46 protein-coding genes (2 of these 46 only partly in view) are annotated in these 57,671 nt (G+C 57.0%); 32 read left to right on the top strand and 14 right to left on the bottom strand.

Annotated features, from left to right (window positions below):
* The 13 genes from JTA15_RS11810 to JTA15_RS11750 all read left to right on the top strand — a co-directional run.
* Positions 1-4,230: the 3' portion of an alpha-2-macroglobulin gene (locus JTA15_RS11810; protein WP_219372327.1), read on the top strand. The gene continues 723 nt to the left of window position 1, outside the view; only the last 4,230 of its 4,953 coding nucleotides appear in the window; the start codon falls outside the window, past its left edge; its stop codon occupies positions 4,228-4,230.
* Position 4,231: 1 nt separating this feature from the next.
* Positions 4,232-6,556: a peptidoglycan glycosyltransferase PbpC gene (pbpC, locus tag JTA15_RS11805; protein ID WP_219372326.1), complete on the top strand. Its 2,325-nt coding sequence runs from the start codon at positions 4,232-4,234 to the stop codon at positions 6,554-6,556.
* 156 nt (positions 6,557-6,712) lie between these two features.
* Positions 6,713-7,144, top strand: a complete 432-nt coding sequence (gene ndk / locus JTA15_RS11800; RefSeq protein ID WP_003860625.1) for a nucleoside-diphosphate kinase — start codon at positions 6,713-6,715, stop codon at positions 7,142-7,144.
* Between the two features lie 169 nt (positions 7,145-7,313).
* Positions 7,314-8,480: a bifunctional tRNA (adenosine(37)-C2)-methyltransferase TrmG/ribosomal RNA large subunit methyltransferase RlmN gene (locus tag JTA15_RS11795; RefSeq protein ID WP_014171168.1), complete on the top strand. Its 1,167-nt coding sequence runs from the start codon at positions 7,314-7,316 to the stop codon at positions 8,478-8,480.
* A 293-nt stretch (positions 8,481-8,773) separates the two neighbouring features.
* The gene (rodZ, locus tag JTA15_RS11790) at positions 8,774-9,790 is read left to right on the top strand and encodes a cytoskeleton protein RodZ (protein ID WP_014171167.1); all 1,017 of its coding nucleotides are present in this window, start codon (positions 8,774-8,776) and stop codon (positions 9,788-9,790) included.
* 26 nt (positions 9,791-9,816) lie between these two features.
* Complete coding sequence (gene ispG, locus JTA15_RS11785; protein ID WP_003860619.1) at positions 9,817-10,935, top strand: flavodoxin-dependent (E)-4-hydroxy-3-methylbut-2-enyl-diphosphate synthase; 1,119 nt, start codon at positions 9,817-9,819, stop codon at positions 10,933-10,935.
* 81 nt (positions 10,936-11,016) lie between these two features.
* Complete coding sequence (gene hisS, locus JTA15_RS11780) at positions 11,017-12,291, top strand: histidine--tRNA ligase (protein WP_020883031.1); 1,275 nt, start codon at positions 11,017-11,019, stop codon at positions 12,289-12,291.
* A 13-nt stretch (positions 12,292-12,304) separates the two neighbouring features.
* Positions 12,305-12,925 (top strand): YfgM family protein, encoded by a 621-nt coding sequence (locus JTA15_RS11775; RefSeq protein WP_020883032.1) that lies wholly within the window; start codon positions 12,305-12,307, stop codon positions 12,923-12,925.
* Positions 12,926-12,935: 10 nt separating this feature from the next.
* Positions 12,936-14,114, top strand: coding sequence for an outer membrane protein assembly factor BamB (gene bamB / locus JTA15_RS11770; protein WP_014171163.1), 1,179 nt, complete (start codon positions 12,936-12,938; stop codon positions 14,112-14,114).
* A gap of 112 nt (positions 14,115-14,226) precedes the next feature.
* Entirely contained in the window at positions 14,227-15,699 is a 1,473-nt protein-coding gene (gene der, locus JTA15_RS11765; RefSeq protein ID WP_020883033.1) for a ribosome biogenesis GTPase Der, read from the top strand.
* Positions 15,700-15,999: 300 nt separating this feature from the next.
* Positions 16,000-17,541: a peptide MFS transporter gene (locus tag JTA15_RS11760; RefSeq protein ID WP_025203468.1), complete on the top strand. Its 1,542-nt coding sequence runs from the start codon at positions 16,000-16,002 to the stop codon at positions 17,539-17,541.
* 65 nt (positions 17,542-17,606) lie between these two features.
* The gene (locus JTA15_RS11755; RefSeq protein WP_219372325.1) at positions 17,607-18,641 is read left to right on the top strand and encodes a Gfo/Idh/MocA family oxidoreductase; all 1,035 of its coding nucleotides are present in this window, start codon (positions 17,607-17,609) and stop codon (positions 18,639-18,641) included.
* A 52-nt stretch (positions 18,642-18,693) separates the two neighbouring features.
* Positions 18,694-18,915, top strand: coding sequence for a zinc ribbon domain-containing protein (locus JTA15_RS11750; RefSeq protein ID WP_032678684.1), 222 nt, complete (start codon positions 18,694-18,696; stop codon positions 18,913-18,915).
* Here JTA15_RS11750 and JTA15_RS11745 read toward each other — a convergent pair.
* The 3 genes from JTA15_RS11745 to xseA form a co-directional block, all read right to left on the bottom strand.
* On the bottom strand, positions 18,912-19,262 hold the full coding sequence (locus JTA15_RS11745; RefSeq protein WP_020883037.1) for a protealysin inhibitor emfourin: 351 nt from the start codon (positions 19,260-19,262) through the stop codon (positions 18,912-18,914). The genes JTA15_RS11750 and JTA15_RS11745 overlap by 4 nt on opposite strands.
* On the bottom strand, positions 19,263-20,282 hold the full coding sequence (locus JTA15_RS11740; protein ID WP_014171157.1) for a M4 family metallopeptidase: 1,020 nt from the start codon (positions 20,280-20,282) through the stop codon (positions 19,263-19,265).
* A gap of 72 nt (positions 20,283-20,354) precedes the next feature.
* A complete protein-coding gene (xseA, locus tag JTA15_RS11735; RefSeq protein ID WP_047743070.1) occupies positions 20,355-21,728 on the bottom strand; it encodes an exodeoxyribonuclease VII large subunit in 1,374 nt (457 codons plus the stop codon).
* A gap of 162 nt (positions 21,729-21,890) precedes the next feature.
* Between xseA and guaB the strand changes: the two genes are divergently transcribed.
* Entirely contained in the window at positions 21,891-23,357 is a 1,467-nt protein-coding gene (guaB, locus tag JTA15_RS11730; RefSeq protein ID WP_020883040.1) for an IMP dehydrogenase, read from the top strand.
* Positions 23,358-23,424: 67 nt separating this feature from the next.
* A complete protein-coding gene (guaA, locus tag JTA15_RS11725; RefSeq protein WP_014171154.1) occupies positions 23,425-25,002 on the top strand; it encodes a glutamine-hydrolyzing GMP synthase in 1,578 nt (525 codons plus the stop codon).
* A 57-nt stretch (positions 25,003-25,059) separates the two neighbouring features.
* On the opposite strand, the gene JTA15_RS11720 is transcribed toward guaA, so the two are convergent.
* Positions 25,060-25,890: a MurR/RpiR family transcriptional regulator gene (locus JTA15_RS11720; RefSeq protein WP_020883041.1), complete on the bottom strand. Its 831-nt coding sequence runs from the start codon at positions 25,888-25,890 to the stop codon at positions 25,060-25,062.
* Positions 25,891-26,168: 278 nt separating this feature from the next.
* On the opposite strand from JTA15_RS11720, the gene JTA15_RS11715 reads away from it, so the two are divergent.
* The 10 genes from JTA15_RS11715 (at position 26,169) to iolB (ending at position 39,276) form a co-directional block, all read left to right on the top strand.
* A complete protein-coding gene (locus JTA15_RS11715) occupies positions 26,169-27,674 on the top strand; it encodes a CoA-acylating methylmalonate-semialdehyde dehydrogenase (protein WP_219372324.1) in 1,506 nt (501 codons plus the stop codon).
* An 11-nt stretch (positions 27,675-27,685) separates the two neighbouring features.
* Complete coding sequence (gene iolD, locus JTA15_RS11710; RefSeq protein ID WP_219372323.1) at positions 27,686-29,611, top strand: 3D-(3,5/4)-trihydroxycyclohexane-1,2-dione acylhydrolase (decyclizing); 1,926 nt, start codon at positions 27,686-27,688, stop codon at positions 29,609-29,611.
* 289 nt (positions 29,612-29,900) lie between these two features.
* A complete protein-coding gene (gene iolG, locus JTA15_RS11705; RefSeq protein WP_025203474.1) occupies positions 29,901-30,887 on the top strand; it encodes an inositol 2-dehydrogenase in 987 nt (328 codons plus the stop codon).
* A gap of 31 nt (positions 30,888-30,918) precedes the next feature.
* Positions 30,919-31,848 (top strand): sugar ABC transporter substrate-binding protein, encoded by a 930-nt coding sequence (locus tag JTA15_RS11700; protein ID WP_020883045.1) that lies wholly within the window; start codon positions 30,919-30,921, stop codon positions 31,846-31,848.
* A 54-nt stretch (positions 31,849-31,902) separates the two neighbouring features.
* Entirely contained in the window at positions 31,903-33,450 is a 1,548-nt protein-coding gene (locus JTA15_RS11695; protein ID WP_014171148.1) for a sugar ABC transporter ATP-binding protein, read from the top strand.
* A gap of 11 nt (positions 33,451-33,461) precedes the next feature.
* Positions 33,462-34,490: an ABC transporter permease gene (locus JTA15_RS11690; RefSeq protein WP_014171147.1), complete on the top strand. Its 1,029-nt coding sequence runs from the start codon at positions 33,462-33,464 to the stop codon at positions 34,488-34,490.
* Positions 34,491-34,498: 8 nt separating this feature from the next.
* Positions 34,499-35,632, top strand: coding sequence for a Gfo/Idh/MocA family protein (locus JTA15_RS11685; protein ID WP_219372322.1), 1,134 nt, complete (start codon positions 34,499-34,501; stop codon positions 35,630-35,632).
* A 12-nt stretch (positions 35,633-35,644) separates the two neighbouring features.
* Entirely contained in the window at positions 35,645-37,549 is a 1,905-nt protein-coding gene (gene iolC / locus JTA15_RS11680) for a 5-dehydro-2-deoxygluconokinase (RefSeq protein WP_063156697.1), read from the top strand.
* Positions 37,550-37,563: 14 nt separating this feature from the next.
* Entirely contained in the window at positions 37,564-38,454 is an 891-nt protein-coding gene (gene iolE / locus JTA15_RS11675) for a myo-inosose-2 dehydratase (RefSeq protein WP_219372321.1), read from the top strand.
* Between the two features lie 9 nt (positions 38,455-38,463).
* Positions 38,464-39,276, top strand: coding sequence for a 5-deoxy-glucuronate isomerase (gene iolB, locus JTA15_RS11670; RefSeq protein WP_160890412.1), 813 nt, complete (start codon positions 38,464-38,466; stop codon positions 39,274-39,276).
* Between the two features lie 41 nt (positions 39,277-39,317).
* Here the strand turns inward: iolB and JTA15_RS11665 are convergent, their stop codons facing one another.
* Positions 39,318-40,535: an MFS transporter gene (locus JTA15_RS11665; RefSeq protein WP_052445454.1), complete on the bottom strand. Its 1,218-nt coding sequence runs from the start codon at positions 40,533-40,535 to the stop codon at positions 39,318-39,320.
* 113 nt (positions 40,536-40,648) lie between these two features.
* On the opposite strand from JTA15_RS11665, the gene JTA15_RS11660 reads away from it, so the two are divergent.
* Positions 40,649-41,095 (top strand): helix-turn-helix domain-containing protein, encoded by a 447-nt coding sequence (locus JTA15_RS11660; RefSeq protein WP_047743060.1) that lies wholly within the window; start codon positions 40,649-40,651, stop codon positions 41,093-41,095.
* Positions 41,096-41,140: 45 nt separating this feature from the next.
* On the opposite strand, the gene JTA15_RS11655 is transcribed toward JTA15_RS11660, so the two are convergent.
* From JTA15_RS11655 to JTA15_RS11645, 3 genes are all read right to left on the bottom strand, one after another.
* A complete protein-coding gene (locus JTA15_RS11655) occupies positions 41,141-41,884 on the bottom strand; it encodes an alpha/beta fold hydrolase (protein ID WP_219372320.1) in 744 nt (247 codons plus the stop codon).
* An 11-nt stretch (positions 41,885-41,895) separates the two neighbouring features.
* Positions 41,896-42,363, bottom strand: coding sequence for a DUF6130 family protein (locus JTA15_RS11650; RefSeq protein WP_020883054.1), 468 nt, complete (start codon positions 42,361-42,363; stop codon positions 41,896-41,898).
* Positions 42,364-42,474: 111 nt separating this feature from the next.
* The gene (locus tag JTA15_RS11645) at positions 42,475-43,668 is read right to left on the bottom strand and encodes an MFS transporter (protein ID WP_078774690.1); all 1,194 of its coding nucleotides are present in this window, start codon (positions 43,666-43,668) and stop codon (positions 42,475-42,477) included.
* 97 nt (positions 43,669-43,765) lie between these two features.
* Between JTA15_RS11645 and JTA15_RS11640 the strand changes: the two genes are divergently transcribed.
* Positions 43,766-44,656, top strand: a complete 891-nt coding sequence (locus JTA15_RS11640; RefSeq protein WP_219372319.1) for a LysR family transcriptional regulator — start codon at positions 43,766-43,768, stop codon at positions 44,654-44,656.
* Here the strand turns inward: JTA15_RS11640 and JTA15_RS11635 are convergent.
* Positions 44,653-44,823: a YfgG family protein gene (locus JTA15_RS11635; protein WP_020883056.1), complete on the bottom strand. Its 171-nt coding sequence runs from the start codon at positions 44,821-44,823 to the stop codon at positions 44,653-44,655. The genes JTA15_RS11640 and JTA15_RS11635 overlap by 4 nt on opposite strands.
* 370 nt (positions 44,824-45,193) lie before the next feature.
* On the opposite strand from JTA15_RS11635, the gene JTA15_RS11630 reads away from it, so the two are divergent.
* Complete coding sequence (locus JTA15_RS11630; RefSeq protein WP_219372318.1) at positions 45,194-47,434, top strand: EAL domain-containing protein; 2,241 nt, start codon at positions 45,194-45,196, stop codon at positions 47,432-47,434.
* 4 nt (positions 47,435-47,438) lie between these two features.
* Here JTA15_RS11630 and ppx read toward each other — a convergent pair whose 3' ends face one another.
* From ppx to purM, 4 genes are all read right to left on the bottom strand, one after another.
* The gene (gene ppx, locus JTA15_RS11625) at positions 47,439-48,977 is read right to left on the bottom strand and encodes an exopolyphosphatase (RefSeq protein ID WP_020883058.1); all 1,539 of its coding nucleotides are present in this window, start codon (positions 48,975-48,977) and stop codon (positions 47,439-47,441) included.
* A 3-nt stretch (positions 48,978-48,980) separates the two neighbouring features.
* Positions 48,981-51,041, bottom strand: coding sequence for a polyphosphate kinase 1 (gene ppk1, locus JTA15_RS11620; protein ID WP_014171133.1), 2,061 nt, complete (start codon positions 51,039-51,041; stop codon positions 48,981-48,983).
* A 229-nt stretch (positions 51,042-51,270) separates the two neighbouring features.
* Positions 51,271-51,912 carry a phosphoribosylglycinamide formyltransferase gene (gene purN, locus JTA15_RS11615; protein ID WP_014171132.1) on the bottom strand — a complete coding sequence of 214 codons (642 nt, stop codon included), beginning with the start codon at positions 51,910-51,912 and terminating at the stop codon, positions 51,271-51,273.
* Complete coding sequence (gene purM, locus JTA15_RS11610) at positions 51,909-52,946, bottom strand: phosphoribosylformylglycinamidine cyclo-ligase (protein ID WP_020883059.1); 1,038 nt, start codon at positions 52,944-52,946, stop codon at positions 51,909-51,911. Before purM ends, purN begins: the two co-directional genes overlap by 4 nt.
* 266 nt (positions 52,947-53,212) lie before the next feature.
* Between purM and JTA15_RS11605 the strand changes: the two genes are divergently transcribed.
* The 4 genes from JTA15_RS11605 (at position 53,213) to JTA15_RS11590 (ending at position 57,608) form a co-directional block, all read left to right on the top strand.
* A complete protein-coding gene (locus JTA15_RS11605; protein WP_219372317.1) occupies positions 53,213-54,643 on the top strand; it encodes a 6-phospho-beta-glucosidase in 1,431 nt (476 codons plus the stop codon).
* A gap of 165 nt (positions 54,644-54,808) precedes the next feature.
* Entirely contained in the window at positions 54,809-55,435 is a 627-nt protein-coding gene (upp, locus tag JTA15_RS11600) for a uracil phosphoribosyltransferase (protein WP_020883061.1), read from the top strand.
* Positions 55,436-55,521: 86 nt separating this feature from the next.
* On the top strand, positions 55,522-56,811 hold the full coding sequence (gene uraA / locus JTA15_RS11595) for a uracil permease (protein ID WP_014171128.1): 1,290 nt from the start codon (positions 55,522-55,524) through the stop codon (positions 56,809-56,811).
* 95 nt (positions 56,812-56,906) lie between these two features.
* Positions 56,907-57,608, top strand: a complete 702-nt coding sequence (locus tag JTA15_RS11590) for a DnaA inactivator Hda (protein ID WP_212479862.1) — start codon at positions 56,907-56,909, stop codon at positions 57,606-57,608.
* 56 nt (positions 57,609-57,664) lie between these two features.
* Here JTA15_RS11590 and JTA15_RS11585 read toward each other — a convergent pair whose 3' ends face one another.
* On the bottom strand, positions 57,665-57,671 hold the 3' end of the coding sequence (locus JTA15_RS11585) for a M17 family metallopeptidase (RefSeq protein ID WP_219372316.1). 1,415 nt of this gene lie beyond the right edge of the window; only the last 7 of its 1,422 coding nucleotides appear in the window; its start codon lies off the right edge, out of view — the gene reads right to left on this strand; its stop codon occupies positions 57,665-57,667.

The raw sequence follows: 57,671 nt of genomic DNA, 5'->3' as shown, positions 1-57,671 counted from the left end.
CCGGCACGCAACACCCGTGAAAAACTGCTGTTGCCGCTGCGGGATATTAAGCCGCTCCAGCAGTCAGGCGTGTACATCGCGGTCATGAATCAGGCCGGGCACTATAACTACAGCAATGCCGCGACGCTCTTTACCTTAAGTGATATTGGGTTGTCCGCTCACCGTTATCATAACCGTCTGGATATTTTCACCCAGAGCCTGGAAGATGGCGCGGCGCAATCCGGCGTTACCGTCACCCTGTTGAATGATAAAGGGCAGACGCTTGCCGAAGCGAACAGCGATGCTGACGGCCACGCAAAACTTGAGACTGACAAAGAAGCCGCGCTGATTCTGGCCAGCAAAGACGGACAGACCACGCTGCTTGACCTCAAACTTCCGGCCCTCGATCTGGCGGAGTTTGATATCGCAGGTAGCCCAGGCTACAGCAAGCAATTCTTTATGTTTGGCCCGCGCGATCTCTATCGCCCTGGCGAAACGGTGATCCTCAATGGTTTGCTGCGCGACAGCGACGGTAAACCGCTTCCTGCCCAGCCGGTTAAACTCGACGTACTGCGCCCGGACGGACAGGTGGCGCGCACGGTTGTCGTCCAGCCTGAGAACGGCCTCTATCGCTTCAATTATTCCCTGGACGGCGGGGCGCAGACCGGTATGTGGCATATCCGCGCCAATACCGGCGATAACCAACAGCGCCTGTGGGATTTCCACGTTGAAGATTTTATGCCGGAGCGTATGGCGCTTAATCTGACGGGACAAAAAGCGCCGGTTTCCACCGAGGATAACGTCGACTTTAACATTGCGGGTTATTACCTGTATGGCGCACCTGCCAACGGAAATTCCCTGCAAGGCCAGCTTTTCCTGCGACCGCTGCGCGAAGCCGTCGCTGCACTGCCGGGCTTCCAGTTCGGTGATATCGCCGAAGAGAACCTGAGCCGCAGCCTGGATGAAGTTCAGCTAACCCTTGATGAACAAGGGCGCGGACAGGTCTCGACCGAAAGCCAGTGGAAAGAGGCGCATTCACCGCTGCAGCTGATCCTGCAGGCCAGCCTTCTGGAGTCGGGCGGTCGCCCGGTGACGCGCCGTGCTGAGCAGGCCATCTGGCCGGCGGCCGAGCTGCCGGGTATCCGTCCTCAGTTTGCCAGTAAGGCCGTTTATGACTACCGCACTGACACCACCGTCAACCAGCCGATCGTGGATGAAAACGGCAATGCCAGCTTTGATATCGTCTATGCCGATGCCAGCGGGGCAAAAAAGGCGGTTTCCGGGTTACAGGTTCGCCTGATCCGTGAGCGCCGTGACTACTACTGGAACTGGTCAGAGAGCGATGGCTGGCAGTCACAGTTTGATCAGAAAGACCTGGTGGAGGGCGAGCAGGAGCTGACCCTCAAGGCCGATGAAACCGGTAAAGTGACCTTCCCGGTGGAGTGGGGCTCGTACCGTCTGGAGGTCAAAGCGCCGGACGACATGGTCAGCAGCGTGCGCTTCTGGGCCGGCTACAGCTGGCAGGATAATAGCGACGGCACCGGTGCCGCTCGTCCTGACCGTGTGACCATGAAACTGGACAAGCCTTCCTATCAGCCGGGAGATACCATCCAGCTGCATATCGCTGCTCCGGCGGCGGGTAAAGGCTATGCGATGATCGAGTCCAGCGAAGGGCCGCTGTGGTGGAAAGAGATCGACGTACCGGCCAACGGGCTCGATCTCTCAATCCCGGTGGATAAGGCCTGGAAACGTCACGATCTCTATCTCAGCACGCTGGTGGTACGCCCTGGCGATAAATCCAAATCAGCGACGCCGAAACGTGCCGTCGGGTTACTGCATCTGCCGATGGGCGATGAGAATCGCCGCCTGAATGTCGCGCTGGAAAATCCGCAGAAAATGCGGCCAAACCAGACGCTGTCCGTGAAGGTGAAGGCCAGCGTCAAAGAAGGCGCCGTTCCGCAGAAAGTGAATGTGCTGATCTCGGCAGTGGACAGCGGCGTGTTGAACATCACCGATTACGTTACCCCGGATCCGTGGGAAGCGTTCTTCGGTCAGAAGCGCTACGGCGCGGATATCTACGATATTTACGGTCAGGTCATTGAAGGGCAGGGCCGCATGGCTGCACTGCGCTTTGGTGGTGACGGCGATGAGCTTAAGCGCGGCGGTAAACCACCGGTGAACCACGTGACTATCATTGCCCAGCAGGCGCAGCCGATCGAGCTCGATGCTAACGGTGAAGGGACCGTGACGCTGCCCATTGGAGACTTCAACGGCGAGCTGCGTCTGATGGCGCAGGCCTGGACGGAAGATGATTTCGGCAGCAGCGAAGGTAAAGTGATTGTCGCCGCCCCAATCATTACCGAACTGAACACGCCGCGCTTCCTGGCAAGTGGCGATACCTCACGCCTGACGCTGGATGTGACCAACCTGACGGACCAGCCGCAAACGCTGAACGTTGCCTTTACCGCTACCGGCAAGCTGTCGCTTGAGGGCGCACAGCCGCAGCCCGTGAAGTTACCGCCGGGCGCGCGCAGCACCCTGTTTATCCCGGTACGTGCGCTGGATGGCTACGGTGATGGTGAAGTGACCGCTCAGGTGACCGGCCTGCAGCTGCCGGGCGAGACTTTCGCTGCACAACAGAAGAGCTGGAAAATCGGCGTTCGTCCGGCATTCCCGGCGCAGACCGTTAATACCGGTGCCATGCTGAATCCTGGTGAGTCGTGGAGTGCACCGGCGCAGCATCTTAATGGCTTCTCTCCAGCCACGCTACAGGGACAATTGCTGCTGAGCGGGAAACCGCCTCTGAATCTGGCGCGCTATATTCGTGAGCTGCAGGCATACCCGTATGGCTGTCTGGAGCAAACCACCAGTGGTCTGTTCCCGTCGCTCTACACCAACGCGGCGCAGTTGACCGCGCTTGGCATCAAAGGGGATACGGATGACAAGCGCCGTGCGGCCATTGATATCGGAATCTCCCGTCTGCTGCAGATGCAGCGTGATGACGGAGGTTTCGCGCTTTGGGATAAAAACGGTCCGGAGGAGTACTGGCTCACCGCCTATGTCACTGACTTCCTGGTTCGTGCAGGCGAGCAGGGCTACAGCGTGCCTGCTGAGGCGGTTAACAACGCCAACAGCCGCTTGCTGCGTTACCTGCAGGACCCGGGCATGATGTCCATCCGCTACAGCGATGATACCCAGGCCAGTAAATTTGCGGTGCAGGCCTATGCCGCGCTGGTGCTGGCTCGCCAGCAAAAAGCCCCGCTTGGTGCGTTGCGTGAAATCTGGGAACGTCACGGACAGGCCGCTTCCGGGCTGCCGCTGATGCAGTTGGGGATGGCGCTTAAATTGATGGGTGACGCACCGCGCAGCCAGCAGGCGCTGGGTCTGGCCATCAAAACGCCGCGTAACGACAGCAAGAACTGGATGGCCGATTATGGCAGTGCGCTTCGTGATAATGCGCTGATGCTCTCTCTGCTTGAGGAGTACAAGCTTCTGCCGGATGCGCAAAATACGCTGCTGAACGCCTTGTCGGAACAAGCTTTCAGCCAGCGCTGGCTCTCGACACAGGAGAGTAACGCCCTGTTCCTGGCCGGACGCTCGCTGCAAACTTTGTCCGGCACATGGCAGGCCCAAACGTCTCTGGCGGATAGCGCATCAGGCGGTGATAAAGCACTGGTACAGAACGTGAACGGCGACCAGCTTGGCGCGCTGCAGGTGACCAATACCGGTAGCACACCGCTGTGGGTACGCCTTGATAGCACCGGTTATCCGGCATCTGCACCTCAGCCATCGTCTAACGTGCTGCAGATTGAACGCCATATTCTGGCAACCGACGGCAGTACAAAGTCGCTCACGTCACTGAAGAGCGGCGAGCTGGTGCTGGTATGGCTTGAAGTGAAGGCCAGCCAGAACGTGCCGGATGCGCTGGTTGTCGATCTCCTCCCGGCGGGGCTGGAACTTGAAAACCAGAACCTGGCAAGCAGCAGCGCCAGCCTGCAGGATAGCGGCAGCGAAGTGCAGAACCTGCTCAGTCAGATGCAGCAGGCGGATATTCAGCATATGGAATTCCGCGACGATCGCTTTGTGGCGGCGGTGCCGGTTAACGAAGGGCAGCCGGTCACGCTGGTTTATCTGGCGCGCGCCGTGACGCCAGGAACCTATGAGGTGCCGGTCCCGATGGTGGAGTCCATGTATGTTCCGCAGTGGCGGGCAACAGGTGCGGCCAGTGGCCCGCTGATTGTTGTACCGTAATATGCGGCTTGTACGTCTGATACGCTCTCGCTGGCTGTGGCTGGCGGGAGCGCTTCTCGTTTTATGGGGGCTGATCCTGGTCGCTGATCGCCTGTGGCCGTTGCCTCTGAAAGAGGTCAACCCCGCACGGGTGGTGGTGGACGAAAAAGGCACACCGCTTTGGCGTTTTGCCGACAGCGAAGGGATCTGGCGCTATGCGGTCACTCTCGAAGAGGTTTCTCCCCGCTATCTTGAAGCCTTGATCCAGTATGAAGATCGCTGGTTCTGGGACCATCTAGGCGTGAATCCGTTCTCTGTGCTGCGCGCCGCCTGGCAGGATCTTACCTCCGGGAGGGTTGTCTCAGGCGGTAGCACGCTCACTATGCAGGTGGCGCGCCTGCTGGATCCGCATCCGCGCACTTTTGGTGGCAAAATTCGTCAGCTCTGGCGAGCCATGCAGCTTGAGTGGCACCTCTCTAAGCGCGACATCCTCACGCTTTATCTTAATCGCGCCCCGTTTGGCGGTACGCTGCAGGGGATTGGTGCGGCAAGCTGGACCTATCTCGGCAAACCACCCTCGCAGCTTAGCTATTCCGAAGCGGCGCTGCTCGCCGTATTGCCGCAGGCGCCAAGCCGGTTACGTCCTGACCGCTGGCCGGAACGTGCAGAAGCGGCACGCAACAAAGTGCTCGACCGGATGGTGACGCAGGGCGTCTGGTCGGCAAGCCAGGTTAAGGAGTCCCGTGAAGAAGCGGTATGGCTGGCGCCCCGGCAAATGCCGCAGCTGGCACCGCTCTTTTCGCGCATGATGCTCAGCAAAAGTCGCGATACTAAAATTGTGACTACCCTGGATGCGTCCCTGCAGCGGCAGCTTGAAGAACTGGCGATGAACTGGAAATCTCGTCTGCCGGCTCGCAGTTCGCTGGCAATGATCGTCGTCGATCACACGGATATGAAAGTGCGTGGCTGGGTGGGATCGGTCGACATTAACGATGACACCCGGTTTAGCCATGTGGATATGGTGAATGCGATCCGATCGCCGGGATCGGTGCTCAAGCCCTTTATCTACGGTATGGCGCTGGACGACGGTTTGATCCACCCGGCATCGCTGCTCCAGGATGTTCCAAGAAAAACGGGGGATTATCGCCCGGGTAATTTCGACAGTGGGTTTCATGGGCCGGTGAGTATGAGTGAAGCGCTGGTACGTTCCCTTAATCTGCCCGCCGTGCAGGTGCTCGAGGCATACGGACCAAAACGTTTTGCTGCGATGTTGAGTAATGCAGGTTTGCCGCTGATTTTACCTGCTGGCGCACAGCCGAATTTATCGCTGATCCTGGGCGGGGCAGGGGCGCGGCTGGCCGATATCACCGCGGCCTACAGCGCGTTCGCCCGACACGGTAAAGCGGGCCGGCTGCGATTACAGCCAGGCGATCCCTTGTCAGAGCGGCCGTTGTTATCCCAGGGCTCGGCGTGGATCATTCGCCGTATTCTGGCCAATGAGGCGCAGCCGCTGCCGGACAATGCGCTGCCTCAGGTGGTACCTCTGGCATGGAAAACGGGAACCAGCTATGGCTACCGTGACGCATGGGCGGTAGGGCTGAATGCCCGTTACGTTATTGGGATCTGGACCGGACGACCGGACGGCACGCCTGTGGCGGGTCAGTTTGGGTTTGCGAGCGCGGTACCTCTGCTTAACCAGGTGAATAATGTTCTGCAGTCTGGTTCAACGCTCGATCAGGCGCGTCTGCCACGCGACCCGCGTCCTGACGGTGTGGGACGAGGCGTCATCTGTTGGCCGGGCGGCCAGTCGCTGCCGGAAGGGAGCGAAAATTGCCGTCGTCGCCTGGCGACCTGGCTGCTGGACGGCAGCGAGCCGCCGACATTGCTCTTACCGGAACAGGAAGGTATTCGCGGGATCCGTTTCCCGGTCTGGCTGGATAAAGAGGGCAAACGCGTGGCGGCAGACTGCCCGGATGCGACCGAGAAAGTTCTGGATGTCTGGCCGCTGCCGCTGGAACCCTGGCTGCCTGCAGCCGAGCGGCGCTCAGCACGGATCCCTTCGCCATCGGCTACCTGTCCGCCCTTGTCGCAGGACTCACCTGCACCGCTGATGTTGACTGGCGTGCGTGAAGGCGCGGTTATCAAGCGTCTGCCGGGGGAATCCCGCGTCTCGTTACCGCTACAGGCCACCGGCAATAGCGGTGAACGCTGGTGGTTTTTGAATGGCGAACCGCTGGCGGTGAAGAGCCGGTTTTACACCTTGCAGCTTGATAAATCAGGCGATTATCAGGTGCTGGTGATGGATGAAGCGGGGCAGGTGGCGACGGTGAATTTCACGCTGCAGTAGCGTTAAACGTCTCTTCTGCTGTGAGCTGTTGCTAATCTTCGTCTCATTTTAAAAAAATGTTACCTGAATCCATAGGCAATGGCGCTATTGCTCATTATAATCCGCGCCACACCATACTCAGGTATGAAAAACAACAGAACATTTACAGAGGTTATCATGGCTATTGAACGTACTTTTTCCATCATCAAACCAAACGCGGTGGCAAAAAACGTTATTGGCAGCATCTTTGCTCGCTTTGAATCAGCAGGGTTCAAAATCGTTGGCACCAAAATGCTGCACCTGACCGTTGAGCAGGCTCGCGGTTTCTACGCTGAGCACGAAGGTCGTCCATTCTTCGACGGTCTGGTTGAGTTCATGACTTCTGGCCCGATCGTTGTATCCGTACTGGAAGGCGAAAACGCAGTACAGCGTCACCGTGACCTGCTGGGTGCGACCAACCCGGATAACGCACTGGCTGGTACCCTGCGCGCCGACTATGCAGACAGCTTCACCGAGAACGGCACCCACGGTTCCGATTCTGTTGAATCTGCCGCTCGTGAAATCGCGTTCTTCTTCGCTGAAGGCGAAGTGTGTCCACGTACCCGTTAATTTAACGGTTTCGTTTACACATTATTTTCGTAAATGCCGCGTGCAGACGTGGCATCCCTGCGCCAGACTTTGTACAATGCAACGCCCCGGACGAGCAGACTGCTTTCCGGGGCGTTTCTTTTCAACCCTCCATGGGCCATAACGTGTAACAACGAGGCCGGAAAAAATTATGTCTGAATTAGTGAATACCTCCGAAGTCGCCATTCCTGCGGTTCCAAATAAAAATGGAAAAATTAACCTGCTGGATCTGAACCGTCAGCAGATGCGCGAGTTCTTTAAAGAGATGGGCGAGAAGCCGTTTCGTGCCGATCAGGTCATGAAATGGATGTACCACTATTGCAGCGACAACTTTGATGACATGACTGACATCAACAAAGTGCTGCGCAATAAGCTCAAAGAAGTGGCTGAAATCCGTGCACCAGAAGTGGTGGAGGAGCAGCGCTCTGCCGATGGCACCATCAAGTGGGCGATTGCCGTTGGCGATCAGCGCGTTGAAACCGTCTACATCCCGGAAGAAGACCGCGCCACGCTGTGCGTCTCCTCTCAGGTGGGCTGTGCGCTGGAGTGCAAGTTCTGCTCAACCGCTCAGCAAGGATTCAACCGTAACCTGCGCGTGTCTGAAATTATCGGCCAGGTGTGGCGTGCGGCGAAAATCGTCGGTGCGGCGAAAGTGACCGGGACCCGTCCAATCACCAACGTAGTGATGATGGGCATGGGCGAGCCACTGCTGAACCTGACCAACGTCGTTCCGGCGATGGAAATCATGCTGGATGACTTCGGCTTTGGTCTGTCCAAGCGTCGCGTAACGCTGTCGACGTCAGGCGTAGTGCCTGCACTGGACAAGCTGGGCGACATGATTGACGTTGCGCTGGCGATCTCCCTGCATGCACCGAACGACGAAATCCGTGACGAAATTGTACCCATCAACAAAAAGTACAATATCGAAACTTTCCTCGCCGCCGTGCGTCGCTACCTGGAGAAATCCAACGCGAACCAGGGCCGCGTGACGATCGAGTATGTCATGCTCGATCACGTAAACGACGGTACCGAGCATGCGCATCAGCTGGCTGAACTGCTGAAAGATACGCCGTGCAAAATCAACCTGATTCCATGGAACCCGTTCCCGGGCGCGCCTTATGGCCGTAGCTCGAACAGCCGTATCGACCGTTTCTCCAAGGTGCTGATGGAGTATGGTTTCACCACTATCGTGCGTAAAACCCGTGGTGATGATATCGATGCTGCATGCGGACAGCTGGCAGGTGATGTGATTGACCGTACCAAACGTACCCTGCGTAAACGTATGCAGGGCGAGACGATTGCGGTCAAAGCTGTTTGATTCTTATGCACTCACGGCGCATTATTTGCGCCGTGAAGCATAATCTTACTGAATAATCAGTCAGATTCGTGATGACTGATCAATAATTACGGTGCGTTTCATCCGACTTTCGGGCAGTATGTAACGACGTAACAACAGTTTATCCTGACGGGCAGGGCTGTGCTGTCATCTCCGGGCTGACAGTCTTATACTGTCTGTTCAAGGTTAACTGATCAGAACTTTCGCGGTGCGGGTGGCATTGTGACTTACCGGCACCTGAACCCTTTTTTTTCACGTACCAGTAGTTGTAGCGAATGAATACTGAAGCCACTCACGACCAACATGAAGCACTCTCCACTGGCGTTCGTCTTCGCAACGCCCGTGAACAACTCGGACTCAGCCAGCAAGCCGTTGCAGAACGCTTATGTCTGAAGGTTTCCACGGTTCGCGATATTGAAGAAGATAAGGCTCCGGCCGATCTGGCTTCAACATTTCTGCGTGGTTACATCCGCTCTTATGCAAAACTGGTGCATATCCCTGAAGAAGAATTACTGCCAATGATGGAGAAGCAGGCACCGGTCCGCGCAGCAAAAGTTGCGCCGATGCAGACCTTCTCCCTGGGAAAACGTCGTAAAAAACGTGATGGCTGGCTGATGAGCTTTACCTGGCTGGTGCTGTTTGTGGTGATCGGCCTGACGGGCGCATGGTGGTGGCAAAACCACAAGGCGCAGCAGGAAGAGATCACCACCATGGCCGATCAATCCTCCGCCGAGCTCAATCAGTCCGGCAATGACAACGCTCAGAGCGTGCCGCTAAATACCGAAGGTGCTGCCACCTCCAGCGAGCCGCAGACTGCCGCGACCGATGCGCCTGCAACCGATGCCGGGCAGGCACCCGCCGCAACGGCTAATACCCCTGCGCCTCAGGCTCAGGATCCAAACGCGGTGGTTGCCCCTTCTCAGGCAAACGTGGATACCGCGACCAACGCGCCAGCGGCCACTCAGCCTGCGGACAACGGTGCTGCGTCACTGCCAACCAACCCGGCCGGAACGGCTGCGCCGGCGGCGGACCCAAATGCGCTGGTGATGAACTTCTCTGCTGACTGCTGGCTGGAAGTGACCGATGCAACAGGTAAAAAACTGTTCAGCGGTCTGCAGCGTAAAGATGGCACGTTAAACCTAACCGGCCAGGCACCGTATAAACTTAAAATCGGCGCTCCGGCAGCAGTACAGATCCAGTATCAAGGAAAACCTGTCGACCTGAGCCGCTTTATCAGAACTAACCAGGTTGCGCGTCTTACCGTTAATGCCGAACAATCAGCAGCACAGTAACAGACGGGCAACGCGGGAGATTTTTCATGCATAACCAGGCTCCGATTCAACGTAGAAAATCGAAACGGATTTACGTTGGTAATGTGCCAATCGGCGATGGGGCCCCTATCGCCGTCCAGTCGATGACCAACACGCGCACCACAGACGTGGAAGCGACGGTCAATCAGATCAAAGCGTTAGAACGTGTAGGCGCGGACATTGTTCGCGTCTCCGTGCCGACAATGGATGCCGCAGAGGCGTTCAAATTGATCAAACAGCAGGTCAGCGTTCCGCTGGTTGCTGATATCCACTTCGATTACCGCATTGCGCTGAAAGTTGCTGAATATGGCGTCGACTGCCTGCGTATTAACCCGGGCAACATCGGTAACGAAGAGCGTATCCGCATGGTGGTGGATTGCGCCCGCGATAAAAATATTCCTATCCGTATCGGCGTTAACGCCGGTTCCCTGGAAAAAGATCTGCAGGAAAAATACGGTGAGCCAACGCCGCAGGCGCTGCTTGAATCCGCGATGCGTCACGTTGATCATCTTGATCGTCTGAACTTCGATCAGTTCAAAGTCAGCGTAAAAGCCTCAGATGTGTTCCTGGCAGTAGAGTCTTATCGCCTGCTGGCAAAACAGATCGATCAGCCTTTGCACCTCGGGATTACGGAAGCCGGTGGCCTTCGTAGCGGTTCCGTTAAATCGGCGATCGGCCTGGGGCTGCTGCTCTCGGAAGGGATCGGTGACACCCTGCGCGTTTCGCTGGCGGCCGATCCGGTAGAAGAGATCAAAGTCGGTTTCGATATCCTCAAATCACTGCGTATCCGCGCACGTGGGATCAACTTCATTGCCTGCCCAACCTGTTCACGTCAGGAATTTGACGTGATTGGCACGGTGAATGCGCTTGAGCAACGTCTGGAAGATATCATCACCCCGATGGACGTCTCCATCATCGGGTGCGTGGTGAACGGTCCGGGTGAAGCCCTGGTGTCAACGCTCGGCGTCACCGGCGGTAACAAGAAAAGTGGTCTCTATGAAGATGGCGTGCGTAAAGATCGTCTGGATAATAGTGACATGATCGACCAGCTTGAAGCCCGCATCCGTGCCAAAGCAACAATGATGGATGAAGCGCAGCGCATCAGCGTTCAGCAGGTTGAAAAATAACGTGATGGGAAGCGTGGCGCTTCCCATGTATGATTGAACCCATTCTTTGGGTTCTTTTTTGTATATAGAAAGAGAATAAACGTGGCAAAAAACATTCAAGCCATCCGCGGCATGAACGATTATCTGCCTGGCGAAACCGCCATCTGGCAGCGCATTGAAGGCACACTCAAACAGGTGCTCGGCAGCTACGGTTACAGCGAAATCCGTTTGCCGATTGTAGAGCAGACCCCGTTATTCAAACGCGCGATCGGCGAAGTGACCGACGTGGTTGAAAAAGAGATGTATACCTTTGAGGACCGCAACGGCGACAGCCTGACACTGCGTCCGGAAGGTACGGCGGGCTGCGTACGCGCCGGCATCGAACATGGTCTCCTGTACAATCAGGAGCAGCGCCTGTGGTATATCGGCCCGATGTTCCGCCACGAACGTCCACAGAAAGGTCGTTATCGCCAGTTCAACCAGTTGGGTGTGGAAGTCTTTGGCCTGCAGGGCCCGGACATTGACGCCGAACTGATTATGTTGACTGCCCGCTGGTGGCGTGCGCTCGGCATTGCTGAGCACGTCTCACTGGAACTGAACTCCATCGGTTCTCTGGAAGCACGCGCGAACTACCGTGACGCACTGGTTGCGTTCCTGGAGCAGCACAAAGAGAAGCTGGACGAAGACTGCAAACGTCGTATGTACAGCAACCCACTGCGCGTGCTGGATTCCAAAAACCCTGACGTACAGGCGCTGTTGAACGATGCACCTGCATTGGGCGACTACCTGGACGAAGCGTCACGTGAGCACTTTGCGGGTCTGTGCAAACTGCTGGAAGCCGCGGGCATTGCTTATACCGTGAACCAGCGTCTGGTGCGCGGTCTGGACTACTACAACCGCACCGTGTTCGAGTGGGTGACATCCAGCCTCGGTTCCCAGGGCACCGTGTGTGCCGGCGGTCGTTATGACGGTCTGGTTGAGCAGCTTGGTGGCCGTCCAGCCCCTGGCGTAGGCTTCGCCATGGGTCTTGAGCGACTTGTTTTGCTGGTTCAGGCAGTTAATCCGGAATTTAAAGCAGATTCCGTTGTCGATATATACCTGGTAGCCTCAGGCGCGGAAACGCAGCCTGCGGCAATGCAGCTTGCGGAACGCGTGCGTGATGCACTGCCGGACGTGAAGCTGATGACCAACCATGGCGGCGGCAACTTCAAAAAACAGTTTGCTCGTGCCGATAAATGGGGCGCAAGTATTGCACTGGTGCTGGGCGAGTCCGAAGTGGCTAACGGCGAAGTGGTTGTGAAAGACCTGCGCTCTGGTGAGCAGACAACGGTAACGCAGGACGGCGTTGCGGCGCACTTGCGCACTCTATTGGGCTAAGGAGAAGGACTGCGTGGAAATTTACGAGAACGAACACGATCAGGTCGACGCGATTAAACGCTTCTTTGTCGAAAACGGCAAGGCGCTGGTTGTTGGGGTTATTTTAGGTGTCGGTGCGCTGGTAGGCTGGCGTTACTGGAACAGTCATCAGGCGGACTCCGCGCGTGACGCGTCGCTGTCGTATGAAAATACCGTTAGCGCAATCCGTGCCGATCAGCCGCAAACGCTGACGGCGGCAGAGAAATTTGCCGCTGACAACAAAAACACCTACGGTGCGCTGGCCGCACTGGAAGTGGCGCAGCAGTACGTTGATAAGAACGAACTGGATAAAGCCGCTAGCCTGCTGTCACAAGGGCTAACCGCCGCCAGTGATGAAAATCTGAAAGCGGTGATCAATCTGCGCCTGGCTCGTATTCAGGTTCAGCAGAAAAAAGCTGACGATGCGCTGAAAACGCTCGATACCATCAAAGGCGAAGGTTTTGCTGCCATTGTTGCCGATCTGCGCGGTGAAGCACTGCTGAGCAAAGGTGACAAAGCGGGCGCGCGTAAAGCGTGGCAAGCTGGCGTAGAGAGCAAAGCTTCACCTGCGCTGAGCGAAATGATGCAGATGAAAATAAATAATTTGTCCGTCTGAGAGGGACCCGATGCAATTGCGTAAATTACTTCTGCCAGGACTGCTTTCTGTTACGTTATTGAGTGGCTGTTCACTGTTCAGTGGCGAAGAAGACGTTGTGAAAATGTCCCCACTGCCGACTGTTGAAAACCAGTTTACCCCGTCCACCGCGTGGAGCACCTCCGTGGGCGATGGTATTGGTGATTTTTATTCCAACCTGCACCCGGCTTTTGCCGACAGCGTTATCTATGCGGCTGACCGCAAGGGTACCGTGAAGGCGGTTAACGCCGATGACGGGAAAGAAGTGTGGTCGGTTAACCTGGCGGAAAAAGACGGCTGGTTCTCTCGTAAACCGGCACTGCTTTCTGGCGGTCTGACCGTTGCCGGTGGGCATGTGTACGTGGGTAGCGAAAAAGCCCAGGTCTATGCTCTCAACACCAGCGATGGTTCTGTTGCATGGCAAACCTCCGTGGCCGGTGAGTCTCTGTCTCGTCCGGTCGTGAGCGACGGCATGGTACTGATCCACACCAGCAACGGCCAGCTGCAGGCGCTGAACGAAGCCGATGGTCTGGTGAAATGGACCGTGAACCTGGATATGCCTTCCTTGTCCCTGCGCGGTGAATCTGCGCCGGCTACCGCCTTTGGTGCTGCCATTGTTGGCGGTGACAACGGTCGTGTAAGCGCGGTACTGATGCAGCAAGGCCAGATGATCTGGCAGCAGCGTATTTCTCAGGCGACAGGCTCAACGGAAATCGATCGTCTGAGCGATGTCGACACGACCCCGGTTATCGTTGACGGTGTGGTTTACGCACTGGCCTATAACGGTAACCTGACCGCGCTGGATCTGCGCAGCGGCCAGGTCATGTGGAAACGTGAACTGGGCTCTGTGAATGATTTCGTGGTTGATGGCAACCGTATCTATATGGTTGATCAGAACGACCGTCTGCTGGCGCTCAGCACCGAAGGTGGTGTTACGCTGTGGACGCAAAGCGATCTGCTGCACCGTCTGCTGACCGCACCAGCACTGTATAACGGTAGCCTGGTGGTGGGTGATAGCGAAGGGTATATGCACTGGATTGACCCGGACAACGGTCGTTTTGTTGCTCAGCAAAAAGTCGACAGCTCAGGTTTCCTGACGGAACCGGTTGTGGCTGACGGCAAACTGCTGATTCAGGCAAAAGACGGCACGCTGTACGCGATCACGCGTTAATTACCCAGCGGTTGTAGTATACTAAACGGCTCCTGTTCACTCAGGAGCCGTTTTGACATTTTTAAAAACGCCGCAAATGCGACGTTTATTTGAATTTTATGAGGCTTCAAACATGGTACCTGTGGTCGCGCTTGTCGGGCGCCCTAACGTTGGAAAATCCACTCTTTTTAACCGTTTAACACGCACCCGTGATGCGCTGGTTGCGGATTTCCCGGGGCTGACGCGTGACCGTAAGTACGGTCGTGCAGAAGTAGAAGGACGCGAGTTCATCTGTATTGATACCGGTGGTATTGACGGGACAGAAGATGGTGTTGAAACCCGCATGGCGGAACAGTCGCTGCTGGCGATTGAAGAAGCTGACGTGGTTCTGTTTATGGTGGACGCTCGCGCAGGCCTGATGCCGGCGGACTCCGCTATTGCGAAACATCTGCGCTCGCGTGAAAAACCCACTTTCCTGGTGGCGAACAAAACTGACGGTATTGATGCAGACCAGGCGGTTGCGGATTTCTGGTCCTTAGGTCTGGGCGAAATCTACCCGATCGCGGCATCTCATGGCCGTGGCGTGACCAGCCTGCTGGAAACCGTTCTGCTGCCGTGGGTTGATGAAGTTAACCCGCCGGAAGAGATCGATGAAGACGCCGAATATTGGGCGCAGTTCGAAGACGGCGAAGCGGGCGAGGAAGAGCCTGAAGACGACTTCAACCCGCAGGATCTGCCGATCAAACTGGCTATCGTGGGCCGTCCAAACGTAGGTAAGTCTACACTTACTAACCGTATCCTCGGCGAAGAGCGTGTGGTCGTTTACGACATGCCGGGCACCACCCGCGACAGTATTTATATCCCGATGCAGCGCGATGAGCGTGAGTATGTGCTCATTGATACCGCAGGCGTACGTAAGCGCGGGAAAATCACCGATGTGGTGGAAAAATTCTCCGTTATCAAGACCCTGCAGGCGATTGAAGATGCCAACGTGGTCATGCTGGTCATCGATGCGCGTGAAGGTATCTCCGATCAGGACCTTTCTCTGCTCGGCTTCATTCTGAATAGTGGGCGCTCACTCGTTATCGTGGTCAACAAATGGGATGGCCTGAGTAATGAGGTGAGAGAGCAGGTGAAAGAGACGCTCGACTTCCGTCTGGGCTTTATCGACTTTGCTCGCGTGCACTTTATCTCTGCGTTACACGGCAGCGGTGTAGGTAATCTGTTTGAGTCCGTGCGTGAAGCGTACGACAGCTCCACCCGTCGTCAGAGCACCGCCATGCTGACCCGTATCATGAACATGGCAGCAGAAGACCATCAGCCGCCGCTGGTGCGTGGTCGTCGCGTGAAGCTGAAATATGCTCATGCTGGTGGTTATAACCCACCAATCGTGGTGATTCACGGCAACCAGGTTAAAGACCTGCCGGATTCCTACAAGCGCTATCTGATGAACTACTTCCGTAAATCACTGGACGTAATGGGCACGCCAATCCGCATCCAGTTCAAGGAAGGGGAGAACCCGTTCGCCAACAAGCGCAATACCCTGACGCCAAACCAGATGCGTAAGCGTAAGCGTTTGATTAAGCACATTAAGAAAAGCAAATAAGCTTTGCCGTTCTTTCTGAAGCCCGCGTTGATCGCGGGCTTTTTTTCGCCCGCTCATACCGCCAGTCCTCTCTGTGTGATGTCAATCACTATTCACTTTTAACCAAGTTTAAATCTAAGAAAGTAGACAATCATCGAATTTTCATCTTAAAGTCCAGGGTCCGGTACTAGACAAAACTAGCGACTGGTTATCAAATGGTTAACTAACTTTTCGCCGCATGTAAAAAATCGGTCAGATACGTAACTGGCCGGCGTACATGCTGGTGTTTACAAGCACGACACATACCTTCCTGGGAGAATTATGCAATCCTCTGTTAATCAAAAAGAAAGCCGAACGTTCTTCGGCCACCCTTATCCGCTCGGTTCGCTGTTCTTTACCGAGATGTGGGAACGTTTCTCGTTTTACGGCATTCGCCCATTACTGATCCTGTTTATGGCCGCCACCGTGTATGACGGCGGGATGGGGCTGGCACGTGAAAACGCGTCGGCAATTGTGGGCATCTTTGCCGGCACCATGTACCTGGCCGCACTGCCGGGTGGCTGGCTGGCGGATAACTGGCTCGGCCAGCAGAAAGCCGTCTGGTACGGATCCATCCTGATTGCGCTCGGCCACCTGTCGATTGCGCTCTCGGCCATCATGGGCGATAACCTGTTCTTTATCGGCCTGATGTTCATCGTGCTCGGTTCTGGTCTGTTTAAGACCTGTATCTCGGTCATGGTGGGGACGCTGTACAAAAAAGGCGATGCGCGTCGTGACGGCGGTTTCTCGCTGTTCTACATGGGCATCAACATGGGCTCGTTTATCGCGCCGCTGATTTCCGGCTGGCTGATTAAATCTCACGGCTGGCACTGGGGCTTCGGCATTGGTGGCATCGGGATGCTGGTTGCCCTGATCATCTTCCGCGTGTTTGCCGTTCCGGCAATGAAACGCTATGACAGCGAAGTGGGGCTGGACTCTACCTGGAATAGCCCGGTGGTGAAAAGAAACGGCGTGGGCGCATGGTTGCTGGCGCTGGCTGTGGGTGTGGCTGTTATCGTTACGCTGATCGCGCAGGGTGTGATTGTGATTAACCCGGTTGCGGTAGCCAGCGTGCTGGTTTACGTGATTGCGGCGTCCGTTGCCCTCTACTTTATCTACCTGTTCCTTTTTGCGGGCCTGAATCGTAAAGAGCGTGCCAGACTTCTGGTCTGTTTTATTCTGCTGGTCTCCGCTGCGTTCTTCTGGTCCGCCTTCGAGCAGAAGCCAACGTCATTCAACCTCTTTGCCAACGACTACACTAACCGCATGATCGGTGATTTCGAAATCCCGGCGGTATGGTTCCAGTCGATTAACGCCCTGTTCATCATCCTGCTGGCACCGGTATTCAGCTGGGCCTGGCCGAAACTTGCCAGCATGAACATTCGTCCGAGCAGTATCACCAAGTTTGTTATTGGTATTTTGTGTGCCGCCGCAGGCTTTGGTCTGATGATGCTGGCTGCGCAGAACGTACTGAATAACGGTGGCGCGGGCGTGTCGCCATTCTGGCTGGTGGGCAGCATTTTGATGCTGACGCTGGGGGAACTGTGCCTGAGCCCGATTGGTCTGGCGACCATGACGCTGCTGGCACCGGAAAGAATGCGTGGGCAGATGATGGGCCTGTGGTTCTGCGCAAGTGCGCTGGGCAACCTGGCGGCAGGTCTGATTGGCGGTCACGTGAAGGCCGACCAGCTGGATATGCTGCCGGATCTCTTCGCACGTTGCTCCATCGCGCTGCTGATTTGTGCCGCGGTGCTGATCGTCCTCATTGTTCCGGTACGTCGCATGCTGGAAAATGCGCAGACTAAACCGGCCGCTAACGCCTGATAACGCCTTGCTCGTCAATACCGGGGCAGGCGTTTGCCCCGGTAATTTACTCGACGAGGTAGAAGATGCTGTTAGGGTTTGTTGGCCTTGGCGCGGTGGTGGAAACCGCGTACTTACCCGCATTACACAATCTGTATGGCGATTCACTGCACTGCCTGGGGTTTGATGTTCAGCCTGGCAGACACCCTGAAGGCGTGACGCGCTGCGCCTCTCTCACCGAACTTCTCTCGCATCCTCTTGATACCCTGTTTATTACCACGGCTTCTCTGCAGCATCTTGAGGTGCTGGAGCACGCCCTGGCGTCTCCTGTGGCGCGGATCGTGGTTGAAAAACCCATCGTCGCCACGCTCGCGCAGCTCGAAAAACTGAACAGGCTGCTGGCGTTGCCCGGTGCGGCGTCCCGTGTGCTCGCACTTGACCACTGGATGGCGCGCCTCGCAACGGTTCAGCTTGGGCTGATCGGGACTTTTGCTGATATCGCCAGAATTGACGGTTTTTTGCAGGAACCGAGCGGGTTTAACGCAAAAGGAGAACCTGTCGCGCTTAACTTCGCGACGGGTGAAATGGACACCCGCACGCTTCGCCATCCTGACGGCGCTATCCTGGACATCGGCACGCATGTGCTGGCGATGCTGCGTGAAACGGTGCGTTATCTGGGGGGCGGGGATGATATGACGCTGCAGGTGGTGGCCGCTACTGACCGGCTTGGACGTGAGATCAAACAGGGCGATCTCACCACGGCAGAGGGCAGCGCTCATCTTCGCGGGCAGCTTAGTGGCATTCCGGTGGAGATTTGGCTCAACAAATATGCGGGACCGTCAGGCGGGCAAAAAGGGTTACGGCTGTATCTGCATGACGGGCGCGTCATAAGCCACGATCGTCACGGAGCAGAAGATGTGCTCGTGCTGACGGACGGCGATCGGGTTCAGCGCTGGCATATTCCAGGAACGATTTATACGCACTGCCTGGCAGAGCGCATTCTGGGGCAGAAAAGTCTGTTCGAATGTGACCCGGAAGAAGTGAGCCGGACGACACGCCGTCGAATGGCGGAAGTAGAACTGCTGCTGACCTTACAGCAACAGCTGCGTGGCCCGCACTGAGTGCTGCGTGTTAATATCAACGTATTACAGAATGCCCAGCAAAGGAGTCATCATGTCGATTACCTGCCCGGATTGCCACGCAGAGCTTGAAGCGCAAAATGGCGTCGCCCACTGTGAGCACTGCGATAAGGATATCGCGCTCGAAGCCCGCTGCCCGGAGTGTCATCAGCCACTCCAGGTCTTAAAAGCCTGCGGTGCGGTGGATTATTTCTGCCAGAACGGCCACGGCCTGATTTCGAAAAAGCGCGTGGAGTTTGTCCCGGCTGAAGCTTAATCACACACGCAGCCTTCGCCTTTCTGCCATAGCTCGACCAGCGACTCAGGGGCTTCCTGCTCAGGCACCAGCACAATCATATCGGTGTACTGGGCCTGATTGTGCTGAGTCCAGATTATCTGGATGCGAAAATAACGCTGATCGCCACTCCCCGGCGAGGTGGGTTCACCCGGCGGCTGGCCGCGTGGAAATGCCTGCTCCAGGATGCTTACCACGCGCTGACGCTGGGCCTCATTGAGTGACGAAAGCGTAATGGTGCGTTGGCCGCTTAGCTTAGGGATAAAAGCGACGCCGCCTTCCCGGGCCAGCTCAACGACGGCGTCATCTGTGAGTTCCGGAACCTGCATTTACAGCACTCCCACCTGTTCCCAGGCTTGTTTTATCGCAGCCGCCACGTCGCCACCGGACCGTTTCTCGCCGTGGGCAACCGTCAGTTTTGCGAAGGCCTCAAAATCGGCATCTTGCGCCAGGTGACGGTCGCAAACTGTGTCGTACCAGGCATATCCCGCTTTTTCCCAGGCATGACCCCCAATCGCCTTCGCGGCCAGATAAAACGCCCGGTTGGGAATACCTGAATTCAGGTGTACGCCGCCGTTGTCTTCGCGCGTTTTGATAAAGTCTTTCATGTGCCCAGGCTGCGGGTCTTTACCGAGCAGAGGATCGTCATAGGCGGTGCCGGGCGCTGACATGGAGCGCAGCCCTTTGCCGTTAATACCGTCTGCCAGCAGCCCCTCACCAATCAGCCAGTCGGCTTCATCGGCGGTCTGTTTGAGGTGGTACTGTTTGACCAGCGAGCCAAACACATCTGACAATGATTCATTCAGCGCGCCAGACTGCTCAAAATAGATAAGCCCGGCTTCGGTCTCGGTGACACCGTGGCTTAGCTCGTGGGCCACGACGTCAATGGCAATGGTAAAGCGGTTAAATATTTCGCCGTCGCCATCGCCAAAGACCATCTGCTGACCATTCCAGAAGGCGTTCTGATATTCCCGGCCATAGTGCACGGTACCGGTCAGGATCAGGCCTTTATTATCAAGCGAATCGCGCTGATACATTTTCCAGAAGAAATCATGAGTGACCCCCAAATAATTGTAGGCTTCATCAACGGCCACATCGCCATTTGACGGCTGGCCCTCATAACGCACCTGAGTACCCGGCAGCTCCTGCGTCTGTCTGGCATCGTAAATATCACGCTCCAGTTGACCGGCTTTATTGACGTGCGGCGCGGCGGGTTTGCCCGGCATATGCGCCATGAGCGTTTGCACATGCGTTAATGTCTGACGGGCGCAGCGCTGCTGCGGCTCAGAGCCACTTTCGATAATGCGACGAAGAATATAGGGGGGAATGACGCTGTGAAGATAAGACATGCTGCTCTCCTTAGTTCGGGCAAGGCCAGATAAAAGGGAATAGCAGCAGTATAGTTTGTAACCGACGAAGAATTATCCGGTTTTTCGCTGGCGCGTTTTTTTCACCGGTTTAATCTCTTTCACTTCGCTCTCCACCCAGCCGTCTGACAGACGGGTGGTGAGAACATCTCCGGCTTTCACCTGCTTCGTTTGCTTCAGCACTTTACCGTCGGTGGCGGTCGTTACGCTATAGCCTCGTGCCAGCGTCGAGAGCGGGCTGACCGCCTCGAGGTGGGTCACGGCGTTGCCAAAGCGTTCACGTGTGGTGCTAAGACGTGCGCGGATAGTGTCTGCCAGTCGATACTCAAGCTGTTGGATACGCGTTTGCGCGCGATAAATCTTTGGCTGTGGGTTCTGCTGGTTCAGGCGCTGAGTAATACGCTGCTGGCGCGAGACCGCGCGCTTGAGCTGAATATCCAGTGCGACGTTCATTCGCTGACGCAGACGCTCCAGCACGGTTTGCTGACGGGCCAGCCGCAATTGCGGATGCTGCTGTTGCAGGCGATGATGAAGCTGGGTAAACCGGCGCGTCCGGTTGGCCAGGAAATAGTCCATCGCCATTTCCAGACGTTGCCGACCATTCTGCAGCTGACGCAGCAGCTCCAGCTGATTGCGGCTCACCACTTCCGCGGCTGCGGAGGGCGTTGGCGCGCGTAAATCCGCCACAAAATCAGCTATCGTCACGTCCGTTTCGTGGCCGACGGCGCTGACGACCGGGATCTGGCTTGCGAAAATGGCCCGTGCCACGCGTTCGTCGTTAAAGCTCCACAGGTCTTCCAGCGAACCGCCGCCACGCCCGACAATCAGCACGTCGCACTCCTGACGTGCGTTTGCAAGTTCAATGGCGCGGACAATCTGACCCGGTGCGTCATCACCCTGAACAGCGGTCGGGTAGATGATAACGGGCAGGGACGGGTCGCGGCGTTTGAGGACATGAAGAATGTCGTGCAGTGCCGCCCCGGTTTTTGACGTAATCACCCCAACGCAGTGGGCAGGTGAGGGGAGCGGTTTTTTGAACTGCTGATCGAACAGACCCTCTTGCGAGAGTTTGTCTTTTAGCTGTTCGTATTTCTGCTGCAACACACCTTCGCCCGCAGGCTGCATACTTTCGACGATGATTTGGTAATCGCCGCGCGGCTCATACAGGGTGATATTGGCACGAACCAGAACCTGCTGACCATGCTGAGGGCGAAACGTCACGCGGCGGTTGCTGTTGCGGAACATTGCACAGCGCACCTGAGCGGTGTCGTCTTTTAATGTGAAGTACCAGTGACCAGATGAAGGCTGCGTGAAGTTAGAGATTTCACCGCTGATCCAGACCTGCCCCATTTCCTGCTCAAGCAGCAAACGAACCGTCTGATTAAGGCGGCTGACAGTAAAAATTGAGGGGGATTGAGTGGATAACATGTGAGCGGGATCAAATTCTAAATCAGCAAGTTATTCAGTCGATAGTAACCTGCTGAGAGGGGAGTGCAAGGTTTTTTTATAAAAAAGTGTGGATGCAATCGGTTACGCTCTGTATAATGCCACGGCAATATTTAACCACCCACCAGGTCAGAGATATTGCCCATGCTACGTATCGCTAAAGAAGCACTGACGTTTGACGACGTCCTCCTCGTTCCCGCTCATTCCACCGTTCTGCCGAATACTGCCGATCTCAGCACGCAGTTGACGAAAACGATTCGCCTGAACATTCCTATGCTCTCTGCGGCAATGGACACCGTGACTGAAGCGCGCCTGGCTATCGCCCTGGCACAGGAAGGTGGCATCGGCTTTATTCATAAAAACATGTCTATCGAGCGTCAGGCTGAAGAAGTTCGCCGCGTGAAGAAACATGAATCCGGTATCGTGTCTGACCCACAGACCGTTCTGCCAACCACTACCCTGCACGAAGTGAAAGCCCTGACCGAACGTAACGGTTTCGCCGGTTACCCGGTTGTCACCGAAGATAACGAACTGGTGGGCATCATCACCGGCCGTGACGTGCGTTTCGTGACTGACCTGAACCAGCCTGTCAGCGTATACATGACCCCGAAAGAGCGTCTGGTAACCGTCCGTGAAGGCGAAACCCGTGACGTCGTGCTGGCTAAAATGCACGAGAAGCGCGTTGAGAAAGCACTGGTTGTGGACGCGAACTTCCACCTGCTGGGCATGATCACCGTTAAAGATTTCCAGAAAGCAGAACGTAAGCCTAACGCCTGTAAAGACGAGCATGGCCGTCTGCGCGTAGGTGCTGCCGTTGGCGCGGGTGCAGGTAACGAAGAGCGTGTTGACGCGCTGGTGGCTGCGGGCGTTGACGTACTGCTGATTGACTCCTCTCACGGCCACTCCGAAGGCGTTCTGCAACGTATTCGTGAAACCCGTGCGAAATACCCAGACCTGCAGATCATCGGCGGTAACGTTGCAACGGGCGCAGGCGCTCGCGCACTGGCTGAAGCAGGCTGCAGCGCGGTGAAAGTCGGTATCGGTCCTGGCTCTATTTGTACCACCCGTATCGTGACTGGCGTAGGCGTTCCGCAGATCACCGCGGTATCCGACGCGGTTGAAGCGCTGGAAGGCACCGGTATTCCGGTTATCGCTGACGGCGGTATCCGCTTCTCTGGCGACATCGCGAAAGCGATCGCTGCAGGTGCTGCAGCCGTCATGGTTGGCTCCATGCTGGCCGGTACTGAAGAATCTCCGGGCGAAATCGAACTCTACCAGGGCCGTTCTTACAAATCATACCGTGGTATGGGCTCCCTGGGCGCGATGTCCAAAGGCTCTTCCGACCGTTACTTCCAGAGCGATAACGCCGCTGACAAACTGGTACCGGAAGGTATCGAAGGCCGCGTTGCCTATAAAGGCCGCCTGAAAGAGATCATTCACCAGCAGATGGGCGGCCTGCGCTCCTGTATGGGTCTGACCGGCTGTGGTACCATCGACCTGCTGCGTACTAAAGCGGAATTCGTACGCATCAGCGGTGCGGGTATCCAGGAGAGCCACGTTCACGACGTGACGATCACCAAAGAGTCCCCGAACTACCGTCTGGGCTCCTGATAAATTTCCGCGCCCGGCTCATGCCGGGCGCTCTGTATTTGTTTCACTTGCCTCGGAATTAGCGTCAATGACGGAAAACATTCATAAACATCGCATTCTCATCCTGGACTTTGGTTCTCAGTACACTCAACTGGTGGCGCGTCGCGTGCGTGAACTGGGCGTTTACTGTGAACTGTGGGCATGGGATGTCACGGAAGCACAGATTCGCGAATTCAATCCAAGCGGCATCATTCTGTCCGGCGGCCCGGAAAGCACCACCGAAGAGAACAGCCCACGCGCACCGCAGTACGTGTTTGAAGCGGGCGTGCCGGTATTCGGCGTTTGCTACGGTATGCAGACCATGGCCATGCAGCTGGGCGGCCACGTAGAAGGGTCTAACGAGCGTGAGTTTGGCTACGCGCAGGTTGAAGTCGTCACCGACAGCGCGCTGGTTCGCGGTATCGAAGACTCCCTGACCGCAGACGGCAAACCGCTGCTGGACGTGTGGATGAGCCACGGCGACAAAGTCACCGCCATCCCGTCTGACTTTGTGACCGTTGCCAGCACCGATAACTGCCCGTTTGCGATTATGGCGAACGAAGAAAAACGCTTCTACGGTGTGCAGTTCCACCCTGAAGTGACCCACACCCGTCAGGGTATGCGCATGCTGGAACGCTTCGTGCGTGATATCTGCCAGTGTGAAGCACTGTGGACGCCAGCAAAAATCATCGACGACGCCGTTGAGCGTATCCGCCAGCAGGTTGGCAATGACAAAGTGATCCTCGGCCTGTCCGGCGGTGTTGACTCCTCTGTCACCGCGATGCTGCTGCACCGCGCAATCGGCAAAAACCTGACCTGTGTATTCGTGGACAACGGTCTGCTGCGTCTGAATGAAGCGCAGCAGGTTATGGATATGTTCGGCGACCACTTCGGTCTGAACATCATTCACGTGGAAGGCGAGAAGCGCTTCCTCGACGCGCTGGCCGGCGAGAACGATCCGGAAGCGAAACGTAAAATCATCGGTCGTGTCTTCGTTGAAGTGTTCGATGAAGAAGCGCTGAAGCTGGAAGACGTTAAATGGCTCGCGCAGGGCACCATTTACCCTGACGTGATTGAATCTGCGGCTTCCGCAACCGGTAAAGCACACGTCATCAAATCTCACCATAACGTGGGCGGCCTGCCGAAAGAGATGAAGATGGGCCTGGTTGAACCGCTGCGTGAGCTATTCAAAGATGAAGTACGTAAAATCGGCCTGGAACTGGGTCTGCCATACGACATGCTCTACCGTCACCCGTTCCCGGGTCCAGGTCTGGGCGTGCGTGTGCTGGGCGAAGTGAAGAAAGAGTACTGCGACCTGCTGCGTCGCGCGGACGCTATCTTCATTGAAGAGCTGCACAAAGCTGACCTGTACAACAAAGTGAGCCAGGCGTTCACCGTGTTCCTGCCGGTGCGCTCTGTCGGCGTGATGGGCGATGGCCGTAAGTACGACTGGGTTGTTTCCCTGCGTGCGGTAGAAACCATCGACTTCATGACCGCGCACTGGGCGCACCTGCCGTACGACTTCCTGGGCCGCGTCTCTAACCGCATTATCAACGAAGTGAACGGTATCTCCCGCGTGGTGTATGACATCAGCGGTAAGCCACCGGCTACGATTGAGTGGGAATGATTTTCCCCTGATATCACCCCAAACCCTCTGCTTGCGCAGGGGGTTTTTTATTCTCCGTTACTTCCCACTGCCCAGCCGATACGCCAGCGCTACCACCAGCGACTGCACGAGGCACAGCGTCGCCGACTGCGAACGAAACGCGTCAACCTGCGCCTCTTTCACCACAAAACAGAGATCGCTGAAGGTGGCCAGCGGGCTTATCTGGCTGTCGGTGATCACAATCTGCCGTGCGCCGACGCTGGCGGCGGTTTCGCTGACCATCACCGTCTCTTCCGCATACGGCGAGAAGCTGATCGATACCACGATGTCCTGCGCCTTGATGCGGTTGATCTGCTCACGCAGCATCCCCCCCATTCCGTCGAGCAGAATAGGGCGGCACTCCAGGTGGCTCAGGGCGTAGGTCAGATAGGCGGCGACGCTAAACGAGCGGCGTAACCCGGCGATATAGATTGTGTCGGCGTCGGCCAGCAACTGCACGGCGCGTTCCAGCATCTCCGGCTCGGCGCGGGCGGCCAGCTGCTGGAGGGCCTGCGCATTTGAACGGGCGAACTCCTGCAGAATATCGAGCGGGGTTTCCGGGACGGCCTGACTTTCCATTTCGCGAAACAGCCGGGCGCGGTCACTGTAGCTGGCGGTCTCTTCCACCAGGTTCATGCGAAACAGCTGTTTCATCTCGTTGAAGCCGGTGAAGTCAAAAGCATTGGCAAAACGGATCAGCGTTGACGGCGGCACATCGGCACGCTCGGCAATGACGGCGACCGTATCAAAGGCCACGCTGTTGGTATTATCCAGCACATAGCGGGAGACCTGCTGCAGCCTCTTGCTCAGGCTATCGTAGCGATCGCGGATTTGCTGCTGCAGCTCATTCAGGCTGGTTGCTGTGGTCATTTTACCCCCTATGCATAGTTTTATGATTCTAAACGCAAAACCGCGTCTTTTAAATGCCGGCCGTCCATCTGGCCTCAAAAATGAAACAGAAGCTTCACGCATTTCAACGCCTGAAATGCCTTAATAGCGCAGGCTGCACCAGTGATGGTGGCTGTTAACATAAAAATCCATCCTTGATCACAATAATCATCATTTATTTTATTTCAACTTAAAGTGGAATATTTGTTTCATATATAGTGTTCAGGTAACAGTCACGTATCAACAGCGAGAGGTTAAGGATGGAGACGGTAGCGAATTTTATTCACGGCGAGTGTGTCACCGGTTCAGGCCAGCGCGTTCAGGCAATCTTCAACCCGACCACCGGAGAGCAGATCCGCCAGGTGGTGATGAGTACGGCACAGGAAACCGAACAGGCGATTGCCGCAGCACAGCAGGCATTTCCTGGCTGGGCGCGTCATTCTCCACTTAAACGCGCACGCGTGATGTTCCGCTTCAAAGCGCTGCTGGAAGAGAACATGGAGCGCCTGGCCCGCATCATCAGCGAAGAGCATGGCAAAGTCTTCTCCGACGCGGTGGGCGAGCTGACCCGCGGCCTGGAGGTGGTGGAGTTTGCCTGTGGCATCCCGCATCTGCAAAAAGGTGAGCACTCCGCTAATGTCGGCACCGGTGTCGACAGCCACTCGTTGATGCAGCCGCTCGGCGTATGTGCCGGGATCACGCCGTTTAATTTCCCGGCAATGGTGCCGATGTGGATGTTCCCGATTGCGCTGGCCACCGGCAACACGTTCGTGCTGAAACCGTCGGAAAAAGATCCCTCTCTGGCGCTCGCGCTGGCAAAACTGCTGAAAGACGCCGGCCTGCCAGACGGCGTGTTTAACGTGGTGCAGGGCGATAAAGAGTCGGTTGACGTGCTGCTGACTGACCCGCGCGTGCAGGCTGTGAGCTTTGTCGGTTCAACGCCGATCGCCCAATACATTTACGAGACCGCCTCCGCCCACGGTAAACGCTGTCAGGCACTGGGCGGGGCAAAAAACCACTGCATCTTAATGCCGGATGCCGATATGGATATGGCGACGAACGCGATTATGGGCGCTGCCTTCGGCGCGGCGGGAGAACGTTGCATGGCGCTGTCGGTGGTGCTGGCGGTGGGGGATAACACTGCTGATGAACTCTGTTCCCGGCTGGAAAAACAGATTGCCGCGCTGCGCGTCGGACCGGGTCTGGACCAGACGCCAGAGAACGAAATGGGGCCGCTTATCTCCTCGGCACACCGTAACAAAGTGCTGGGTTATATCGACAGCGGGGAAACTCAGGGAGCCCGCCTGCGCGTGGATGGCCGTGGGTTCAGCGTGAAAGGCCACGAGCAGGGCTATTTTGTCGGACCAACGCTGTTCGATAACGTCACGCCGGAGATGACCATTTATAAAGAAGAGATTTTCGGGCCGGTACTTTCTGTGGTGCGTGTTGCAGATTACAGCAGCGCGGTGGACCTGATTAACCGGCATGAATATGGTAATGGCTCGGCAATATTTACCCGTGACGGTGGCTGCGCGCGCCGCTTCTGCGAAGAGGTGCAGGCGGGGATGGTTGGGGTGAACGTGCCGATCCCGGTGCCGATGGCGTTCCACAGTTTTGGTGGCTGGAAGCGTTCGATCTTTGGTGCGCTGAATGTCCACGGCAACGACGGCGTGCGTTTCTACACCCGAATGAAAACCATCACCGCACGCTGGCCGGAAATGCAGCAGGAGACTGGCGCTGCGTTCTCCATGCCGACGCTGGGCTGACAGGAGGTTTTATGCAAACCGAACGTATGACCATGGCTCAGGCCCTGGTCAGATTCCTTAATCAACAATATGTCTCCATTGATGGACACGAAACGCCCTTCGTGGAGGGCGTGGCGACCATTTTTGGTCACGGCAACGTGCTGGGTATCGGCCAGGCACTGGAGCAGGATCCTGGCCACCTGCAGGTGATGCAGGGGTGTAACGAACAGGGCATCGCCCATATGGCGACCGGATTCGCCAAACAGCATCGCCGTCGGCGCATTTTTGCCGTCACCTCATCCGTCGGGCCCGGCGCGGCTAATATGGTGACGGCCGCGGCGACCGCCACCGCGAACCGCATTCCGCTCCTGCTGTTACCGGGGGATATCTATGCCAGCCGCCAGCCCGATCCGGTTTTGCAGCAAATCGAGCAGTACCACGATCTCAGTATCAGCACCAACGACTGCTTCCGTCCCGTTTCACGCTACTGGGACCGCATTAACCGTCCCGAACAGTTAATGAGCGCGATGTTAAATGCGATGCGAACGCTTACTGACCCTGCAGCGACGGGGGCAGTGACCATTTGCCTGCCGCAGGACGTACAGGGCGAAGCCTGGGATTATCCCCTGAGCTTCTTTGCGCGTCGCGTGCATCACATTGAACGCCGTCCGCCTGACCCCCAGCGTCTGGCCCAGGCACAGGCGTTGATTGCCCGTAAACACCGTCCGCTGGTGGTGTGTGGCGGGGGCGTGCGTTATTCCGGCGCGCATGAGGCATTTCGGGAATTTGTCGAGACGCTGCAGCTGCCGTTTGCCGAAACCCAGGCCGGAAAGGGGGCGCTGGTAAGCGATCACCCCCTTAATCTGGGGGGGATCGGTGTGACGGGCGGAATGGCCGCTAACCAGCTTGCACCCAGGGCGGATTTGGTGATTGGCATCGGCACGCGCCTGACGGACTTTACCACCGGCTCCAAAGCGCTCTTTTCCCATCCGGACGTCGAGTTCCTGCTTTTGAATGTCGCCGAGTTTGATGCCCTGAAACTGGATGCCACGGCGCTGATTGCCGATGCGCAAACCGGGCTGCACGCGTTAACGCAGGCGCTCCCCGCGTACCGAAACCACTGGGGAGAGGAGATTGCTCAGGCGAAATCTGCCTGGCATGAGGAGTGCCAGCGCTTATGGGGCCGTCAGTGGCATCCCGACGATGCGCCTGAAGTGGCAGGGCACCTTGATGCGCAGCTGGCGGAATACGGTGAGGCGCTCAACACCCGTCTGACCCAGACGCGGGTGCTGGGGCTTATCAATCAACATATTGAAGATAACGCCATCGTTGTGGGCGCGGCCGGATCGCTGCCCGGGGATTTACAGCGCCTCTGGCAGGTGAAGACGCCGGACAGTTACCACCTGGAGTACGGCTACTCCTGCATGGGGTATGAGATTGCCGCGGCGATAGGCGCGAAGCTTGCCAGCCCGCATCAGCCGGTTTACGCCATGGTGGGGGATGGCTCCTACATGATGCTGCACTCCGAGCTACAAACCGCGGTGCAGGAGGGGATTAACGTCACCGTTTTGCTGTTTGATAATGCCAGCTTCGGCTGCATTAATAACCTGCAGATGGGGCACGGGATGGGGAGCTTCGGTACGGAAAACCGTCATCGAAATCCAGATTCAGGCCGGCTTGACGGACCGCTGGTAAAAGTCGATTTCGCCCAGAACGCGGAAAGCTACGGCTGTCGCGCGTGGCGGGTCCACGACGAGCAGAGTCTGCTGGCGGCGCTGGCGGCGTCGCGGGCGCATCCTGGCCCAACGCTGCTGGATATCAAAGTGCTGCCGAAAACCATGACCCATGATTACGCGTCATGGTGGCGAACCGGTGATGCGCAGGTCGCGGGATCGCCTGCGGTGCGCAAAGCCGCCGAGCAAACCCAGGCGCAGGTAAAAAAAGCACGCCAGTATTAAGTATTTCCCGCCATAACGAAATTTTCATTTCATTTTTCACTGCCTTCATTCTCACCCTCTCCCGTCACGGGAGAGGGCACACCTGTCGCCATTTTGTCTCCTGTGTTTCTGTGGCAAGTGCATCGCGGCGCGGCTGCAATGTTGTGATATTGATAACAAAATTTATCTCAATCATCTCAAAAGTGTTAACCCACACTCAAAAATATAATTTCACTATTTATAAAAATGAAATAAATGTTTTATTTAAGGGGTCGTTAGTTCACAGCATTCACCAACACCGGGAGCCGTTATGTTTAACATTGCTTTACTGGGCGCTGGCCGAATTGGCCAGGTACATGCAGCTAACATCGCCAGCCACAGTGAGACCACGCTCTGGTCTGTGGTCGACCCGAATCAGGAATTTGCCACCCGCCTCGCCACGCAATATCAGGCTCGTTTGCAGAGCCTCGAGGACGCGATGAGCGACCCAAACGTTCATGCCGTGCTGATCGCGTCTGCGACGGACACCCACGCGGATCTGATTGAGATGGCCGCCCGCCACGGCAAAGCGATCTTCTGTGAAAAGCCGGTACACCTGGATCTTGCCCGCGTGCGCGACTGCCTGAAAGTGGTTAACGAGTACAACGTACCGCTGTTTATCGGTTTTAACCGCCGCTTTGACCCGCAGTTTCGCCGGGTCAAAACCGAGGTGCAGGCCGGGCGGATCGGCAAGCCCGAATCGCTGCTGATTATCTCCCGCGACCCGTCCCCGCCACCGGCGCAATATGTGCGCGTTTCCGGCGGTATGTTCCGCGACATGACCATTCACGATTTTGATATGGCGCGCTTCATCATGGGCGAAGAGCCGGTGTCGGTGTATGCCCAGGGCAGCAATCTGGTGGATCCGGCGATTGGCGAGGCGGGGGATATCGATACCGCGTTTATCGTACTGAAGTATGCCTCCGGCGCGATGGCGACCATCGTCAACAGCCGCCGCTCTTCTTACGGCTACGACCAGCGCCTGGAACTGCACGGCTCAGAAGGCCTGCTGTGCGCGGGCAATATTCTTGAAAATCAGGTGCAGCACTACGGCAAACAGGGCTGCACCGGCGCGCTGCCGGAACACTTCTTCCTGCAGCGCTACAAATCCGCTTACGCCGCGGAATGGGAACACTTTGTTGCGGTGCTGCGCGGCGAAGCGACGCCTGACTGTAGCGGCGATGATGGTGAACGTGCGCTGTACCTGGCGGATAAAGCGCTGGAATCCCTGCGTAGCCAGCGTGAGATCGTCCTCTAAACACAACCACCCTACACAGAGAGACATAATAATGAAAAAACTGATCTTAGCCGCCCTCATCGCCATGACCGCCGGGGCAGCAATGGCCGAAAACGAGCAAATAGTTTTCAGTACACCAAACCTGGCGATGCCGTTTGAAGTTCACATGCAGCGTACCGCGGTAAAAGCCGCAAAAGAGATGGGCGTAAAGCTTCAGGTTCTGGACGGGCAGGGCAGCTCGCCGAAACAGGTCGCTGACCTGGAAAACGCCATCACCCGTGGTGCGCAGGGGTTCATCGTCTCCCCGAATGACGTCAATGCCGTCTCCAGCGCGGTGGATGAAATTCAGGATGCGAATCTGCCCGTTGTGACGCTTGACCGCTCCGTCGACAGCCAGAAGAAGGTGCCGCATTTTGGTGCCAACAACTACAAAGGCGGCCAGGCGATTGGCGACTTCGTTAAAAGCAAATTCCCCAACGGGGCAGACATTATTCTGCTCACCGGCCAGCCAGGTTCCTCCTCCAACATTGAACGTACCAAAGGGATCCGCGACAGCCTGAAGGCGGGCGGGGACAAGTACAAGATCGTTGCCGATCAGACCGGCAACTGGATGCGTTCTGAAGGGATGCGCATTGTGGAAAGCGTTCTGCCGTCACTGCCGAAACGCCCACAGGTGATCCTCTCCGCCAATGACGACATGGCACTGGGCGCAATTGAAGCGCTGCAGGGCCAGGGCGTGAAGCCAGGCGAAATTCTGGTGACCGGATTTGACGCGGTCCCTGAGGCGCTGGCGCGCGTGCGCGACGGCTGGCTGGCGGTCACGGCGGATCAGCGCCCGGGCTTCGCGGTACAAACGGCGATGAGCCAGCTGGTGGCCAACGTGCGTGAGAAGAAAGCCATCACCGGCGCGGACTACCCGCCAACGCTTATCACCAAAGAAAATCTGCAGCAGGCTGAGCGCATCAGTGAGGCCGGTAACTGATTTATCCTGAGCCGCCGCGCAGGTGGCGGCTCACTATTAAGGAGGAGCAGACCGATGTCGCAACCCTTACTGAAAGTGACCGACCTGGCAAAAAGCTTTTCTGGTGTCTGGGCGCTGAGCAGCGCACAGCTCACCGTCGGTGCCGGGGAGATCCACGCGCTGCTGGGTGAGAACGGAGCGGGGAAATCCACGCTGCTGAAAGCCCTGGCGGGCGCACAGCCGCAAACGCGCGGGGATATCTGGTTCAACGGCGACACGCTGCCGGTGGACGATTCACCGGTTGAGCGGCAGAACAAGGGCATTATCACTATCTATCAGGAATTTAACCTGCTGCCCAATATGACCGTCGCGGAAAACATGTTTCTCGGGCGTGAGCCGCGTAAACGTAACCTGATTGTCGACGAAAAAGCGGTGAACCAGGAGGCGCAGGTGATCCTCGATTATCTGCAGCTGAACGTTGCGCCAACCACGCCTGTCGCCCGTCTGAGCGTAGCCCAGCAGCAGATGGTCGAGATTGCCCGGGCGCTGACGCTGAACGCCAGGCTGATCATCATGGATGAACCCTCCGCGGCGCTGAGCGACAGCGAGGTGGAAAGCCTGCACCGCGTGGTGCGCGAGCTGAAAAACCGGGGGGTGAGCATTATTTACGTTACCCACCGACTGCACGAAGTTTTCCAGCTTTGCGATCGCTTTACCGTTTTCCAGGACGGCCGTTTCACCGGCAGTGGCGCCGTGGCGCAAACCAATGTCGAGCAGCTGATCCGTCTGATGGTGGGGCGTGACGTGGCCTTTAATCGTCGTCCCGCCAGCGAAACCCATCATGAAAACAAGCCGGTCCGTCTGGCAGTAAAAGGGCTGAGCCGCGAAAAACCGCCGCTGGATCCGCACGGCATTGCCCTGCATGACATCAGCTTCCATGTCCACGCCGGAGAAGTACTGGGCATTGCCGGCCTGGTGGGGGCAGGGCGTACCGAAGTGGCGCGCTGCCTGTTCGGGGCGGATGCCTTTACCTCGGGCAGCTTTGAGCTGGACGGCGTCCCGTATCAACCGCGCGACCCAATGTACGCCCTTGAGCAGGGCATCGCGCTGGTCCCGGAAGATCGCAAGAAAGAGGGGGCGGTGCTGGGGTTATCGATTCGCGACAACCTGTCGCTCTCCAGTCTCTCTTCTCTGATGCAGTGGCGCTGGTTTGTGAATACCCGCAAAGAGGACGATCTGATTGAGTCCTACCGCAAGGCGCTGCAGATCAAAATGGTCAACAGCGCGCAGGAGGTGCGCAAGCTCTCCGGCGGTAACCAGCAGAAAGTTATCCTGGCGCGCTGCATGGCGCTGAACCCTCGGGTGCTGATTGTCGATGAGCCGACGCGCGGTATCGACGTGGGCACCAAGTCGGAAGTGCACCAGGTGCTGTTTGATATGGCCAAACAGGGCGTGGCGGTGATCGTGATCTCCTCCGATCTGCCTGAAGTGATGGCGGTATCCGATCGGATCATCACGCTCAGTGAAGGCCGGGTGACCGGTGAGATCCACGGCGACGACGCTAACGAAGAGCGGCTGATGACGATGATGGCCATCAACCACAACGCCCTCAACGCGGCATAACGGAGTTTTCCATGACGCAGATGATTTCTAAAACGCAGGTTCCGGTGAAACGCAGCGGACGCCTCGATCCTATCGCCTTCTTCGAGCGCTTCGGGGTACTGATTTTCATGATCCTGCTGCTGATTTTCTTTCAGTCGCAGAACAGCAATTTTTTCTCTGAACGCAATATTTTCAACATCCTGACCGAGGTGTCCATCTACGGGATCATGGCCGTGGGGATGACCTTCGTCATTTTGACTGCCGGTATCGATCTTTCTGTCGGCTCCATCCTGGCGGTCTGCGCCATGACCGCCGCATACGTGATTAAGGGCGACAACTTCACCACCGTTGATCCGAACGCCTGGGGCGGCATGAGCTGGCTGATTGGGCTGGGGATTTGCCTGGCGATGGGCACGGCGATTGGCTTCCTGCACGGCCTGGGCGTAACCCGACTGCGCCTGCCGCCGTTTATCGTCACGCTCGGCGGGATGACCATCTGGCGTGGTCTGACGCTGGTGATTAACGACGGCGCGCCCATTGCAGGTTTCGACCCGGGTTACCGCTGGTGGGGACGCGGGGAGCTGCTTGGCATCTCCATTCCAATCTGGATTTTCGCCATCGTGGCGCTTGGCGGGTACCTGGCGCTGCATAAAACCCGCTGGGGACGCTTCGTCTATGCCATCGGCGGTAACCCGGAGGCAGCGCGCCTGGCGGGGGTCAACGTGAAGCGCGTGCTGGTGAGTGTCTATGTGCTGATTGGCTGTCTGGCGGGACTGGCGGGCTTCATTCTCAGCGCTCGTCTTGGCAGTGCGGAAGCGGTCGCCGGGATCTCCTTTGAACTGCGCGTTATCGCCTCGGTGGTCATCGGCGGCACTTCGCTGATGGGCGGCTATGGACGCATCGGCGGCACCATCATCGGTTCCATCATTATGGGGATCCTGATTAACGGTCTGGTGCTGATGAACGTCTCGGCCTATTACCAGCAAATAATCACCGGATTAATTATCGTTCTGGCGGTGGCATTCGACACCTATGCCAAGAGCCGCCGCGGCGCATTGTGAGGATCAGGATGAAAGAGGTTCGTATTGGATTGATTGGCACCGGGTATATCGGCAAGGCGCATGCCATCGCCTATGCCCAGGCGCCGACGGTATTTACCCTGCGCGGCAAACTGGTGCGCGAGATGGTGGCGGAAGTGACACCCGCGCTGGCGGCAGAGCGGGCGCAGGCCTTTGGCTTCAACCGCTCAACCGGCGACTGGCGGGCACTGGTGGCTGACCCGGCGATTGATGTCGTGGATATATGCTCGCCCAACCATCTGCATAAAGAGATGGCGCTGGAGGCCATTCGCCACGGTAAGCATGTCTACTCGGAAAAGCCGCTGGCGCTGAATGCCCATGACGCACGTGAAATGGTGGACGCCGCGAAGCGGGCAGGGGTGAAAACGCTGGCGGGTTTTAACTACATGAAAAACCCGACGGCACAGCTGGCGAAAGAGATCATCGCCCGCGGCGAGATTGGCGAGGTGATCCACTTCTACGGTACCCACAACGAAGATTATATGGCCGACCCGCTTTCTCCCATTCACTGGCACTGTTTTAAAGAGACCGCCGGGCTGGGTGCACTGGGGGACCTGGCGGCGCATATCGTCAACATGGCGCAGTATCTGGTCGGGGACATTCAGCAGGTCTGCGGTGATTTAAAAATTGTTGTGCCTGAGCGCCCGGCGCAGGCCGGTTCGTCGCAAAACGTTGCGGTTGAAAACGAAGATCAGGCACACGCGATGGTCCGTTTCGCCGGCGGAGCACAAGGGGTGATTGAAACGTCCCGCGTCGCCTGCGGGCGCAAGATGGGACTGTCATACGTGATAACCGGCACCAAAGGGGCCATCAGTTTTACCCAGGAGCGGATGGCGGAACTGAAGCTCTATCTGCATGACGACCCGGTAAACCGCCAGGGATTCCGCACGCTGCTTGTGGGTCCGTCACATCCGGACTATGGCGCGTTTTGCATGGGGGCGGGCCATGGTATCGGCTTTAACGATCAAAAAACGGTGGAAGTACGCGACCTGGTCGACGGTATTGCCGCTGATGTGCCGATGTGGCCGGACTTTGAAGAGGGCTGGAAGGTTTCGCGGGTGCTGGACGCCATCGCACTCTCGCACCAGGAAGGCCGCTGGCTGAACGTGAACGACATTGTCTGATGAGGTATCAACGTGGAAAAGCAGTTTGATGTGATATGCATGGGCCGCGTGGCGGTAGACCTCTACAGTCAGCAAATTGGTGCCCGTCTTGAGGATGTGTCGAGCTTCGCGAAATATCTCGGCGGCTCGTCCGGCAACGTGGCCTACGGGACGGCGCGTCAGGGGCTGCGCTCATCGATGCTGGCACGCGTCGGTGATGAACATATGGGACGCTTCCTGCGAGAAGAATTACACCAGGTGGGCTGCGATACCAGCCATCTGATCACCGACAAAGAACGCCTGACGGCGCTGGTGCTCCTCGGCATTAAAGACCGGGACACCTTTCCACTGATTTTTTATCGCGATAACTGCGCGGATATGGCCATCACGGCCAGCGATGTGGATGAACGCTACATTGCCTCCGCACGGTGCCTTGCCATCACCGGGACCCATCTCTCGCACCCTCAGACCCGTGACGCGGTGTTGACGGCGCTTAACTATGCCCGCCGTCACGGTGTTCGCACGGTGCTGGATATCGACTACCGGCCGGTACTGTGGGGGCTGACCTCATTAGGGGACGGGGAGACGCGCTTTATTGCCGCAGAAAACGTGACCCGTGAACTGCAGGAGGTGCTGCACCTTTTCGACGTCATTGTCGGCACCGAAGAAGAGTTCCACATTGCAGGTGGCAGTACCGATACCCTGCAGGCGCTGGGTCGCGTGCGCGCCGTGAGTAACGCTACGCTGGTTTGCAAGCGTGGAGCGCTTGGCTGTTCGGTGTATACCGACGCTATACCGCCCCGGCTGGATGAGGGTCTGACGGTGACCGGCGTGCGCGTTGAGGTGCTGAACGTGCTCGGTGCGGGCGACGCGTTTATGTCCGGCCTGCTGCGCGGCTACCTTAACGACGAAGGCTGGGAGCAGGCCTGCCGCTATGCCAACGCGTGTGGTGCGCTGGTGGTGTCCCGCCACGGCTGTGCCCCGGCGATGCCGAGCAAGGCTGAGCTGGACGACTACCTGTCGCGTGCGGCGTCGGTGCCGCGTCCCGATCTTGATGCGCGCCTGAACCATCTGCACCGCGTCACCACCCGCCGCCGTGAGTGGCCGGAGCTGTGCGTGATGGCCTTCGATCATCGCAGCCAGCTGGAAGATATGGCGTTGCAGTGCGGGGCATCCCTGAAGCGCATCCCGGCGCTGAAGCAGCTTATTCTGCAGGCCAGCCGTGAGGCGGCCAGCAGCGCAGGGCTTGAGGGCAAAGCCGGTCTGCTGTGTGACGGCACTTTTGGTCAGGACGCCCTGAACGCGATTACCGGTGAAGGGTGGTGGATAGGCCGCCCTATTGAGCTGCCGGGCTCCCGGCCGCTGGAGATGGAGCACGGTAACATCGGCACGCAGCTCATCAGCTGGCCGCAGGAGCATGTGGTGAAATGCCTGGTCTTTTTCCATCCGGAAGATGCGCACGGCCTGCGTCTGGAGCAGGAGCAGAAAATCGCAGAGGTCTACCACGCCTGCTGCCAGTCCGGTCATGAACTGCTGCTGGAGGTGATCCTGCCTGCCAGCATGCCGCGCAGCGATGAGCTTTACCTGCGCGCCATCTCGCGTTTTTACAACCTGGGGATTTATCCCGACTGGTGGAAACTGCCGCCGCTCTCTGCCGATGGCTGGACGGCGCTGAGCGAGATGATTGAACGTCGGGATCCGCACTGCCGTGGCGTGGTGATCCTCGGGCTGGACGCCCCGGCTGAGCAGCTTCGTGCTGATTTTAAAGCCGCCTCGGGACACGCGCTGGTGAAGGGCTTTGCCGTAGGACGCACGCTGTTTGGCGATGCGTCCCGTGCATGGCTGAAACACGATATTGACGATGCGCAGCTGGTGGCACGCATCCGGGACAATTACCTGCAGCTTATCGCCTGGTGGCGCGAGCGCGGACACGCATAATTCAGGAGATGACAATGAGTGTGCAATTAGGCATTAACCCGCTGACATGGACGAACGACGATCTGCCTTCACTCGGTGCGGAGACGCCGCTGGATACCTGTCTGAGCGAAGGGAAAGAGGCCGGTTTTGCCGGTTTCGAACTGGGCAATAAATTCCCGCGTGAGGCGCGCCTGCTTGGCCCCATTTTGCAGCGCCACGATCTGCAGCTGGTCTCCGGCTGGTATTCAGGGCGTCTGCTGGAGCGTAGCGTGGAGGAGGAGATTGCCGCCGTGCAGTCCCACCTGACGCTGCTGCGCGAACTGGGGGCAAAGGTGCTGGTATTCGCCGAAGTGAGCGGCTGTATTCACGGCGAGCAACAGACGCCGGTTCATCTTCGCCCGCGCTTCCCGCACGCGCGCTGGAAAGAGTACGGCGAGAAGCTGACCGCTTTTGCCCGCTACACGCAGCAGCAGGGGGTGCAGATTGCCTACCATCACCATATGGGAACGGTCATTGAGTCCGCTGAAGATGTCGATAACCTGATGACCCATACCGGTGAAGAGGTGGGCCTGCTGCTGGACACGGGCCATCTGACCTTTGCCGGGGCTGATCCGCTGGTGGTGGCCCAGCGCTGGGCATCGCGCATTAACCATGTTCACTGCAAAGACGTGCGCGCCGACGTGCTGGCGGACGTCAAAAACCGCAAAACCAGCTTCCTTGATGCGGTGCTGAGTGGGGTCTTCACCGTACCGGGTGACGGCTGCGTGGACTATCCGCCTATCATGCGGCTGCTGAAGGCGCAGGATTATCACGGCTGGCTGGTGGTGGAGGCGGAGCAGGATCCTGCTATCGCTCACCCGCTGACCTACGCCCGTCTGGGGTATAACAACCTGAGCCGCATGGCGCGCGACGCCGGGCTTATCTGAGGAGGTGACATGTCACGTCTGTTATCACGCTGGCAACCGCCGAGTGCGGAGGGCCGCACCCAGTCCGTCACGCCGGAACGCGCGGGCTGGGGATACGTTGGCTTTGAAGCGTATGAACTGCAGGAAGGGCAGACGCTGACGCTGCCCGCCGTCAGCGAAGAGCGCTGTCTGGTGCTGGTGGCCGGACGGGCCTCTATCAGCACACCTACCGCGCAGTTTACTGACATCGGCGAGCGGATGAGCCCGTTTGAGCGCATAAAGCCCTGGGCGGTCTACGTCACGCCGCAGGAGATGGTGCAGATTAAGGCGCTGACGACGCTGGAGCTGGCGGTCTGTGCCGCACCCGGCAAAGGATCCTTCCCGACACGGCTTATCGCTCCGCAGGATATCGACGCGCAGGCGCGCGGCAAAGGCCATAACCAGCGCTACGTGCACAACATTCTGCCGGAAGATCAACCCGCCGACAGCCTGCTGGTGGTTGAGGTCTGGACCCACGAAGGCTGCACCAGTTCATACCCGAGCCATAAGCACGATACGGATAATCCACCGCAGGAAACCTACCTGGAGGAGACCTACTATCATCGCCTCAATCCCGGGCAGGGGTTCTGCATGCAGCGGGTCTATACCGACGACAGGTCGCTGGATGAGTGTATGGCCGTTTATAACCGCGACGTGGTGATGGTGCCGAAGGGCTACCATCCGGTGGCGACGCTGGCTGGTTATGACAGCTACTATCTCAACGTGATGGCCGGTCCGGTGCGAAAATGGATGTTCACCTGGGAAGACGATCACGCGTGGATCAACCGCGACTATCCACGTTGACGTTGCAGAAGCCCGCACCCCGCGGGCTTTTTTTATCACCCTTATCCTGTTTTGCGCGTTACCCACCAGAACACCAGCGCCACCAGGCTCACCGCTGCGCCAGTCAGGCAGACGCCCTGCCAGCCCGCGATGGCATACGTCATCGTGGTGCTCAGCGCGCCCAGACCGCTGCCGACGGCATAAAACAGCATATAAAGCCCGACCAGCCGGCTATGCGCCTCGGGGCGGGCGCGAAAGATCAGGCTCTGGTTGGTGACATGCAGCGCCTGCCCGCCCAAATCGAGCAGCACGATGCCAATGAGCAAAATGCCGAGCGAACGATCCATCAGTGAAATCGGCCACCACGCCAGGAGTAACAAGACCAGTGCAGCCGCGCTGGTGCGCCGGGCATATCCTCGATCGGCCCACTCTCCGGCCCGGGTTGCCGCTAACGCGCCTGCCATTCCGGCCAGGCCAAAAGCACCAATGGCGGTATGCGATAAGTTATAGGGTGGGGCACTTAACGGCAGCACCAGAGCGCTCCAGAAAATATTGAACGCAGCGAACATCAGTAAAGCCAGTACGCCGCGCACCTGCAGGACTTTTTCTTCCCGCAGCAGGGTCAGCATTGAGTGAATCAGGCGCGGGTAACTCATCGTTTCAGGCACCGCAGGCAAGCGGGGCAGCCTCCACCACAGCGGAAACGCAATAATGACCATCAGCCCGGCGGCAGAGAGATACACGCCACGCCAGCCCGCGATATCACTGATGCCTCCGGAGACGACGCGGGCCACTAACAGGCCCATAAATACCCCGCCTTGTGCCGCACCAATAACGCGGCCTTGCTCATGCGGCGACGCGGCGTTGGCGGCATAGGCGATAAGCCCTTGCGTCATGGCCGTTCCTGCCATGCCGGTGGCGAGCATACCCACCAGCAGCATCGTTGACGTCTGCGCCATGCCGACCGCGACCAGAGCGGCGACCAGTACGACAAGCTGTAGAGCCATCAGGCGCCGGCGATCCACTTTATCCCCCAGAGGAACCACGAACAGCAGAGCCAGAGCACAGCCAATCTGCGTGGCGGTGACCACGCCGCCAATGGCACCATGGCTGATGCCAAAGTCTCTGGACAACGCGTCAAGCAACGGCTGTGCGTAATAGACGTTGGCCACGCTTAAGCCGCTGGCGAGGGCGAACAGCCACACCAGGCTACGCGGCATGTCGCCTGAGCGGACGTGCCCGGTTTTTCGATCTGACGGTAGTGGTGACGCGTGTGACATGTTCAAATCCTCGCCCTGGGTAAAGTGGTTTTAAAAAGAAACCAGTTGAAGGCTAGGCTATGCAGTTTTAAAATGCAACCAGTTATTGTTGACTGACCTGCCGGGGTAACGCTGTGCCGTCTCGTAAACCGATTGAACAGGAATTCTGTCCCGTTGCCCGCAGCGTCGATCTGATTGGCGATCGCTGGTCGCTTCTGATTGTGCGTAATGCTTTTGACGGCATGCGCCGTTTCGGGGATTTTCAGCGGGATCTCGGGGTTGCGCGTAACATTCTGGCTGACCGGCTGCGCAAGCTGGTCGACGCGGGCATTCTCGCGATGCAGGGGGCGTCAGACGGTACGTCGTATCAGGAATATGTCCTGACGGACAAAGGCGAAAGCCTGTTTCCCATCGTCGTTGCGCTTCGCCAGTGGGGAGAGCAGCATCTGTTTGAACGCGGGGAGCGCCACTCGCTGTTGATCGACAGGCGTACCGGCAAGCCGGTTCCCCTGATGGCGCCAGCAGCGCAGGATGGAACGGCGCTGAAGGCGCAAGATACTGAAGTGCAGAAAGTGAAGTAACCCGACGCTCTGCAAGCCCGCGCTACGCGGGCTTTTGTTGCATTCTTAATGGTTTATTATTGCCTGCTCAATCGTGCGGGCAATATCATCCGGTTGACTCACCATCGACACGTGGCTTGCTGCCACTTCCGTGGTTTTCGCGTGGATCGTTTTCGCCATCGCACGTTCAAGCTCCGGGTTAATCATCCGGTCATTTTTGCTGACCACAAACCAGCTTGGCTTTTCATGCCAGGCCGCATGGCTCACTTTTTCCGCAAACGCGTCGGCCTTGATCGGCCCCTGAGTGGCTGCAATGGTCTGCTGTTCAACGGCGCCTGCATCCGGTGCGAAGTCTTTCATCACGGCTTCTGGCGGGAGATACAAATACCCGTCTGCCGTTTTTGCGATATCCGCACTCCCCGCTGGCGGTGGGTAACTTCCCGCCAGGTCCGCCGTCGACTGGCCGGAATCAGGCGCAAAGGCCGCTACGTACACCAGGTATTTTACCCGTGCATCGTTGCCCGCTTCGCTGATCACCGTTCCGCCCCAGGAATGACCTACCAGCACCACATCGCCCTGCGCCCGTGCAATGGCGCGCCGGGTGGCGGCAACGTCATCTTTAAGCGACGTGAGCGGCAGCTGGACGGCAATCACCTCGGTATGCTGTTTTTGCAGCCGGGTAATGACCTTGTTCCAGCTGCTGCCATCGGCAAACGCGCCATGGACCAGCACCACGCTGGTTTTGCTCTCAGCAAAGGCGCTGGCTGAAAGCGCCAGCAGACCGGCCGTCAGTACAGAGCGTGCTTTCATTGTCTGGCTCCTTAAAAATGATGAACCGTTGCGTGAGGCGGTACGGTGAATTCAATGGTTTTATGGTCGATGGGTTTATGCGTGGGGTCGGCCAGAATTATGGTCACTTTATGCTTCCCGGCGGGTAACCCAACCAGAATGATTGGCTCTCCGCTGGTATCGGCCCAGTGCCAGGGGGCGTCATCCACCACGACATGGATATGGCCGATACGTGGTGTGACCTTCAGCGCATCGGGCCCGAATACCGGCTCGATGCGCAGGTTTTCAGCCCGGTATTGAATAAAGACCGCCCCCTTGCTCAGCGGGCCGGCAAGCGGTGGATCGACAATCAGCTTAGCGGCCGGCTGTGGACGTTCCAGCGGGGCAACAGCGGCAGGGCCGTTGACGTCGGCAGCGCTGAGGTTATCCAGCGGTGCGGCCCAGGAGCAGGTTGCTGACGCCAGAACAAGTGCAGGGAGCAGTAAATAACGACGGATCATCTGAGTCTCTCCTCAATCGGTTTCAAATTCGGTTTCAAACAATGACAGACACAGAAAACCATTTTTATGTATCCGGGATGTTTGCGGGGAACGGCGTTTTGTACCGGCTTGTCAGCGTGGCGCTCCGGATACAGTGGGATACATTTCATTATTCCGCGCGGGGTCGGCACTGCGCACAATCGCTATCGCCAGCCCGGCAATCACCAGCGACAGCGCGGTGGAAACCCACATTGCGCCGGCGATCCCCAGCGTTTTGTTTAGCCACGCATAGGCAAACGGCGATGCCGCGGCCATAAGCTGTGCGGGAATGAGCAGCATGCCGGTGCGGCGGGCATAGCTTTCGGCGCTGAAAAGCGTCAGCGGCAGGGTGGCTTTTACTATCGTCATCAGCCCGTTGATGGCGCCGTAGCCCAGCACAAAACCGGCGGCACACCCGACAAACAGCGAGCTGCTTAACCCGATCACAAAGCAGAGCGGCATGGCGAGGGCGGTCAGGAGCGTCAGGTTGAGCGGGGTTAAGCGTGCACCCGCCAGCACCTCCGTGGCGCGTGCGCCCGTCTGGCCAACTCCCCACAGCATGCCGATGGCGGCCGGCAGGCCAAAACTGGCAATAAACTCTGGCAGATGGGTGGACGTGCCGTTAGAGACAAAGGTCATGAGGGCAATAAACGTGGCATACCGCCAGCCGTTACGCCGTTCCTGGCGCACGGGCGGCGCGGTAACGTGCGGGGGGGCCGCCAGCCGCTGGTGGGGAAGCGTGCGAATCAGCACCGCGCTCAGCAGGCCAAAGAGGGCGTAGATCTGCAATGCGTATTGCCAGCTCATCACTTTCAGCAGCCCATCACCCAGCGGCCAAAAAACCGCTGAGGCCAGACCGCCAGCGAGCGTGATGTGCGAGATCGTTCTGCGTGCCTGCTGACCGTACAGGTTCACCAGCGCGGCGAACAGCGCATCATACAGCGACAGCCGCATCCCGATACCGGCAACCAGCCAGGCACCGTACCAGCCGAACAGCGTCTGCGTATATGCCATGCCCGCGCAGCTTGCGGCAATCAGTAACGTTCCGCTCATCACCACGTTCTGCCCGCCAGCGTACGCCAACAGTCGGGCGACAAAAGGGGAGACCATCGCCATTACCAGCATCGCCAGCGTCAGGCCGAGGTAGAGCTGCGGTGATGACCACCCCCGGTCGGCCACAATCGCCTGGGCAAAGGTCCCGGGCATATAAAACGAGATCCCCCAGTTGATAAGCTGATGACAACCTGCCCGGAGGGCGAGGTGACGGGGAAGGGCAGGTGTTTTCATTGTTTTTCATTCCGTTATGCAGTTGTCCTGAGCATAGCGAGCGCGCTATTGTGCTGGCAGGTCTGCCACCTTATGCGCTGTATAAGAGAAACTTTGAATGACAACGCTCAACCTGGGCTATCTCGCGACGTTCCGTCTGGTTATCCAGCGCGGCAGTTTTTCCGCGGCGGCGGACCTGCTGGGCATTTCCCAGCCGGCCGTCAGCCTGCAAATCCGCCAGCTGGAGCAGTTTCTGCAAACCCGGCTGGTAGAGCGTACCGGGCGGGGTATCAAACCCACGGCTGCCGGGCAGGCGTTGCTGGTGCACGGGGAGCGTATTCAGCAGGCGGTGGATGAAGCCATTCGGTCCGTGAGTGAGTTCAGCCACGACGTGAGTGGCACCATTACGCTTGGCACGGGCGCAACGGCCTGCATTCATCTTCTGCCGCCGCTGTTGCAGCAGCTCGGGCGTGACTATCCGCTTCTCAGAGTGGGCGTGACGACCGGCAATACGCTCGACATCGTCCGGGCAATTGAAGAAAACCGACTTGATATGGGGCTGGTGACGTTACCGGTGAGCGGAAGAGCGCTCGACGTTACGCCTGTGATGGACGAAGAGTTTGTTTTTATCGCGTCGCTGGACCAGCAGGACGGTTTTCAGTCGTTGACGCCGGCTGCGTTGCACGCGCAGCCATTCATTGCTTTTGAATCAGGCAGCGGCACCCGGGCGCTGATCGACGGCTGGTTTGCGGCCGAGGGGCGAATCCTCACACCGGTGATGCAGCTGGGCAGCATCGAGGCGATCAAGCGGATGGTACGTGCGGGGCTTGGCTACAGTATCGTGCCGCGTATGGCCGTAGACCTGGCGGCTGACCGCGAAGGGCTACGCGTGATGTCACTCACGCCCGTGCTGCAGCGACAGCTGGCTGTGGTGATGCGCCAGGATAAAATCCTGAGCAAAGGAATAGCAGGGATAATTCGGATATTACAAAATCCTTCGACGCGTTAGCGATCGGCTGAATCAACGGTCAGGCTGGATTGCTGTGACTGGGCCTTGTCCTGATGGTGATACCAGGCGCCAATAGAGGAGTAAACGAAGCGGCCGAAGAAAAACAGGAAGCTGATAAGCAGTATGATGCGGGTCATCCGGGTGTTGAACTGATGTCGTTTTCGCATACGCGTGGCCTGACTCACTGTGTTTTTCCTGGGCATGCCCTTTTGGGCGACAGGGATATTAAGGCACAGCGGGAAGAGAGGGTCAATTCGCAAATGTGTAAATAACCGTCAATAGTTACATTAATTAATGTTATTGAAATTAATAATTGCATTTACCATATTGATAATATGAAGAAAACTATTTCAAAAAAAATGTAAGAAAGGATCGTTTGAGTAAATTAGTTTGATTTAAGTCAACGGTTTCCCTGGCCTGGTATTTAAAATCCCACCTCCATACTGTTCGCCCCGCACGTTGTCGGGCGGCAGGTACGTCAGGTTGGATGCCTGTCTTCATTTCCCTCTGGAGCGAAAGGGGTTTAAACGGGCATCTATGAACATTATTTCTTTCCTGAAAAACAATAAAGACCGCTGGTGGGCTTTACCGCTTATTTTACCGGTGGGTTTACTGCCTGTATTAAGCGTTGCCAATACCTTTACCCGATTGGGCGATGGTCTGGTGGCACTCTATTATTTACCTCTCTCCTTTCTGCTTTCGGTGATGATGTTTTTTGGTCTGGAAGCGCTTCCCGGCATCGTATTGTCACTGTTCATCCGCTACTACCCGTCGGTTGGGTTGTTCGAAACCATCGCCGGCATTTTTCATTTTATTGTCCCTGTTGTGCTCAGCTGGGGGGGTTATCGGGTGTTTGCGCCCAGACGCAGCATGACGGCTTACGGGGATGTCAGACTGATGGCGCAGCGTATCTTCTGGCAGGCCTTTTGCCCCGCGACGCTGTTTCTGCTGCTGTTCCAGTTTGCCCTCTATCTGGGTGTGTATGAGAGCCGTCAGAGCCTCGAGGGGTTGACCCCGCTTAATATTCGTACGCTGATTAACTATCAGGCGCTGCTGGTCAGTGGGCTGACGGGCGTGCCGTTAAGCTATTTACTGATCCGTCTGATTCGCCATCCGCGGTATATCAGAAGTCTTGTCTCGCAGGTGCGAATGCAGATAGACAAAAAGGTGACGGTTATTGAATTTCTGCTGTGGGCCATTGCGCTTGGCGGGCTGCTTACCCTGCTGCTGCTCCCGATGAACGAAAACAGCTCGATTTTCACCACCAACTACACCCTGTCGTTGCTGATGCCGGTGATGTTGTGGGGAGCGATGCGGTTTGGCTATAAGCTGATGTCGCTTATCTGGACCCCGGTGCTGCTGGTGTCCATCCACTATTTTTATCGTTATATCCCTCAACAGTCCGGGTATGACATTCAGCTGGCAATTACCTCTTCCAGCTATCTGGTCTTTTCGTTTGTGGTGATTTACATGTCGATGCTGGCCACCTGCCAGCGCACCGCGAATAAACGTTCCCGCAGGCTGGCGCTACTCGACCCGGTTGTCCATATGCCGAATCTGCGGGCCTTGTCGCGCGATCTTGCCAAAAACCCGTGGTCGGCGCTCTGTTTGCTGCGCATTCCGGAGCTGGAGGTGCTGGGCCGAAATTACGGGGTGTTGTTGCGGATCCTGTATAAACAGCAGCTGGCGCAGTGGGTCAATGGCACCTTGCAGCCCAGTGAGCGGGTCTATCACCTCACCGGCTGTGACCTGGCGGTTCGCCTTAACGCGGAATCGCACCAGCAACGCATTGAGGCGCTGGACGAGCATATTAAACAGTTCCGCTTTGTCTGGGATGGGATGCCGCTGCAGCCTCAGGTGGGCGTGAGCTACTGCTATGTGCGCTCACCGGTGACCCATCTCTATCTGGTCCTCGGTGAGCTGGGGGTGATTGCCGATCTGTCGATTTCGACCAACCATCCGGAAAATCTGCAGCAGCGCGGTGCTGTCCATCTCCAGCGTAGCCTGAAGGACAAGGTTGCGATGATGAGCCGTCTGCAAAGTGCGCTCGACAGTAACGCGTTTACTCTGCTGGTCCAGCCGGTTTGCGGCGTGCGGGGCGATTGCTACCACGAGGTGTTGCTGCGGATGTCGGATGCAAACGGGGCGTTGCTCTCTCCCTTGCAATTCCTGCCCGTCGCCCAGGAGTTTGGTCTGTCGTCTCGGGTTGATTTGTGGGTACTGGAGAACACGCTACGCTTCCTGGCAGAGCATCGGGTACATCTGCCTGGCCAGCGTTTTGCCATTAATCTGGGCCCTTCCACCGTGTGCCGTGCGCAGTTCCCGGCTGAGGTGAGTCGTCTGCTGGCGAAATACGCCGTCGAACCCTGGCAGCTGATATTTGAAGTGACCGAGTGCAGCACCTTCGGCAGTGGAGAGCAGGCGCTCCATACCCTCAGGCAGTTGCAAAAAATGGGGGTACGCATTGCGATTGATGATTTCGGTACCGGATATGCGAGCTACGCGCGGCTGAAAAGCGTGGACGCCGATATCCTTAAGATAGACGGAAGCTTTATCCGCAATATCGTCAACAACAGTCTGGACTATCAGATAGTGGCCTCGATTTGCCATCTGGCGCGAATGAAGAAAATGCTGGTGGTCGCGGAGTATGTCGAAACAGAAGAGATACGTAGCGCGGTTCACGCGCTAGGTATCGATTATGTGCAGGGTTATCTGATTGGCAGACCGGTGGCGCTTGAGTCACTGCTGGAAGCAGAGGTGTCGCCGGTCGAGGCCTGAGGGGTTACGCCGCGACGTCTGAGCTCTCTTCTTCGATTTTGAGTAGCCAGCCGGTGACCGCTTCCCAGTACTGCTGCTCTTTTTCCAGATCCAGCAGCACCAGCGCATTCTGGCTAAACCAGTCTGGCGGGAAGCTCAGGGTCCAGTGGTTGTCATCCGTTTTGAGCTTCAGCGTGGGCGGGGTGGTGGTGGCCTGACGCTGGTTATTGAGCAGCACGCCGAGACGCAGCAGCTGGATAAGCGGCAGGAATTGCTTCTTCTTAAACAGCGTGAAGCGCGGCAGATCGTCAAGCTTGATGGCTTTACGATGGTAGCGCACCAGGGTCGCCATCATAGTTTGCTGCTCCTGGTTGAAGCCAGGCAGATCGCTGTTTTGCAGGATATAGGCTGAGTGGCGGTGCATTCCGCTGTGGTTAATATTCAGTCCCACTTCGTGCAGCATCGCTGCCCATTTCAGCAGGGCGGCAAGCTGCGGATGCGCCAGCTTAGGGTTCTGCTCCTGCCACTGGTCGTATATCTGAACGGTTGTTTCCAGCACGCGCTTCGCCTGTTCGCGGTCGATATTGTACTGGTTTGCCAGGCTTTGCGCGGTGCGGCTACGAATATCCTGATGGCGGAAACGGCCTTCCATTTCATACAGCACACCTTCACGCAGCGCGCCGTCGGAAAGACGAAGCTCTTTAATTGCCAGCGCATCAAATACGCCGCACAGAATAGCCAGCCCCGGTACGAATACCGCTTTGCGCTCGTCGGAAAGACCCGGCAGGCTTAAGGCGTCAAAGCTTTTATGTTTCAGCACCTCTTCGGTCAGCAAGGTCAGGCGCTCTGGGGTGATAAACCCATCTTTTTCACCCATCGCCAGCAGCACTTCATGTGCCGCTTTGATGGTGCCCGATGCGCCCAGCGCTACGTTCCAGCCCTGAATACGGTACTGCCAGGCCAGGTTCTCCAGTTTCTGGATAGCGGCCATGCGCGCGCGCTGGAAGTTTTCGCGGCTGATTGCGCCACCCGGGAAATACATCTGCGCAAAGCTGACGCAGCCCATACGACGGCTTTCGACCAGACGCGGCTCAAAATCTTCGCCGATCACCAGTTCCGTAGAGCCGCCGCCGATGTCGATGACCAGCTTGCGTCCTTTTTCCGGCTGAGTGTGTTCAACACCCATGAAAATCAGTCGGGCTTCCTCGTTACCGGAGATGATCTCAATGGGGTAGGGGATCACTTTTTCGGCCCGCTTGAGGAATTCTGGCGCATTCAGCGCCTGGCGCAACGTGTGGGTGCCCACAATGCATACGCTGGAGGGCGAGAAGCCCTGCAGGCGTTCAGCAAACAGCGACAGGCAGTTTAAGCCTCGCTCCATTGCCTCTTCGCTGAGCATGCTGCGCTCATCAAGACCATCCGCCAGGTGTACACGCTGCTTCAGACGACCGATGATCTGCAACGCGCCATCCACCTCACGGGCGATGACCATGTGGAAACTGTTAGAACCAAGATCGACCGCGGCGAATTCCTGCGGGCGTGGGGTCTTATCATTTATCGGCATAGGTTAATCGGGTTGCTCGAGTGATTTGATATAGTCGTAAATCGCCAGTTGCGACCGCACTTTACGGCGATTGCCGCGCGGTACATAGCGGTTACTGAGTTCTTTGTCGATATAGCGTGCTTTCACCGTATCGCTGAACAGAATCTCGATGATATCGAGGATCTGCTGCTTCAGCCGCGGATCCAGGAGCGGTGTCGCGACTTCAATTCGGTAGTCAATATTGCGCGTCATCCAGTCTGCAGAAGAGAGATAGACCTGTTTATCACCCGCATTATCGAAAATATAGACCCGATCGTGTTCCAGGTAGCGGTCAACAATGCTGATCACGCGAATATTGTCGCTAATGCCTTCGAGTTCAGGGATCAGTGAGCACATACCGCGTATCAGCAGATTGACCGGAACGCCGGAGCTGGACGCCGCATACAGACGATCCACCAGCCCTTTGTCGACCAGGTTGTTGAGTTTCAGCGTAATGCCCGACGACAGCCCTTTCTGGGCATTAGCGATCTCTTTATCGATCATGTCGTACAGCAGGCGGCGTGAGTTCTGCGGCGAGACCAGCAGATAATCGAAGCTGACCGGGCGGTACGGGTTCTCAATAAAGTTGAACACCCGGCGAACCTCGTTAGTGATGCGCGCATCGGCAGTCAGCAGCGAGTAGTCGGTATAAATTCGCGCGGTTTTTTCGTTAAAGTTCCCGGTCCCGATGTGGGCATAACGCACCACGTCCTCCCCCTCTTTACGGGAGATAAGGAACAGCTTGGCGTGAATTTTCAGCCCGGGCGCTGAGAAGATAACGTGGACACCGGCTTCCGTCAGACGGCGCGCCCAGTGAATGTTTGCCTCTTCGTCGAAGCGCGCCTGCAGCTCAACCACCACGGTCACTTTTTTGCCGTTGTGCGCCGCATGGATCATCGCGTCGATGATGCGGGAATCTTTTGCTACACGGTAGATGTTGATTTTGATCGCCAGTACGTTCGGGTCGAACGAAGCCTGACGCAGCAGTTCCAGCACGTGTTCAAACGTATGATACGGATAGTAGAGCAGGACATCGCGCTCGCGAATGGCGTCGAAACCGTTACGGAATTTATCGAACCAGAGATGGCGCAGACGCGGCAGCGGTTTGTTCACCAGATTGGCCTTGCCGACGTTCGGGAAGCCAATAAAGTCTTTAAAGTTATGGTAACGACCGCCCGGCACGATGGAGTCATAGCGAGAAATGGTCAGCTTGTCGCGCAGCATTTCCACCATGGCATCTGGCATATCGCGCTGATAAACAAAGCGCACCGGCTCCGCCGTCAGGCGCTGTTTCAGGCTGGATGACATCAGCTCCATCAGGCTGGCTTCCATCTCGTGCACCAGATCGTATTCGGCGTCACGGGTCATCTTCATGGAGTAGGCGTTTAACGCGTCGTAATCGAAGAAGCCCTTGAAGATGTCGTCCAGGCAGTAACGCAGGATGTTATCGAGCAGGATCATTGGCTTGCGTCTGCGCGGGGTTTCCGGCGGCAGGTTCACAAAGCGCGGCACCTTATCGGACGGGATCTCAAGCAATGCGTAACGAATCGTGTCGCCACGAATAATTTCCACCGCGAGGTAGGTGTAGTCATCTTTCAGGAACTGCACCAGATCGGTTTCGCGGTTGATCAGAATAGGGGTAATGTGCTGGCGCAGGTAATGTTTGAAATAGTGGCGCAGCCAGGTTTGTTGGTTAACAGAAAGCTGACGCTCGTTAATCAGGAAGATTTGATTGCGTGCCATTTCCAGCAGCAGTTCGTTATACAGGCCGTCAAACTCCTGATCGGCTTTCAATACGCGCGACTGAATTTTGCCCAGCAGATGGCGCGAGTGAGAGTTTAAGCCCTGTTCTTCGCTGATGATGATTCGCCGTTTCAGTTCGGCAAAGCGAACCTTGTAGAACTCATCCAGGTTGTTGGAATAAATCCCCAGAAAACGCATACGCTCGATAAGCGGGTTACTTTTGTCTGCCGCTTCCTGGAGTACACGTTCGTTGAATGCTAACCAGCTTAGCTCTTTCTCGATATATAACTTTTCCTGACCCATTACAGCTCACACTCCAGTTCAATCACAGGACGTGGTAAATCCGTCTCGTCCTTATTATGGCGAGCATTTCCACGATATGTCCAACAGTGCCAGAAAAGTATGACAGTTATTTTTTTTCTGGGGGATTTTAGAGGGTTGGGGGAAGGGCATGTCGGGAAGCGCGGTGCTCACCCGACAGTGAAGACCACAGGCCCGTGCAGGCGTCGCGCCGCCGGGCACATCAAACAAACTACTCGTCAGCGGCATAACCCTGTGCAGGGAGCCTGACGCCGTCCAGCCAGGCGGCACCGTCGCGCATCTGAAGACGCCCGTCAACAAACCAGCTTACCACCAGAGGATAAATGGCGTGTTCCTGCGTCTGCACGCGTTCGGTAACGTCGTCTTCGCTGTCACCTTCAAAGACCGGCACCTTTGCCTGCAGGATCACCGGCCCGCCGTCCAGCTCGTCGGTAACGAAATGCACGGAGGTACCGTGCTCTTCATCGCCGTTTTCCAGAACCTGACGATGGGTATGCAGGCCGGGATACTTCGGCAGGAGAGAAGGGTGGATATTCAGCAGACGACCAGCGTAGTGCCCGACAAAGGCCGGGCTCAGGATACGCATATACCCCGCCAGCACGACAACGTCAGGCGCGTAGGCATCAATCTCCTGAACCAGTTCCCGGTCAAACGCTTCACGTCCGGAGAACTGGCTGGCTTCCAGCGCGTGCGCGGGAATGTTCTCTTCCCGGGCGCGTTCAAGGCCGAACGCGTCGGCCTTATTGCTGAATACTGCCCGAATGGTGCCGTTGATTTTCTTCTGTTTGCAGGCGTCAATTATTGCCTGCAAATTGCTTCCGTTACCGGAAATGAGCACCACAATGTTTTTCATTCAATGACCACACGCTGTTCGGAATCGGATGCTTTGATAATACCGATTTTCCACGCGTTTTCACCTTTGTCGGTCAGCAGTTTAATCGCCTTATCCGCTTCGCTTGCTGGAAGCGCGATAACCATGCCCACGCCACAGTTAAAGGTGCGGTACATCTCGTGTGAACTCACGTTGCCCGCAGTCTGCAGCCAGTTAAAGACGGACGGCCACTGCCAGGACGATTCGTCAATCACCGCCTGGGTGTTGTCCGGCAGTACGCGCGGAATGTTTTCCCAGAAGCCGCCACCGGTCAGGTGGGCAATGGCGTGAACGTCAACCTTCTCAATCAGCTCCAGCACGTTTTTCACGTAGATGCGGGTCGGCGCCAGCAGATGGTCAGCCAGTGGCTTGCCATCAAGCTCGGTGGTCAGTGGATCGCTGCCGCTCACGTCGAGGATTTTACGCACCAGTGAGTAGCCGTTCGAGTGCGGGCCGCTGGAGGCCAACGCGATCAGCACATCACCATCAGCCACTTTACTGCCGTCGATAATTTCTGATTTTTCTACTACGCCAACGCAGAAGCCTGCGACGTCATAATCTTCGCCGTGATACATACCGGGCATTTCGGCGGTTTCACCACCGACCAGCGCACAGCCAGACTGCAGACACCCTTCGGCAATGCCGTTAATGACGCTTGCTGCGGTATCCACGTCCAGTTTCCCAGTCGCGTAGTAATCCAGGAAGAACAGCGGCTCTGCGCCCTGAACCACCAGGTCGTTAACACACATCGCGACCAGATCGATACCGATCGTGTCGTGACGTTTTAAATCCATCGCCAGGCGCAGTTTCGTCCCTACACCATCAGTACCTGAGACCAGAACAGGTTCACGATATTTTTGCGGCAGTGCGCACAGTGCGCCGAATCCACCCAGACCACCCATCACTTCCGGGCGGCGGGTTTTTTTCACCACACCTTTGATTCGGTCAACCAGCGCATTACCTGCGTCAATATCAACACCGGCATCTTTGTAGCTGAGAGAAGTTTTGTTGGTCACGGCTCAAGTCCCCACGCGATTGCATAGCTAGTAAGAAAAATCGGCGCAATTCTAACAGTCCAGGCAAACGTTTGCGAGCCTATTCTCGGCGAGAGGATTTTTTTTTCAGCAGGCCCTGCGAATGCGCCCAAAGTTGAGTCTGTTCACGAAAATGAAACCGGTTTCGGTTTTCTCCTTGCAACAGAAAGCCCCTTTGCACATCATCAGGATGAAACCGGTTTCTGTAATTGTTTTTGCAGAAAATAACGCAGAATGAGGGAAAGTGTATGTCTGGATTCAAAGCAGATTTTCTGTGGGGTGGTGCGGTCGCAGCGCATCAGCTGGAAGGGGGCTGGAACGAGGGCGGTAAGGGGATCAGCGTTGCCGATGTGATGACGGCCGGCGCGCACGGCGTGCCGCGTGAAATCACCAACGGCGTGCTGCCAGGGAAAAATTACCCTAACCATGAAGCCATCGATTTCTACCATCGCTATAAAGAGGACATCAAACTCTTTGCCGAGATGGGCTTCAAATGCTTCCGTACCTCCATCGCCTGGACGCGTATCTTCCCGAAAGGGGACGAGCTGGAGCCTAACGAAGCTGGCCTGAAATTCTATGACGACCTGTTTGACGAGTGCCTGAAGTATGGCATCGAGCCGGTTATTACCCTTTCCCATTTCGAGATGCCGTTCCACCTTGTCACCGAATACGGTGGCTGGCGTAACCGTAAGCTGATCGACTTCTTTGTTCGCTTTGCGGAGGTTGTGTTCAGACGTTACCAGCATAAAGTGAAGTACTGGATGACCTTTAACGAGATCAATAACCAGGCTAACTTCCACGAAGACTTTGCACCGTTTACCAACTCCGGCCTGAAGTACGAGCCGGGCGAAGACCGCGAACCGGTAATGTTCCAGGCGGCACACTATGAGCTGGTGGCCAGTGCCCTGGCGGTGAAGGCCGGGCGCGACATTAACCCGTCGCTGCGGATCGGCTGCATGATTGCCATGTGTCCAATCTATCCGCTGACCTGTGCCCCGGACGATATGATGATGGCGATGAACGCCATGCACCGTCGCTACTGGTTCACCGATGTACACGTGCGCGGCAAGTACCCGCAGCATCTGCTTAACTACTTTGCTCGTCGCGGTTTCACGCTGGATATTACAGAAGAAGATAACGCGGCGCTGACGCAGGGGTGTGTCGATTACATTGGCTTTAGCTATTACATGTCTTTCGCCACCAAAGCGACGGCGGATAACCCGGAGCTGGATTACGACGAAAGTAAGAGCCTGGTCTCCAACCCGTACGTGCAGAAATCTGACTGGGGCTGGCAGATTGATCCGGTGGGCCTGCGTTACTCCCTGAACTGGTTCTGGGATCACTATCAGCTGCCCCTGTTCATCGTGGAGAACGGCTTTGGCGCCATCGACGTGCAGGAGAGCGACGGTTCGGTGAATGACCAGTACCGTATTGATTACCTTGCCGCGCACATCTGCGAAATGAAAAAAGCGGTGGTCGAAGATGGCGTTGATCTGATGGGGTATACCCCGTGGGGCTGTATCGACCTGGTGTCTGCCGGAACGGGTGAAATGAAAAAACGCTACGGCTTTATCTTTGTAGACAAAGACAATGAAGGTAACGGTACCCTGAACCGCAGTAAGAAGAAGTCGTTTGACTGGTATAAGCAGGTGATAGCCAGCAACGGCGACACTCTTTAATTCCAGCAGAGTAAAAACGCAAAAAGCCGGAGCTTGCCCTCCGGCTTTTTTGCCTCTAAAACACTTTGCTTGATGTACGTCAAGCAAGTTGGGTATGGTGCAATCCGAAAAAAGCGGTATAATCCCGCGATTTTTTTGCGGTTGCCCCCTCAGAGGAGAAAGAGAATGAAGATTGTGGAAGTGAAGCACCCACTCGTTAAACACAAGCTGGGCCTGATGCGTGAGCATGACATCAGCACGAAGCGTTTTCGCGAACTGGCTTCTGAAGTCGGCAGCCTGCTGACCTATGAAGCGACCTCTGACCTGGAAACGGAAAAAGTGACCATCGAGGGCTGGAACGGCCCGGTTCAGGTTGAGCAGATCAAAGGTAAGAAAATTACCGTTGTGCCTATCCTGCGTGCCGGCCTCGGCATGATGGAAGGCGTGCTGGAGCACGTGCCAAGCGCGCGCATCAGCGTGGTCGGGGTCTACCGCGACGAAGAGACCCTGGAGCCGGTACCGTACTTCCAGAAGCTGGTGTCTAACATCGACGAGCGTATGGCCCTGGTGGTTGACCCGATGCTGGCGACCGGCGGTTCAATGATTGCCACCATCGACCTGCTGAAAAAAGCCGGTTGCAGCAGCATCAAAGTGCTGGTGCTGGTTGCCGCACCAGAAGGTATCGCGGCGCTGGAAAAAGCGCACCCGGACATCGAACTCTATACCGCGTCTATCGACCAGGGGCTGAATGAGCACGGGTACATCATCCCGGGGCTTGGCGATGCCGGCGATAAGATTTTTGGTACTAAATAATCGAATAACGATAATGAAGCCGACTTTGATAGTCGGCTTTTTTTTGAATAAAACGCCAACAACAATACTACTCAGAGGAAAACACTATGACGCGCCGTGCTATCGGGGTGAGTGAAAGACCGCCGCTTTTACAGACAATCCCGCTTAGTCTGCAGCACCTGTTCGCCATGTTTGGCGCAACCGTGCTGGTGCCAATCCTGTTTCACATTAACCCGGCTACCGTGCTGTTGTTCAACGGTGTAGGTACGCTGCTTTACCTCTTTATCTGTAAAGGCAAAATCCCTGCCTATCTCGGCTCAAGCTTCGCCTTTATTTCACCGGTTCTGCTGTTGCTGCCGCTGGGGTATGAAGTGGCGCTGGGCGGCTTCATTATGTGTGGCGTCCTGTTCTGCCTGGTCTCTTTCATTGTGAAGAAGGCCGGTACCGGCTGGCTGGACGTTATGTTCCCGCCTGCCGCAATGGGGGCCATTGTCGCCGTCATCGGTCTGGAGCTGGCGGGCGTGGCGGCCAATATGGCTGGCCTGCTGCCTGCTGACGGGCAGTCACCGGATTCCAAAACCATCATCATCTCGATGGTGACACTGGGCGTAACGGTATTTGGTTCCGTGCTGTTCCGCGGTTTTATGGCAATTATCCCGATCCTGATCGGTGTGCTGGCAGGGTACGCGCTCTCCTTCGTGATGGGCGTTGTTGATACCACGCCCATTGCTGAAGCGCACTGGTTCGCACTGCCAACCTTCTATACCCCGCGCTTTGAATGGTTTGCCATTTTCACGATCCTGCCCGCGGCGCTGGTGGTTATTGCTGAGCACGTAGGTCACCTGGTGGTGACGGCAAACATCGTTAAACGTGACCTGATCCGCGACCCGGGTCTGCACCGCTCGATGTTTGCCAACGGCCTCTCTACCATTATCTCCGGTTTCTTTGGTTCTACGCCTAACACCACCTACGGTGAGAACATCGGCGTGATGGCGATTACCCGTGTCTACAGTACCTGGGTCATTGGCGGCGCGGCAATCATCGCCATCCTGCTCTCCTGCGTGGGCAAACTGGCGGCGGCTATCCAGATCATTCCGGTACCGGTAATGGGAGGCGTCTCTCTGCTGCTGTACGGTGTGATCGGCGCGTCCGGTATTCGCGTGCTGATTGAATCGAAAGTGGACTACAGCAAAGCGCAAAACCTGATCCTCACCTCCGTGATCCTGATCATCGGCGTGAGCGGCGCGAAGGTGCACATCGGTGCGGCTGAACTGAAAGGCATGGCGCTGGCGACCATCGTGGGTGTGGGCCTGAGCCTGATCTTCAAACTGATCTCCGTCCTGCGCCCGGAAGAAGTGGTGCTGGATGCTGAAGACAGCGAAAAAGCGTCACATTGATCGTAAAACCGGGCGGACGATCCGCCCGGTTCTCTCCTTGCACGTTCCGTGCTAAACTCACCGCCGATTTTATGTAAGATCTGGTTGAGGTACTTCTGAACGGACCGGCACAGCTCTCTCTGCCACTCTATCTCCCTGACGACGAAACTTTTGCGAGTTTCTGGCCGGGTGATAACCCCTCTTTACTGGCTGCACTGCAAAACGTGCTGCGTCAGGAACACAGCGGATACATCTATATCTGGTCACGCGAAGGCGCGGGGCGCAGCCACCTGTTGCATGCCGCCTGTGCGGAGCTTTCCGCGCGGGGTGATGCGGTAGGCTATGTGCCGCTGGATAAACGTACCTGGTTTGTGCCTGAAGTCATGGAGGGAATGGAACATCTCTCACTGGTCTGCATCGATAATATCGAATGTGTGGCGGGGGATGAGCCGTGGGAAATGGCGATCTTTAACCTCTATAACCGCATTCTGGAGTCGGGGAAAACCCGGCTGCTGATCACCGGCGATCGTCCGCCGCGCCAGCTGAATCTGGGGCTGCCGGATCTGGCTTCCCGTCTGGACTGGGGGCAAATCTACAAGCTGCAACCGCTGTCGGATGAAGACAAACTTCAGGCGTTACAGCTGCGCGCAAGATTGCGCGGCTTTGAACTCCCGGAAGACGTGGGGCGTTTCCTGCTCAAGCGTCTGGACCGGGAAATGCGCACGCTCTTTGATACGCTCGATCAGCTCGATCGCGCTTCGATTACCGCGCAGCGCAAGCTGACCATTCCTTTTGTAAAAGATATTCTGAAGCTGTGATGCGCTTTTCTCCCTCTACCTGACGCAGAGGGAGAACCAGCGCCACCGGCTAAAAATCACCTG

Origin of the sequence: Enterobacter sp. BIDMC 29 (genome assembly GCF_019378755.1) — a bacterium.
GTDB classification, from domain to species: Bacteria; Pseudomonadota; Gammaproteobacteria; order Enterobacterales; family Enterobacteriaceae; genus Enterobacter; species Enterobacter ludwigii.
The sequence above is the reverse complement of the archived record's forward strand: the minus strand, read 5'-3'. Positions and strand labels throughout refer to the sequence as shown.

Bases quoted from the DNA above. Each gene is read 5' to 3' on its own strand.
- JTA15_RS11720 (WP_020883041.1), bottom strand. From the start codon at position 25,890: ATGACCACAGCAACCAGCCTGAATGAGCTGCAGCAGCAAATCCGCGAT.
- iolD (WP_219372323.1), top strand. From the start codon at position 27,686: ATGCAAACCGAACGTATGACCATGGCTCAGGCCCTGGTCAGATTCCTT.
- uraA (WP_014171128.1), top strand. From the start codon at position 55,522: ATGACGCGCCGTGCTATCGGGGTGAGTGAAAGACCGCCGCTTTTACAG.
- guaB (WP_020883040.1), top strand. From the start codon at position 21,891: ATGCTACGTATCGCTAAAGAAGCACTGACGTTTGACGACGTCCTCCTC.
- JTA15_RS11655 (WP_219372320.1), bottom strand. From the start codon at position 41,884: ATGAAAGCACGCTCTGTACTGACGGCCGGTCTGCTGGCGCTTTCAGCC.
- JTA15_RS11645 (WP_078774690.1), bottom strand. From the start codon at position 43,668: ATGAAAACACCTGCCCTTCCCCGTCACCTCGCCCTCCGGGCAGGTTGT.
- ndk (WP_003860625.1), top strand. From the start codon at position 6,713: ATGGCTATTGAACGTACTTTTTCCATCATCAAACCAAACGCGGTGGCA.
- guaA (WP_014171154.1), top strand. From the start codon at position 23,425: ATGACGGAAAACATTCATAAACATCGCATTCTCATCCTGGACTTTGGT.
- JTA15_RS11740 (WP_014171157.1), bottom strand. From the start codon at position 20,282: ATGTCTTATCTTCACAGCGTCATTCCCCCCTATATTCTTCGTCGCATT.
- der (WP_020883033.1), top strand. From the start codon at position 14,227: ATGGTACCTGTGGTCGCGCTTGTCGGGCGCCCTAACGTTGGAAAATCC.
- JTA15_RS11760 (WP_025203468.1), top strand. From the start codon at position 16,000: ATGCAATCCTCTGTTAATCAAAAAGAAAGCCGAACGTTCTTCGGCCAC.
- JTA15_RS11640 (WP_219372319.1), top strand. From the start codon at position 43,766: ATGACAACGCTCAACCTGGGCTATCTCGCGACGTTCCGTCTGGTTATC.
- ppk1 (WP_014171133.1), bottom strand. From the start codon at position 51,041: ATGGGTCAGGAAAAGTTATATATCGAGAAAGAGCTAAGCTGGTTAGCA.
- JTA15_RS11690 (WP_014171147.1), top strand. From the start codon at position 33,462: ATGACGCAGATGATTTCTAAAACGCAGGTTCCGGTGAAACGCAGCGGA.
- JTA15_RS11750 (WP_032678684.1), top strand. From the start codon at position 18,694: ATGTCGATTACCTGCCCGGATTGCCACGCAGAGCTTGAAGCGCAAAAT.
- JTA15_RS11700 (WP_020883045.1), top strand. From the start codon at position 30,919: ATGAAAAAACTGATCTTAGCCGCCCTCATCGCCATGACCGCCGGGGCA.
- ispG (WP_003860619.1), top strand. From the start codon at position 9,817: ATGCATAACCAGGCTCCGATTCAACGTAGAAAATCGAAACGGATTTAC.
- JTA15_RS11665 (WP_052445454.1), bottom strand. From the start codon at position 40,535: ATGTCACACGCGTCACCACTACCGTCAGATCGAAAAACCGGGCACGTC.
- JTA15_RS11635 (WP_020883056.1), bottom strand. From the start codon at position 44,823: ATGCGAAAACGACATCAGTTCAACACCCGGATGACCCGCATCATACTG.
- upp (WP_020883061.1), top strand. From the start codon at position 54,809: ATGAAGATTGTGGAAGTGAAGCACCCACTCGTTAAACACAAGCTGGGC.
- rodZ (WP_014171167.1), top strand. From the start codon at position 8,774: ATGAATACTGAAGCCACTCACGACCAACATGAAGCACTCTCCACTGGC.
- xseA (WP_047743070.1), bottom strand. From the start codon at position 21,728: ATGTTATCCACTCAATCCCCCTCAATTTTTACTGTCAGCCGCCTTAAT.
- JTA15_RS11715 (WP_219372324.1), top strand. From the start codon at position 26,169: ATGGAGACGGTAGCGAATTTTATTCACGGCGAGTGTGTCACCGGTTCA.
- JTA15_RS11630 (WP_219372318.1), top strand. From the start codon at position 45,194: ATGAACATTATTTCTTTCCTGAAAAACAATAAAGACCGCTGGTGGGCT.
- bamB (WP_014171163.1), top strand. From the start codon at position 12,936: ATGCAATTGCGTAAATTACTTCTGCCAGGACTGCTTTCTGTTACGTTA.
- pbpC (WP_219372326.1), top strand. From the start codon at position 4,232: ATGCGGCTTGTACGTCTGATACGCTCTCGCTGGCTGTGGCTGGCGGGA.
- JTA15_RS11695 (WP_014171148.1), top strand. From the start codon at position 31,903: ATGTCGCAACCCTTACTGAAAGTGACCGACCTGGCAAAAAGCTTTTCT.
- iolB (WP_160890412.1), top strand. From the start codon at position 38,464: ATGTCACGTCTGTTATCACGCTGGCAACCGCCGAGTGCGGAGGGCCGC.
- JTA15_RS11755 (WP_219372325.1), top strand. From the start codon at position 17,607: ATGCTGTTAGGGTTTGTTGGCCTTGGCGCGGTGGTGGAAACCGCGTAC.
- JTA15_RS11795 (WP_014171168.1), top strand. From the start codon at position 7,314: ATGTCTGAATTAGTGAATACCTCCGAAGTCGCCATTCCTGCGGTTCCA.
- iolE (WP_219372321.1), top strand. From the start codon at position 37,564: ATGAGTGTGCAATTAGGCATTAACCCGCTGACATGGACGAACGACGAT.
- JTA15_RS11685 (WP_219372322.1), top strand. From the start codon at position 34,499: ATGAAAGAGGTTCGTATTGGATTGATTGGCACCGGGTATATCGGCAAG.
- ppx (WP_020883058.1), bottom strand. From the start codon at position 48,977: ATGCCGATAAATGATAAGACCCCACGCCCGCAGGAATTCGCCGCGGTC.
- JTA15_RS11745 (WP_020883037.1), bottom strand. From the start codon at position 19,262: ATGCAGGTTCCGGAACTCACAGATGACGCCGTCGTTGAGCTGGCCCGG.
- JTA15_RS11650 (WP_020883054.1), bottom strand. From the start codon at position 42,363: ATGATCCGTCGTTATTTACTGCTCCCTGCACTTGTTCTGGCGTCAGCA.
- purN (WP_014171132.1), bottom strand. From the start codon at position 51,912: ATGAAAAACATTGTGGTGCTCATTTCCGGTAACGGAAGCAATTTGCAG.
- JTA15_RS11605 (WP_219372317.1), top strand. From the start codon at position 53,213: ATGTCTGGATTCAAAGCAGATTTTCTGTGGGGTGGTGCGGTCGCAGCG.
- iolG (WP_025203474.1), top strand. From the start codon at position 29,901: ATGTTTAACATTGCTTTACTGGGCGCTGGCCGAATTGGCCAGGTACAT.